Source organism: Bacillus sp. FJAT-45066 (genome assembly GCF_002335755.1).
GTDB classification, from domain to species: Bacteria; Bacillota; Bacilli; order Bacillales; family Bacillaceae_I; genus Bacillus_CD; species Bacillus_CD alkalisoli.
Genome location: NZ_NISQ01000001.1, coordinates 2940656 through 2990908, shown reverse-complemented (window position 1 = coordinate 2990908; position 50253 = coordinate 2940656). Strand labels below are relative to the sequence as shown.

Annotated in this window: 57 protein-coding genes, 2 rRNA genes and 2 other annotated features (1 of these 61 running past the window's edge); of the genes, 58 read left to right on the top strand and 1 reads right to left on the bottom strand. The window is 38.9% G+C overall.

The window, feature by feature from the left end:
- Both CDZ92_RS15145 and rrf read left to right on the top strand, forming a co-directional pair.
- A 23S ribosomal RNA gene (locus tag CDZ92_RS15145) occupies positions 1-2327 on the top strand.
- Between the two features lie 85 nt (positions 2328-2412).
- Positions 2413-2529: ribosomal RNA gene (rrf, locus tag CDZ92_RS15140) — 5S ribosomal RNA — on the top strand.
- Positions 2530-2971: 442 nt separating this feature from the next.
- Here rrf and CDZ92_RS15130 read toward each other — a convergent pair.
- Positions 2972-3940, bottom strand: a complete 969-nt coding sequence (locus CDZ92_RS15130) for an aminoglycoside phosphotransferase family protein (RefSeq protein ID WP_096156025.1) — start codon at positions 3938-3940, stop codon at positions 2972-2974.
- Positions 3941-4176: 236 nt separating this feature from the next.
- Here CDZ92_RS15130 and CDZ92_RS15125 point away from each other — a divergent pair, with 236 nt between their 5' ends.
- The 56 genes from CDZ92_RS15125 to CDZ92_RS14850 form a co-directional block, all read left to right on the top strand.
- Positions 4177-4638 carry a CtsR family transcriptional regulator gene (locus CDZ92_RS15125; protein WP_096156023.1) on the top strand — a complete coding sequence of 154 codons (462 nt, stop codon included), beginning with the start codon at positions 4177-4179 and terminating at the stop codon, positions 4636-4638.
- Positions 4639-4652: 14 nt separating this feature from the next.
- Complete coding sequence (locus CDZ92_RS15120; RefSeq protein ID WP_096156022.1) at positions 4653-5195, top strand: UvrB/UvrC motif-containing protein; 543 nt, start codon at positions 4653-4655, stop codon at positions 5193-5195.
- Position 5196: 1 nt separating this feature from the next.
- Positions 5197-6282, top strand: a complete 1086-nt coding sequence (locus CDZ92_RS15115) for a protein arginine kinase (RefSeq protein WP_096156020.1) — start codon at positions 5197-5199, stop codon at positions 6280-6282.
- A complete protein-coding gene (clpC, locus tag CDZ92_RS15110; RefSeq protein ID WP_096156018.1) occupies positions 6279-8717 on the top strand; it encodes an ATP-dependent protease ATP-binding subunit ClpC in 2439 nt (812 codons plus the stop codon). The genes CDZ92_RS15115 and clpC overlap by 4 nt, the downstream gene beginning before the upstream one ends.
- A gap of 176 nt (positions 8718-8893) precedes the next feature.
- Positions 8894-10267, top strand: coding sequence for a DNA repair protein RadA (gene radA / locus CDZ92_RS15105; protein ID WP_096156017.1), 1374 nt, complete (start codon positions 8894-8896; stop codon positions 10265-10267).
- Positions 10268-10275: 8 nt separating this feature from the next.
- Positions 10276-11349, top strand: a complete 1074-nt coding sequence (gene disA, locus CDZ92_RS15100; protein WP_096156015.1) for a DNA integrity scanning diadenylate cyclase DisA — start codon at positions 10276-10278, stop codon at positions 11347-11349.
- A gap of 138 nt (positions 11350-11487) precedes the next feature.
- Positions 11488-12582, top strand: coding sequence for a PIN/TRAM domain-containing protein (locus CDZ92_RS15095; protein WP_096156013.1), 1095 nt, complete (start codon positions 11488-11490; stop codon positions 12580-12582).
- A gap of 17 nt (positions 12583-12599) precedes the next feature.
- Positions 12600-13280 (top strand): 2-C-methyl-D-erythritol 4-phosphate cytidylyltransferase, encoded by a 681-nt coding sequence (gene ispD, locus CDZ92_RS15090; protein ID WP_096156012.1) that lies wholly within the window; start codon positions 12600-12602, stop codon positions 13278-13280.
- Positions 13281-13304: 24 nt separating this feature from the next.
- Entirely contained in the window at positions 13305-13781 is a 477-nt protein-coding gene (gene ispF, locus CDZ92_RS15085; RefSeq protein ID WP_096156010.1) for a 2-C-methyl-D-erythritol 2,4-cyclodiphosphate synthase, read from the top strand.
- A gap of 71 nt (positions 13782-13852) precedes the next feature.
- Positions 13853-15304 carry a glutamate--tRNA ligase gene (gene gltX / locus CDZ92_RS15080; RefSeq protein ID WP_096156009.1) on the top strand — a complete coding sequence of 484 codons (1452 nt, stop codon included), beginning with the start codon at positions 13853-13855 and terminating at the stop codon, positions 15302-15304.
- Positions 15305-15552: 248 nt separating this feature from the next.
- Positions 15553-15792 (top strand) — a binding site (T-box leader).
- A gap of 203 nt (positions 15793-15995) precedes the next feature.
- On the top strand, positions 15996-16637 hold the full coding sequence (gene cysE, locus CDZ92_RS15075) for a serine O-acetyltransferase (RefSeq protein WP_096156007.1): 642 nt from the start codon (positions 15996-15998) through the stop codon (positions 16635-16637).
- A 1-nt stretch (position 16638) separates the two neighbouring features.
- On the top strand, positions 16639-18039 hold the full coding sequence (cysS, locus tag CDZ92_RS15070) for a cysteine--tRNA ligase (RefSeq protein ID WP_096156006.1): 1401 nt from the start codon (positions 16639-16641) through the stop codon (positions 18037-18039).
- Positions 18040-18075: 36 nt separating this feature from the next.
- Positions 18076-18465 (top strand): Mini-ribonuclease 3, encoded by a 390-nt coding sequence (locus CDZ92_RS15065; protein WP_096157022.1) that lies wholly within the window; start codon positions 18076-18078, stop codon positions 18463-18465.
- Positions 18458-19201, top strand: coding sequence for a 23S rRNA (guanosine(2251)-2'-O)-methyltransferase RlmB (gene rlmB / locus CDZ92_RS15060; RefSeq protein WP_096156005.1), 744 nt, complete (start codon positions 18458-18460; stop codon positions 19199-19201). The genes CDZ92_RS15065 and rlmB overlap by 8 nt, the downstream gene beginning before the upstream one ends.
- A gap of 6 nt (positions 19202-19207) precedes the next feature.
- The gene (locus CDZ92_RS15055) at positions 19208-19717 is read left to right on the top strand and encodes an NYN domain-containing protein (protein ID WP_096156003.1); all 510 of its coding nucleotides are present in this window, start codon (positions 19208-19210) and stop codon (positions 19715-19717) included.
- A 61-nt stretch (positions 19718-19778) separates the two neighbouring features.
- Complete coding sequence (gene sigH / locus CDZ92_RS15050; protein ID WP_255249861.1) at positions 19779-20435, top strand: RNA polymerase sporulation sigma factor SigH; 657 nt, start codon at positions 19779-19781, stop codon at positions 20433-20435.
- A 78-nt stretch (positions 20436-20513) separates the two neighbouring features.
- Positions 20514-20663 carry a 50S ribosomal protein L33 gene (rpmG, locus tag CDZ92_RS15045; RefSeq protein WP_096156000.1) on the top strand — a complete coding sequence of 50 codons (150 nt, stop codon included), beginning with the start codon at positions 20514-20516 and terminating at the stop codon, positions 20661-20663.
- A 32-nt stretch (positions 20664-20695) separates the two neighbouring features.
- Positions 20696-20875 carry a preprotein translocase subunit SecE gene (gene secE, locus CDZ92_RS15040; RefSeq protein WP_096155997.1) on the top strand — a complete coding sequence of 60 codons (180 nt, stop codon included), beginning with the start codon at positions 20696-20698 and terminating at the stop codon, positions 20873-20875.
- 213 nt (positions 20876-21088) lie between these two features.
- Positions 21089-21622: a transcription termination/antitermination protein NusG gene (nusG, locus tag CDZ92_RS15035; RefSeq protein ID WP_096155996.1), complete on the top strand. Its 534-nt coding sequence runs from the start codon at positions 21089-21091 to the stop codon at positions 21620-21622.
- 170 nt (positions 21623-21792) lie between these two features.
- Positions 21793-22218, top strand: coding sequence for a 50S ribosomal protein L11 (gene rplK / locus CDZ92_RS15030; RefSeq protein WP_141395235.1), 426 nt, complete (start codon positions 21793-21795; stop codon positions 22216-22218).
- A 114-nt stretch (positions 22219-22332) separates the two neighbouring features.
- Positions 22333-23034, top strand: a complete 702-nt coding sequence (gene rplA, locus CDZ92_RS15025) for a 50S ribosomal protein L1 (RefSeq protein WP_096155994.1) — start codon at positions 22333-22335, stop codon at positions 23032-23034.
- A 48-nt stretch (positions 23035-23082) separates the two neighbouring features.
- Positions 23083-23226: a sequence feature (ribosomal protein L10 leader region), on the top strand.
- A gap of 41 nt (positions 23227-23267) precedes the next feature.
- Positions 23268-23768, top strand: a complete 501-nt coding sequence (rplJ, locus tag CDZ92_RS15020) for a 50S ribosomal protein L10 (protein WP_096155992.1) — start codon at positions 23268-23270, stop codon at positions 23766-23768.
- Between the two features lie 61 nt (positions 23769-23829).
- Positions 23830-24192 carry a 50S ribosomal protein L7/L12 gene (gene rplL, locus CDZ92_RS15015; protein WP_096155990.1) on the top strand — a complete coding sequence of 121 codons (363 nt, stop codon included), beginning with the start codon at positions 23830-23832 and terminating at the stop codon, positions 24190-24192.
- 128 nt (positions 24193-24320) lie between these two features.
- Positions 24321-24923: a class I SAM-dependent methyltransferase gene (locus CDZ92_RS15010; RefSeq protein WP_096155989.1), complete on the top strand. Its 603-nt coding sequence runs from the start codon at positions 24321-24323 to the stop codon at positions 24921-24923.
- Between the two features lie 249 nt (positions 24924-25172).
- Complete coding sequence (gene rpoB, locus CDZ92_RS15005; protein ID WP_096155987.1) at positions 25173-28730, top strand: DNA-directed RNA polymerase subunit beta; 3558 nt, start codon at positions 25173-25175, stop codon at positions 28728-28730.
- Between the two features lie 60 nt (positions 28731-28790).
- Entirely contained in the window at positions 28791-32387 is a 3597-nt protein-coding gene (gene rpoC, locus CDZ92_RS15000) for a DNA-directed RNA polymerase subunit beta' (RefSeq protein ID WP_096155986.1), read from the top strand.
- A 170-nt stretch (positions 32388-32557) separates the two neighbouring features.
- The gene (locus CDZ92_RS14995; RefSeq protein ID WP_096155984.1) at positions 32558-32806 is read left to right on the top strand and encodes a 50S ribosomal protein L7ae-like protein; all 249 of its coding nucleotides are present in this window, start codon (positions 32558-32560) and stop codon (positions 32804-32806) included.
- Between the two features lie 99 nt (positions 32807-32905).
- Positions 32906-33328: a 30S ribosomal protein S12 gene (rpsL, locus tag CDZ92_RS14990; protein WP_096155983.1), complete on the top strand. Its 423-nt coding sequence runs from the start codon at positions 32906-32908 to the stop codon at positions 33326-33328.
- 41 nt (positions 33329-33369) lie between these two features.
- Positions 33370-33840: a 30S ribosomal protein S7 gene (rpsG, locus tag CDZ92_RS14985; RefSeq protein WP_096155981.1), complete on the top strand. Its 471-nt coding sequence runs from the start codon at positions 33370-33372 to the stop codon at positions 33838-33840.
- Positions 33841-33979: 139 nt separating this feature from the next.
- The gene (gene fusA, locus CDZ92_RS14980) at positions 33980-36058 is read left to right on the top strand and encodes an elongation factor G (protein ID WP_096155980.1); all 2079 of its coding nucleotides are present in this window, start codon (positions 33980-33982) and stop codon (positions 36056-36058) included.
- A gap of 113 nt (positions 36059-36171) precedes the next feature.
- A complete protein-coding gene (tuf, locus tag CDZ92_RS14975; protein ID WP_096155979.1) occupies positions 36172-37362 on the top strand; it encodes an elongation factor Tu in 1191 nt (396 codons plus the stop codon).
- Positions 37363-38246: 884 nt separating this feature from the next.
- On the top strand, positions 38247-38555 hold the full coding sequence (gene rpsJ / locus CDZ92_RS14970; protein ID WP_096155978.1) for a 30S ribosomal protein S10: 309 nt from the start codon (positions 38247-38249) through the stop codon (positions 38553-38555).
- Positions 38556-38590: 35 nt separating this feature from the next.
- Positions 38591-39214 (top strand): 50S ribosomal protein L3, encoded by a 624-nt coding sequence (gene rplC / locus CDZ92_RS14965; protein ID WP_096155977.1) that lies wholly within the window; start codon positions 38591-38593, stop codon positions 39212-39214.
- A 25-nt stretch (positions 39215-39239) separates the two neighbouring features.
- Positions 39240-39863, top strand: coding sequence for a 50S ribosomal protein L4 (rplD, locus tag CDZ92_RS14960; protein WP_096155976.1), 624 nt, complete (start codon positions 39240-39242; stop codon positions 39861-39863).
- The gene (gene rplW, locus CDZ92_RS14955; protein WP_096155975.1) at positions 39863-40150 is read left to right on the top strand and encodes a 50S ribosomal protein L23; all 288 of its coding nucleotides are present in this window, start codon (positions 39863-39865) and stop codon (positions 40148-40150) included. Before rplD ends, rplW begins: the two co-directional genes overlap by 1 nt.
- Positions 40151-40189: 39 nt before the next feature.
- The gene (gene rplB / locus CDZ92_RS14950; RefSeq protein ID WP_096155974.1) at positions 40190-41020 is read left to right on the top strand and encodes a 50S ribosomal protein L2; all 831 of its coding nucleotides are present in this window, start codon (positions 40190-40192) and stop codon (positions 41018-41020) included.
- Between the two features lie 57 nt (positions 41021-41077).
- The gene (gene rpsS / locus CDZ92_RS14945) at positions 41078-41356 is read left to right on the top strand and encodes a 30S ribosomal protein S19 (RefSeq protein ID WP_096155973.1); all 279 of its coding nucleotides are present in this window, start codon (positions 41078-41080) and stop codon (positions 41354-41356) included.
- 19 nt (positions 41357-41375) lie between these two features.
- Complete coding sequence (gene rplV, locus CDZ92_RS14940; RefSeq protein WP_096155972.1) at positions 41376-41717, top strand: 50S ribosomal protein L22; 342 nt, start codon at positions 41376-41378, stop codon at positions 41715-41717.
- 3 nt (positions 41718-41720) lie between these two features.
- Positions 41721-42377, top strand: a complete 657-nt coding sequence (gene rpsC, locus CDZ92_RS14935; RefSeq protein ID WP_096155971.1) for a 30S ribosomal protein S3 — start codon at positions 41721-41723, stop codon at positions 42375-42377.
- 2 nt (positions 42378-42379) lie between these two features.
- The gene (gene rplP / locus CDZ92_RS14930) at positions 42380-42814 is read left to right on the top strand and encodes a 50S ribosomal protein L16 (RefSeq protein WP_096155970.1); all 435 of its coding nucleotides are present in this window, start codon (positions 42380-42382) and stop codon (positions 42812-42814) included.
- A complete protein-coding gene (gene rpmC / locus CDZ92_RS14925) occupies positions 42804-43004 on the top strand; it encodes a 50S ribosomal protein L29 (protein WP_096155969.1) in 201 nt (66 codons plus the stop codon). The genes rplP and rpmC overlap by 11 nt, the downstream gene beginning before the upstream one ends.
- 20 nt (positions 43005-43024) lie before the next feature.
- On the top strand, positions 43025-43288 hold the full coding sequence (gene rpsQ, locus CDZ92_RS14920; protein ID WP_096155968.1) for a 30S ribosomal protein S17: 264 nt from the start codon (positions 43025-43027) through the stop codon (positions 43286-43288).
- A gap of 44 nt (positions 43289-43332) precedes the next feature.
- Positions 43333-43701 carry a 50S ribosomal protein L14 gene (rplN, locus tag CDZ92_RS14915; RefSeq protein WP_096155967.1) on the top strand — a complete coding sequence of 123 codons (369 nt, stop codon included), beginning with the start codon at positions 43333-43335 and terminating at the stop codon, positions 43699-43701.
- 37 nt (positions 43702-43738) lie between these two features.
- Entirely contained in the window at positions 43739-44050 is a 312-nt protein-coding gene (rplX, locus tag CDZ92_RS14910; RefSeq protein ID WP_096155966.1) for a 50S ribosomal protein L24, read from the top strand.
- 24 nt (positions 44051-44074) lie between these two features.
- Positions 44075-44614 carry a 50S ribosomal protein L5 gene (gene rplE, locus CDZ92_RS14905; protein ID WP_096155965.1) on the top strand — a complete coding sequence of 180 codons (540 nt, stop codon included), beginning with the start codon at positions 44075-44077 and terminating at the stop codon, positions 44612-44614.
- A 32-nt stretch (positions 44615-44646) separates the two neighbouring features.
- Positions 44647-44832 carry a type Z 30S ribosomal protein S14 gene (locus CDZ92_RS14900; RefSeq protein ID WP_010191505.1) on the top strand — a complete coding sequence of 62 codons (186 nt, stop codon included), beginning with the start codon at positions 44647-44649 and terminating at the stop codon, positions 44830-44832.
- 30 nt (positions 44833-44862) lie between these two features.
- On the top strand, positions 44863-45261 hold the full coding sequence (gene rpsH / locus CDZ92_RS14895; RefSeq protein WP_096155964.1) for a 30S ribosomal protein S8: 399 nt from the start codon (positions 44863-44865) through the stop codon (positions 45259-45261).
- A gap of 32 nt (positions 45262-45293) precedes the next feature.
- On the top strand, positions 45294-45830 hold the full coding sequence (rplF, locus tag CDZ92_RS14890) for a 50S ribosomal protein L6 (protein ID WP_096155963.1): 537 nt from the start codon (positions 45294-45296) through the stop codon (positions 45828-45830).
- 34 nt (positions 45831-45864) lie between these two features.
- Entirely contained in the window at positions 45865-46227 is a 363-nt protein-coding gene (gene rplR / locus CDZ92_RS14885; RefSeq protein WP_096155962.1) for a 50S ribosomal protein L18, read from the top strand.
- A 20-nt stretch (positions 46228-46247) separates the two neighbouring features.
- Complete coding sequence (gene rpsE, locus CDZ92_RS14880) at positions 46248-46748, top strand: 30S ribosomal protein S5 (RefSeq protein WP_096155961.1); 501 nt, start codon at positions 46248-46250, stop codon at positions 46746-46748.
- 13 nt (positions 46749-46761) lie between these two features.
- Positions 46762-46944, top strand: coding sequence for a 50S ribosomal protein L30 (rpmD, locus tag CDZ92_RS14875; protein WP_096155959.1), 183 nt, complete (start codon positions 46762-46764; stop codon positions 46942-46944).
- A 36-nt stretch (positions 46945-46980) separates the two neighbouring features.
- Positions 46981-47421: a 50S ribosomal protein L15 gene (rplO, locus tag CDZ92_RS14870; RefSeq protein WP_096155958.1), complete on the top strand. Its 441-nt coding sequence runs from the start codon at positions 46981-46983 to the stop codon at positions 47419-47421.
- A complete protein-coding gene (gene secY, locus CDZ92_RS14865) occupies positions 47421-48713 on the top strand; it encodes a preprotein translocase subunit SecY (RefSeq protein ID WP_096155956.1) in 1293 nt (430 codons plus the stop codon). The genes rplO and secY overlap by 1 nt, the downstream gene beginning before the upstream one ends.
- Positions 48714-48770: 57 nt before the next feature.
- Positions 48771-49424, top strand: coding sequence for an adenylate kinase (locus CDZ92_RS14860; RefSeq protein WP_096155955.1), 654 nt, complete (start codon positions 48771-48773; stop codon positions 49422-49424).
- Complete coding sequence (gene map, locus CDZ92_RS14855; protein WP_096155954.1) at positions 49421-50167, top strand: type I methionyl aminopeptidase; 747 nt, start codon at positions 49421-49423, stop codon at positions 50165-50167. Before CDZ92_RS14860 ends, map begins: the two co-directional genes overlap by 4 nt.
- Positions 50168-50181: 14 nt before the next feature.
- Positions 50182-50253, top strand: partial view of a KOW motif-containing protein gene (locus tag CDZ92_RS14850; protein WP_096155953.1) — the start only. 243 nt of this gene lie beyond the right edge of the window; 72 of the gene's 315 nt are visible here — the first part of the coding sequence; the start codon lies at positions 50182-50184; its stop codon lies off the right edge, out of view.

Here is a 50253-nt window from a genome sequence, read left to right as displayed (position 1 = left end):
TAGCGTGCCTTTTGTAGAATGAACCGGCGAGTTACGATCCCGTGCAAGGTTAAGTCGATGAGACGGAGCCGTAGCGAAAGCGAGTCTGAATAGGGCGAATGAGTACGTGGTCGTAGACCCGAAACCAGGTGATCTACCCATGTCCAGGGTGAAGTTCAGGTAACACTGAATGGAGGCCCGAACCCACGCACGTTGAAAAGTGCGGGGATGAGGTGTGGGTAGGGGTGAAATGCCAATCGAACCTGGAGATAGCTGGTTCTCTCCGAAATAGCTTTAGGGCTAGCCTCATGTGTTAGAGTCTTGGAGGTAGAGCACTGATTGGACTAGGGGCCCTCATCGGGTTACCGAATTCAGTCAAACTCCGAATGCCAAAGACTTATCCATGGGAGTCAGACTGCGAGTGATAAGATCCGTAGTCAAGAGGGAAACAGCCCAGACCGCCAGCTAAGGTCCCAAAGTATACGTTAAGTGGAAAAGGATGTGGAGTTGCTTAGACAACCAGGATGTTGGCTTAGAAGCAGCCACCATTTAAAGAGTGCGTAATAGCTCACTGGTCGAGTGACTCTGCGCCGAAAATGTACCGGGGCTAAACGTATCACCGAAGCTGCGGACTGTTCTTACGAACAGTGGTAGGAGAGCGTTCTAAGGGCGTTGAAGCTAGACCGTAAGGACTGGTGGAGCGCTTAGAAGTGAGAATGCCGGTATGAGTAGCGAAAGATGGGTGAGAATCCCATCCACCGAATGCCTAAGGTTTCCTGAGGAAGGCTCGTCCGCTCAGGGTTAGTCAGGACCTAAGCCGAGGCCGAAAGGCGTAGGCGATGGATAACAGGTTGATATTCCTGTACCACCTTCACTCCGTTTGAGCAATGGGGGGACGCAGGAGGATAGGGTAAGCGCGCTGTTGGATATGCGCGTCCAAGCAGTAAGGCTGAGAAGTAGGCAAATCCGCTTCTCATAAAGGCTGAGCTGTGATGGCGAGGGAAATTTAGTACCGAAGTTCCTGATTTCACACTGCCAAGAAAAGCCTCTAGCGAGGAGAATGGTGCCTGTACCGCAAACCGACACAGGTAGGCGAGGAGAGAATCCTAAGGTGAGCGAGAGAACTCTGGTTAAGGAACTCGGCAAAATGACCCCGTAACTTCGGGAGAAGGGGTGCTCTGTTAGGGTGTTAAAGCCCGAGAGAGCCGCAGTGAATAGGCCCAGGCGACTGTTTAGCAAAAACACAGGTCTCTGCGAAGCCGCAAGGCGAAGTATAGGGGCTGACGCCTGCCCGGTGCTGGAAGGTTAAGGGGAGAGGTTAGCGCAAGCGAAGCTTTGAACCGAAGCCCCAGTAAACGGCGGCCGTAACTATAACGGTCCTAAGGTAGCGAAATTCCTTGTCGGGTAAGTTCCGACCCGCACGAAAGGCGTAACGATCTGGGCACTGTCTCAACCAGAGACTCGGTGAAATTATAGTACCTGTGAAGATGCAGGTTACCCGCGACAGGACGGAAAGACCCCGTGGAGCTTTACTGTAGCCTGATATTGAATTTTGGTACAGCTTGTACAGGATAGGTAGGAGCCTGAGAAGCCGGAGCGCTAGCTTCGGTGGAGGCGTCGGTGGGATACTACCCTGGCTGTATTGAAATTCTAACCCGCACCCCTAATCGGGGTGGGAGACAGTGTCAGGTGGGCAGTTTGACTGGGGCGGTCGCCTCCTAAAGAGTAACGGAGGCGCCCAAAGGTTCCCTCAGAATGGTTGGAAATCATTCGTAGAGTGTAAAGGCACAAGGGAGCTTGACTGCGAGACCTACAAGTCGAGCAGGGACGAAAGTCGGGCTTAGTGATCCGGTGGTTCCGCATGGAAGGGCCATCGCTCAACGGATAAAAGCTACCCCGGGGATAACAGGCTTATCTCCCCCAAGAGTCCACATCGACGGGGAGGTTTGGCACCTCGATGTCGGCTCATCGCATCCTGGGGCTGTAGTCGGTCCCAAGGGTTGGGCTGTTCGCCCATTAAAGCGGTACGCGAGCTGGGTTCAGAACGTCGTGAGACAGTTCGGTCCCTATCCGTCGTGGGCGCAGGAAATTTGAGAGGAGCTGTCCTTAGTACGAGAGGACCGGGATGGACGCACCGCTGGTGTACCAGTTGTCTTGCCAAAGGCATAGCTGGGTAGCTACGTGCGGACGGGATAAGTGCTGAAAGCATCTAAGCATGAAGCCCCCCTCAAGATGAGATTTCCTTTAGCGCAAGCTAGTAAGATCCCTGAAAGATGATCAGGTAGATAGGTTCGAGGTGGAAGCGTGGCGACACGTGTAGCTGACGAATACTAATAGATCGAGGACTTAACCAAATTAGAACGATACAATCACTTTCTTGACAGGAAAACATGTTATCTAGTTTTGAAGGAACATCCTTCAAAATTTCATATGTCTGGTAATGATGGCGAAGAGGCCACACCCGTTCCCATACCGAACACGGAAGTTAAGCTCTTCAGCGCCGATGGTAGTTGGGGGCTGTCCCCCTGTGAGAGTAGGACGTTGCCAGGCAATGAGAAAAGAAAAGTTCAGCGTTTAGACGCTGGGCTTTTTTTGTTCGTGTGAGGAATGGGGATGAAAGACCGAAGGTCTAATATAAAGTAGGAATACAGGATAAAATATAAACCAGATACTCGGCGGGACCAGAGGAGCGAGAAGGTCGAGGATGCGACGGAGTGAGTACCAGAGTGTACGTTTGCGAGGGTACGTGAGGAACGTAGCGACGGAAGCAGACGAAGAGATTCGAAGCTCATCTGGTTTCACCGCGAACACGGAAGTTCAGCTCTTCGGTGCGATGGTAGTTGGGGGCTGTCCCCCTGTGAGAGTAGGACGTTGCCAGGGCAATGAGAAAAGAAAAGTTAAGCGTTTAGGCGATGGGCTTTTTTGTATGTAAAAGATGAAGTGAAACTTAGTTATAAATTAGAAGAAAACGAACTTGATAGACCGAGAAAGTTCATTGTTTTCCATAACCCCCATTTGGAAACTCACTCAAGTATAACCTATTAAAGATATCTACTACTTCGAAAAAGTCCTTATTACAGTCTCCGCCTTCTTCTATTGACCAGCAAACAGACAAAATCGAGTGAACATATCCCCAAAGTAATAACCTTTCTTTATTCAAATCTAATTGTTCCACAAAAATTTCTATACGTTTTTGAATAACGTGGGTCTTATTATCATTTGGCAATCTATTTAATAAAAACTGTATAACATCATACTCTCTTTCGCCTACTAAGCCTTTAGGGTCAATCGCAACCCATCCTCTGGCATGACAGGATAATATATTATAATGATGCAAATCCCCGTGTAATACATAATATTTTTGAATGCTAGAATTCAAACGGCTAAATATAGATAAAACATTTAACAACAAATCAATTGAAAAGGGACCAATGCCATTCGGATTTTGTTGAATAATTCTCTTTAACGAAAATTCATTTTGTTGGGTAGTTTTTAATGGTGTGTGCAAATGAGCTTCTTTCCATAACTGTCTCATTACTTGGGCAGCAAGAAGAGTAGTAGCTTGATCATTTTTGATGGTGGATAACGGTATCCCAGGTACCAGTTGCTCTAAAAGCATTATTCCAGTTTCTTTTTCACAGTCTATTAAATTAACCATTCCTTTGTTATTTTTATATAATGAAATAGCGGTTAGTTCATCTTCAAATTCATGATTAGGTACAGATAATTTTAATACGAGCTTCTTTCCATCCCTGCAAATTACTGGAGCAACATAGTTGTATGAAAGTTCATAAGGCTCTTGTATGTAAAAGTTCCACTTTTTTTCGCAATAAGAAATTAGAGAGGGGAGGTTGTTTAACCATTCTCGTCCTTTCTCTTTATGAATAGCAGTTATCATGTTTGAATAGTTTTCTGGTATTTTTCTCATATATGTTCCTTTCATTCCTCTTTTTACACGCATTGTTTTTCCCAATGAATTAATCTTTTCTACATCAATTTGTCATTACCCTGCAACAATTCAAACATTAGTTGATATTTAATAATTACATAGAAAAATGTATTATTTTTTCTTATTCATGTTTAATTCCTAACAAAAAGTGGAACTCTGTTTAGGTACTTAATAGTTGAAAAATCCTTTAAGTTTATATATATTTTAATTATAGTCAAAGATAGTCAAGGTCAGAGGGGAGGGGTAGCATGAGAAACATTTCAGATATAATTGAACAATATTTAAAGCAAATAGTAGAACGTAATGAAGAAAATTTTGCAGAAATAAAACGAAGTGAAATTGCTGATAAGTTTGAATGTGTACCTTCTCAAATTAACTACGTTATTAATACGCGATTTACTTTAGAGCGTGGTTACGTAGTGGAAAGTAAACGTGGCGGTGGTGGTTATATTCGCATCATTAAGATTAAGCCTCATGATAACTTACACCTTATTGACCAAGTTTTAACTATTGTTCATAACAGAATATCGCAATCTAGTGCGGAAGATGTGATTTTTCGACTTATAGAAGAAGGAGTTATTTCTTCTAGAGAAGCGAAGATTATGATAAGTGTAATGGACCGTTCTGTCTTATACTTAGAACTTCCGGAAAGAGATGAATTACGTGCTCGCATGTTACATGCGATGATTACTACATTAAAGTATCGGTAAGGGAGAGATGTATCGTGATCTGTCAAGAATGTCAACAACGACCAGCTACCTTGCACTTTACAAAAATAATAAATGGTGAAAAGTCAGAAGTGCATTTATGTGAAGTATGTGCGCAAGAAAAAGGGGAAATGTTTTCTTTTCCTGGTAATGCTGGGTTTTCCATCAATAACTTATTAGGTGGCTTACTAAACACAGAACCACTTATTAATAAAGCGAGTCAAAATGCTTTTGCAGAACAAAAAGTTATTCAATGTGAGAAATGTAAAATGACGTTTGGCCAATTTGCAAAAGTAGGAAGGTTTGGGTGCTCGCAATGTTATAAAGCATTCCAAACTCGTTTAGAGCCAATTGTAAAAAGATTGCACAGTGGAAATGCTGAGCATGCTGGAAAAGTTCCAAAGCGAATCGGTGGTAGCATACATGTAAAGAAAGAACTAGAATCTTTAAAAGTAGAATTAAAGGAATTAATTAAACAGGAAGAATTTGAGCAAGCCGCCAAAGTTCGCGATAGTATAAGAGCGTTAGAGAAGAAATTAAGTAAAGAGGGGGAAGAGTAAAATGTCTCTTGAAAAGTTTCTTAACCTTGCGTTGAGCTCATGGATGAACGATGAAGGGCCAGCTTCTGACATCGTATTAAGCAGTCGAGTTCGTCTAGCTCGGAACTTAGAAGATATTAATTACCCAACGGTTGCTTCAAACGAAGAATCAAAGGGAATTGTTGAGTTACTAACAAAAGAAATGGTTGAATCAGCTTTGTTTAAAGAACTGGAGCTTGTAACGATTAGTGATTTGAAACCTGTAGAAAAAAGGGTGCTTGTAGAAAAACATCTAATAAGCCCTCATCTAGCTGAAGATTCACCATACGGGGCATGTTTGCTTTCTCAAGATGAAAGCATAAGCATCATGTTAAATGAAGAAGATCATATTCGCATACAATGCTTATTTCCTGGCTTACAGCTAGAAGAGGCATTAATAGTCGCTCAAGAGTTGGATGATGCGATAGAAGAAAAGGTAGACTATGCATTTGATGAAAAATACGGTTATTTAACAAGTTGTCCTACGAATGTAGGTACCGGTTTACGTGCATCTGTCATGATGCATTTACCTGCATTAGTTCTTACACAGCAAATGAATCGAATTGTTCCTGCAATTAATCAGTTAGGATTAGTTGTTAGAGGAATTTATGGGGAAGGTAGCGAAGCTTTAGGAAACATTTTTCAAATTTCTAATCAAATAACACTTGGAAAATCTGAAGAAGACATTGTTGAAGACTTATTAAGTGTAGTAAATCAATTAATTACGCAAGAGAGATCTGCACGAGAAGCATTACTTAAAACTTCTCACATACAATTAGAAGACAGAGTGTTTAGGTCTTATGGTGTTCTAGTAAATAGTAGAATCATTGAAACAAAAGAAGCTGCAAAATGTTTGTCAGATGTTCGACTAGGTATTGACTTAGGACTCATAAAACAAGTATCAAAAACGATATTAAATGAATTAATGATTGTAACCCAACCAGGATTTTTACAACAATACGCAGGCGGTCCACTAAGACCGAATGAGCGTGATATAAGAAGAGCAACGTTAATAAGAGAAAGACTACAATTAGAAAAAACGAAAGAAACTGGAGGCGATGATGTATGATGTTCGGTAGATTTACAGAGAGAGCACAAAAAGTATTAGCACTTGCTCAAGAAGAAGCACTTAGATTAAGTCATAACAATATAGGAACAGAACATATCTTACTTGGTTTAGTTCGTGAAGGGGAAGGTATAGCTGCAAAAGCATTAGTTGCACTAGGACTTGGACCAGAAAAGATTCAAAAAGAAGTAGAAAATTTAATTGGACACGGACAAGAAAATACACAGTCTATTCCTCACTATACACCAAGAGCAAAGAAAGTGATTGAGCTTTCAATGGATGAGGCAAGAAAGTTAGGTCATTCTTATGTTGGAACAGAGCATATCTTACTTGGATTAATTCGTGAAGGTGAAGGTGTTGCGGCACGCGTCCTAAATAATTTAGGTGTGAGCTTAAACAAAGCACGTCAACAAGTACTCCAACTGTTAGGAAGCAGTGAAACATCGAGTTCACACCAAGGTGGATCTACTTCTAATGTAAATACTCCTACTTTAGATAGCTTAGCGAGAGATTTAACTGCTGTAGCACGTGAAGGTAGTTTAGACCCTGTTATCGGTAGAAGTAAAGAAATTCAGCGAGTGATTGAAGTATTAAGTAGAAGAACAAAAAACAACCCAGTACTAATCGGTGAGCCTGGAGTCGGGAAAACAGCGATCGCTGAAGGATTAGCCCAGCAGATTGTAAATAATGAGGTTCCAGAGATTTTACGTGATAAAAGAGTCATGACATTAGATATGGGAACTGTTGTTGCTGGCACAAAATATCGTGGTGAGTTTGAAGATCGTCTTAAGAAAGTAATGGACGAAATTCGCCAGGCAGGAAATATCATTTTATTCATTGATGAGTTGCATACGTTAATTGGCGCTGGTGGTGCAGAAGGAGCAATTGACGCATCGAATATTTTGAAGCCGTCTTTAGCTCGTGGAGAATTACAATGTATCGGTGCAACAACGTTAGATGAATACCGTAAATATATTGAAAAAGATGCAGCACTAGAGCGTCGATTCCAACCAATTAGAGTGGATGAGCCAACAATTGAAGAATCGATTCAAATTTTAACTGGATTACGAGATCGCTATGAAGCGCATCACAGAGTTTCCATTACGGATGAAGCGATTGATCAGGCAGTGAAACTTTCTGACCGTTATATTTCTGACCGATTTTTACCTGATAAAGCAATTGACTTAATTGATGAAGCAGGATCTAAAGTTCGTTTACGTTCTTTTACAACTCCTCCAAATTTAAAGGAGTTAGAAATAAAGCTTGAAACAGTGAGAAATGAAAAAGATGCAGCGGTCCAAAGCCAAGAATTTGAAAAAGCAGCTTCTTTACGTGATTCAGAGCAGCGTTTACGCGAAAAGTTAGAAGAAACGAAGAAGCAGTGGAAAGAAAAGCAAGGACAAGAAAATAATGAAGTAACTGTAGAAGATATTGCTTTAGTTGTTGCTAGCTGGACTGGAATTCCAGTATCCAAATTAGCACAAACAGAAACAGATAAGCTTCTTAACATGGAGGAATTGTTGCATGCACGTGTTATTGGTCAAGATGAAGCAGTAAAAGCTGTCTCAAAAGCTGTTCGCCGTGCACGTGCTGGTTTAAAAGACCCGAAGCGTCCTATCGGCTCCTTTATTTTCCTTGGGCCTACAGGGGTAGGTAAAACAGAGCTTGCAAGAGCTTTAGCAGAGTCTATGTTCGGTGATGAAGATTCTATGATTCGTATTGATATGTCTGAATTTATGGAGAAACATTCTACATCGCGTTTAGTGGGTTCTCCTCCAGGGTATGTAGGTTATGATGAGGGTGGACAATTAACAGAAAAAGTTCGCCGTAAGCCTTACTCTGTTGTCTTATTAGATGAAATTGAAAAAGCACATCCTGATGTGTTCAACATTTTACTACAAGTACTAGAAGACGGCAGACTTACAGATTCTAAAGGTAGAACAGTAGATTTCCGAAACACTATTTTAATTATGACGTCCAATGTGGGAGCAGAAGCTCTTAAACGTAATAAGTATGTTGGTTTTAACGTACAAGATGAAAACCAAAATTATAAAGATATGAAAGGAAAAGTGATGGATGAGCTGAAAAAAGCGTTCCGTCCAGAATTCCTAAACCGTATCGATGAAATGATTGTGTTCCATTCTTTAGAGAAGCCACACTTAAAAGAGATTGTTACATTACTTGCTGATCAACTAACAAAACGTTTAAAAGAACAAGATATTGAGTTAGAATTAACGGAAGCAGCTAAAGATAAAATCTCTGAAGAGGGTTATGACCCAGAGTACGGGGCAAGACCACTACGCCGTGCTATTCAAAAGCATATTGAAGATAAGCTTTCAGAAGAGCTATTAAAAGGAACAATCGAAAAAGGACAAAAAATAGTTTTAGATGTCATTGAAAACGAATTTATTGTCCGCCCTGTAGAAAAAGTTAAATAATTCAAAAAGCTAATTGACTGGAGGTAAACATAAGCAAAATGTGTTTACCTCTTTCTTGTATAGGTAGAAACTCACTTTTCAGGAAAAAATAATAGCTAAAATTAGATTGTACATATTAAATGTTGTATCATAAAATTAGGAAAACAATGGTATTTTTAACTGGAGAGGGTTTTAGTATGGCAAAACGTAAGACGAAGTTTATTTGTCAGAGTTGCGGGTATGAATCACCAAAATGGATGGGGAAGTGCCCAGGGTGTAATGCTTGGAATACGATGACAGAAGAGGTAGAGGAGAGAAGTACTGGCAGAAGAGGTGCTTTTACAACAGGTGCTGCAACGATAAGAAAGCCAGAGTCAATCACTTCCATTCAAACGATGAAAGAACCACGCATTTTTACAGACATGGAGGAATTTAACCGTGTGTTAGGTGGAGGTATTGTACAAGGTTCCCTTGTATTAATAGGGGGAGACCCTGGTATAGGAAAGTCTACACTTCTTTTGCAAGTTTGTTCTCAATTAGCTACAAAGAAGCATAGAGTGTTATATATTTCTGGTGAAGAATCTGTTCAGCAAACAAAATTACGCGCCGATCGTTTAGAGGTCAATGCAGATGAGCTTTTCGTATTATCGGAAACAGACTTTGATTTGATTGCAAAAGCGGTAGAAGAGGTACAACCAACATTATTGATTGTTGATTCGATTCAAACAGTTTATCACCCAGCAGTTACTTCTGCGCCTGGTAGCGTATCGCAAGTCCGTGAGTGTACAGCAGAATTGATGAGAATTGCCAAAACAAAAAACATCGCTGCCTTTATTGTTGGGCATGTAACAAAAGAAGGAGCAATAGCTGGGCCGCGTCTTTTAGAGCATATGGTAGATACAGTTCTTTATTTTGAAGGAGAGCGTCACCATACATATCGAATATTACGATCCGTTAAAAATCGTTTTGGATCGACAAATGAAATTGGAATATTTGAAATGAAAGAAGTTGGCTTAGCGGAAGTGCAAAATCCATCGGAGATATTTTTAGAGGAGCGTTCAAAAGGTTCGGCAGGCTCAACGGTAGTCGCATCTATGGAAGGAACCCGTCCGGTATTAGTAGAGATACAAGCACTTATTTCCGCGACAGGCTACGGAAATCCACGAAGAATGGCAACTGGCATTGATCATAACCGAGTTAACTTAATTATGGCTGTACTTGAAAAACGAGTGGGACTATTATTACAAAACCAAGATGCTTATTTGAAAGTTGCTGGTGGTGTCAAACTCGATGAACCAGCTATAGACTTGGCAATTGCAGTAAGTATCGCTTCCAGTTTTCGAAATCAAGCATCAGATGCAGCGGATGTAGTTATTGGAGAAGTCGGATTAACTGGAGAGATTCGGAGGGTTTCACGAATAGAGCAGCGTGTTCAGGAAGCGGCAAAGTTAGGATTCAAACGTGTCATTATACCAGCGAAAAACTTAGGCGGTTGGACGGCTCCAGAAGGGATTGCAGTTATAGGGGTTGCAACGATAGAACAAGCATTGCAATATGTTCTAGGGGGTTAGAGACAAGAATGGAAGATATAAATCAAAATGAAAAGCTAGTGGCAGAAATTTTACAGTTTATTGCACCTGGCACCCCAATTCGTGAAGGGCTAGACAATATTTTGCGTTCGAATACTGGTGGTCTTGTTGTTGTTGGATATAACGAGAAAGTAAAAGAAATTGTGGACGGCGGCTTTTCTATAAATTGCTCGTTTAGTCCAGCTTATGTGTATGAGTTAGCTAAAATGGACGGAGCCATTATATTAAATGAAAAAGGCACTAAAATATTATATGCAAACGCACAATTAACTCCTAATCCAACTATCCTTTCTACCGAAACAGGAATGAGACATCGTACAGCAGAGCGGGTGGCAAAGCAAACTGGGAGCCTTGTTGTTGCTATTTCTCAACGACGTAACGTTATCACTTTATACAAAGGTGAATTTCGCTATGCATTAAAAGATATCGGAGTAATTTTTACGAAAGCAAATCAAGCAATCCAAACGTTAGAAAAGTATAAATCGGTACTTGATCAAAGTATAACGAATTTAGGAGCACTAGAATTTGAGGAACAAGTTACGTTTATGGAACTTTTGCAGGTTATACATCGTATAGAAATGGTATTAAGAATAAAAAATGAAATCATTAGCTATATTAATGAATTAGGAACAGAAGGTCGTCTTATCCGTCTTCAGCTTACAGAGTTAATCGCACATATGGAAGAAGAGACAATTTTATTAATTAAGGATTATTGTGTGGAAAAAAATGAAGATGCATTTGTTATATTAAAAAAGTTACAGAAGCTTTCCAATACAGACTTGTTAGATGATAACATCATATTAAAGCTATTAGGTTATTCTAGCTTTACAAGTCCAGAAGAATTAGTTTTACCCAGAGGATATAGAGTTCTTCATAAAATTCCACGCCTCCCACCAGTAATCATCGAAAACTTAGTAACCCGTTTTAAAAGATTGAAGCATACCATGGTTGCTTCGGTTGAAGAGTTAGATGATGTAGAAGGTATTGGGGAAGTAAGGGCGAGAAAGATAAAAGAAGGCTTAAAACGTATTCAGGATCAACTGTTAATTGATAGGCAAATATAACTTTCTACCAAAAGAGGCGACTTTCGTGACAACAATATTGCAGAAACATGTCAAAAACTTAACAAAAAATATTTTTCTAAGCATAATGACGTTTCAATTGTTTGAAACTGTTTATAATGTATAAAGGGAGGTGAAACAATGTTAAGGCGCATTGTTCAATTATTTTTTATTGTTATAGGTGGAATGCTAGGTATATTTTTTATTCCTGAACTTTTCTCATTATTAAATTTAGGTGGTATAGAACTGCTAAACAAGCCTTATACTGTTGCCATTTTTGGTGCCATTATATTTTTTATTCTTACTTTTTGGTTTGTTGATTATGTAGTTGGCTTTATTAAGTGGGTGGAAGAGTCCATTGTAAAAGCTCCAGTTACTGACGTTTTGTTTGGTAGTTTAGGCTTGATACTTGGTTTAATTGTTGCTTACTTAGCTGTTATTCCATTAGAGAAAATCCCTTTTCAAATTGTAAGTACGGTAATACCGATTTTTGTAACGCTATTATTAGGTTATTTAGGGTTCCAAGTAGGATTTAAAAAGCGTGATGAATTAGTAAGTTTATTTTCTATTTCTACTAAATTTGGAAAAAAGAAAGCCACAGAAGACGAAGAGGTGGATCTTTCTTCTAAAAAATTAAAAATTTTAGATACAAGTGTTATTATAGATGGGCGAGTTGCGGATATATGTCAAACTGGATTCTTAGAGGGAACGATTGTCATTCCTCGCTTTGTTCTTGAAGAACTTCAACATATAGCAGACTCCTCTGACGTATTAAAAAGAAATAGAGGGCGTCGTGGCTTAGATATTTTAAATCGAATTCAAAAAGAACTAGCTATCAAAGTAGAAATTTATGAAGGCAACTTTGAAGAGATTCAAGAAGTGGACAGTAAGTTAGTGAAACTAGCTAAATTAACTTCTGGCGTTGTTGTTACTAATGACTTTAATTTAAATAAAGTATGTGAATTACAAAACGTAGCGGTTCTTAACATTAACGATTTAGCTAATGCTGTGAAGCCAGTAGTACTTCCGGGGGAAGAAATGACCGTTCAAGTTATTAAAGATGGGAAAGAATATAACCAAGGGGTTGCCTATTTAGATGACGGAACGATGATTGTTGTAGAAGAAGGTCGAGATTATATCGGAAAGCATATTGAAGTGTTAGTAACAAGTGTACTACAAACGTCTGCTGGCCGTATGATCTTTGCAAAGCCTAAACTTTTAGAAAAAGCATTATAATAGAGTGGAGAATTAGTATGTCTTATCAAGTAATCATTCCTGCAGCAGGTCAAGGAAAGCGGATGAACGCTGGAATGAACAAGCAGTTTATTGAACTAGAACAAAAGCCTGTTATTATTCATACATTACTAGTTTTTGAACATGACCCACTATGTGATCAAATATTAATGGTTGTTAATGAGCAAGAAATAGATATGTTCCAAGTTCTTCTGGAAAAGTACAGCATTTCAAAAGTGAAAAAGCTTGTACACGGAGGAAAAGAGCGTCAAGATAGTGTTTACTATGGGGTGAAGGCAGCAAAGAAAGATGGAATTGTTTTAGTGCACGATGGTGCAAGACCATTCATACGTCAAACGTTCATTCATCGGTTAGTAGAGAAAGCAACAGAAACAGGTGCAGCAATTTTAGCTGTACCTGTAAAAGATACCATCAAAAAAGTTATTAATGGTATTGCGACGGAAACAATCGAAAGGTCTAGCTTGTGGAGCATCCAAACACCACAAGCTTTTCGTTTTTCCATATTAGATGAAGCTCATGAAAAAGCTAAGAAAGATAACTTTTTAGGCACAGACGAAGCTAGTCTTGTAGAGAGAATAGGTGTGGACGTTCACATTGTTGAGGGAGACTATGAGAACATTAAACTTACCACTCAAGAAGATTTACTTTACGCAAATGCAATTTTATCAAAGAACAATTAGTGATAGTTAACGGAGGATATCGATATGTTTCGAATTGGACAAGGTTTTGATGTACATCAACTTGTAGAGGGAAGACCACTTATTATTGGTGGAATTACAATCCCTTATGAAAAGGGATTATTAGGTCATTCAGACGCAGATGTGTTATTACACACTATTGCGGATGCATGTCTAGGAGCTATTGGAGAAGGCGATATCGGAAAACATTTTCCAGATACAGATGAAGCATTTAAAGATGCTGATTCAGCCCAATTATTAATACATGTTTGGAAGTTAGTTACGGAGCGTGGTTATAGCCTAGGAAATATCGATTGTACGATTATTGCCCAAATGCCCAAAATGGCACCGCACATTCAAGCGATGAGAGAAAGAATAGCGGAGCTCTTAGAAGCATCGTCAGATCAAGTAAACGTAAAAGCAACAACAACTGAAAAGTTAGGATTTACAGGTCGTGGCGAAGGTATCGCCTCCCAAGCGACAGTACTTTTAATGAAAAACTAAAAACTCCTATTATTTTTAGTTTTTTATGATAAAATAGTGCAAGGATTTTATTGAAAACGGAGGAACTACAAATGTCAGTACGTGTACGCTATGCCCCAAGTCCAACAGGGCACTTACATATTGGAAATGCCAGAACAGCATTATTTAACTACTTATATGCTCGCAACCAAAATGGAAAGTTTATTATTCGCATTGAAGATACAGATAAAAAGCGCAATATTGAAGGCGGAGAAGAAAGTCAGTTAAAATTTTTAAAATGGCTTGGAATGGACTGGGATGAAAGTGTCGATGTTGGTGGAGAGTTCGGTCCATATCGTCAGTCAGAACGAAACGACATTTACAAGAAGTATTATGAGGAGCTACTTGAAAAAGGTTTAGCTTACAAATGTTATTGCACGGAAGAAGAATTGGAGGCAGAGCGTGAAGAGCAAGCGGCTAAAGGCGAGAATCCTCGTTACTCCGGGAAACATCGTGATTTAACAGAGGAGCAAAGAGCAACATATGAAGCAGAAGGGAAATTACCTAGCATCCGCTTTCGCGTACCAACCGGGAAAGATATAAAGTTTGTTGATATGGTTAAAGGGGAAGTATCCTTTGAAACAGAAGGCATTGGTGACTATGTAATTGTGAAAAAAGATGGTACACCGACGTACAATTTTGCAGTAGCGGTTGACGATCACTTAATGCAAATTACACACGTTCTTCGTGGTGATGACCATATTTCTAACACACCGAAACAAATTATGATTTATGAAGCACTTGGATGGGACGTTCCTCAATTTGGTCATATGACGTTAATTGTGAATGAAAGCCGTAAAAAGCTTAGTAAGCGTGATGAAAGTATTATTCAGTTTATTGAACAATACGAAGAGTTAGGCTACCTACCAGAAGCGCTATTTAATTTTATTGGCTTGTTAGGTTGGTCTCCGGGTGGAGAAGAAGAATTGTTTTCAAAAGAAGAATTTATTAACATCTTTGATCCTAGCCGACTATCCAAATCACCAGCTGTTTTTGATACACAAAAATTAACATGGATGAACAATCAATATATTAAAAAGTTAGACGTAGATACACTTGTTACGTTAGCGTTACCACACTTAATGAAGGCAGGTCTTCTACCAGAAAATATGACGGATGCAAAAAAAGATTGGACACGCGATTTAATAGCGTTACATCAAGAAAAAATGAGCTATGGTGCAGAAATTGTATCACTAACAGAATTGTTCTTTAAAACTCATATTGAGTATGAAGAAGAAGCAAAAGAAGTTTTAGCTCAAGAACAAGTTCCAGAGGTAGTAAAAGCATTCCATGAAGAGCTATCAGCTTTAGAAGATTTTTCTTCAGACAATATTAAAGCTGCAATAAAAGCTGTTCAAAAAGCAACTGGCCAAAAAGGTAAAAACTTATTTATGCCAATACGTGTTGCTACAACGGGTCAAACACACGGCCCAGACTTACCACAAGCAATAAGCTTATTAGGTAAAGAAACAGTTTTAGCGCGATTAGAAAAACTTTTTAGTTAAGTTAGTTTTGTAATGTACAAATACTATACGAAAAACAAATAATAAAACTGATTACTATCATATAAAACAAAGACCATTACTTAATGGATGAATAAGCGTTATTTTGGCAAAAATTTTGTTTTACACTAAACGAACTGTCATTATGAAATTATTTTAGTTAACAAATCTTTAAAAAGGTAATATAGTATAAGTACTAAATGCCTTTTTAAAATTATGGCTATCGAAAAACGAACTGTTATTAAAATAATATTGGAACGAAGAAGAGGAGAGTAAATGGAATTGAGTCATTCCAGAGAGAGCTACGTTTGGTGAGAGTAGCTTATGAATCAGTCCTTTGAAGTGCACCTCGGAGTCTATTGCTAAAAAGCTTGAAAGCTAGCCTAGTAAGTAATAGCGGCTAACCTCCCGTTACGAGGAAGAGTGGAGAAATAGTAAAGCGCATTTACTATATCTAAACAGAGTGGAACCGCGCCGAAAGCGTCTCTGTGTCAATATGACACAGAGACTTTTTTAGTTTTTTAAAACGCAAAAAAGTTGATTTCAGCTGCGAGTGTGAGACTCCTGCGGGAAAGCGCGTCAAGCGAGACCCCACAGGCGCCAAAAGCGAACACCTGCAGCTGAAATCAACAGTTAGCAATGTAAGGTATGTTGAAAAAAGAAAAATAAAACCCCTCGTAAAGGAGGAACGAAAATGTGGAAAATGTTAAAAGAAGATATTGAAGTAATCTTTGAACAAGACCCAGCAGCTAGAAGTTATATAGAAGTCATCTTAACTTATTCTGGACTACATGCCATATGGGCGCATCGATTAGCACACGGCTTGTTTAAACGTAAGTTGTTTTTCCTAGCGAGATCTGTATCGCAAATAAGCAGATTTTTTACGGGAATTGAAATACATCCTGGGGCAAAAATAGGAAGAAAGTTCTTTATCGATCACGGAATGGGAGTAGTCATTGGAGAAACGTGTGAAATTGGCGATAACGTAACAGTATATCAAGGAGTTACACTCGGAGGTACCGGTAAGGAAAAGGGGAAAAGACACCCGACCTTGCAAGACAATGCACTAATTGCAGCTGGAGCGAAAGTGTTAGGGAATATTACAATTGGTGAAAACTCTAAAGTAGGAGCGGGTTCCGTTGTACTAAAAGATGTCCCTAATAACTCTACCGTTGTTGGTATTCCTGGAAAAATCGTTATTCAAAACGGTGTTAAGGTAAAGAAAGATCTAAACCATCAAGACTTACCAGATCCAATTGCAGATAGATTTTTAGAACTCGAAAATGAAGTGAAAGAACTACAGGAACAATTACAGAAATGGAAAGAGAGGTCATAATATGGCTATTCAACTTTATAACACGTTAACTCGTAAAAAAGAACCCTTCATACCGTTAGAAGAAGGAAAGGTAAAGATGTACGTGTGTGGTCCTACTGTTTACAACTATATTCATATAGGGAATGCTCGTCCAGCCATTGCATTTGATACAGTAAGAAGATATTTAGAGTACCGCGGATATGACGTGAAGTATATCTCAAACTTTACAGATGTAGATGACAAGTTAATTAAAGCTGCAAATGAATTAGGCGAAGATGTTCCAACAATCGCAGAGCGTTTCATTGAGGCGTACTTTGAAGACACGGCTGCACTAGGATGCAAAAAAGCGGATGCACACCCTAGAGTAACAGAAAGTATGGACATCATCATTGAATTTATCGAGGCATTAATTGATAAAGATTTTGCTTACGAATCTGGTGGTGACGTTTATTATAGAACGAGAAAATTCGAAGGCTACGGAAAGCTTTCTCACCAATCTATTGATGAATTACAGCTAGGAGCCCGTATTGAAGTTGGGGAGAAAAAGCAAGATTCATTAGACTTCGTTTTATGGAAAGCGGCAAAAGAAGGAGAAATCTTTTGGGATAGTCCATGGGGCAAAGGTAGACCTGGCTGGCATATTGAATGCTCTGCCATGGCAAAAAAGTATCTAGGAGATTCCATTGATATACATGCAGGGGGGCAAGACTTAGCATTCCCTCACCACGAAAATGAAATTGCTCAATCAGAAGCAGTGACTGGGAAACAATTCGCAAAATATTGGATGCATAACGGGTATATTAATATTGATAACGAAAAAATGTCTAAGTCACTAGGAAACTTTGTACTTGTACACGATATTATTAAGCAACACGACCCACAATTAATTCGTTTCTTTATGCTTTCCGTACATTACCGTCATCCGATCAACTATAATGAGGAATTATTGCAAAATACGAAGAACGGGTTAGAGAGATTATCTACATCTTACTTTAATCTGAAACATCGTTTAGAAAGTAGTACAAATTTAGCACATAATACAGAAGATTGGTTAGAAAAAGTAGCTAGTTTTAAGCAACAATTTATTGAGGCAATGGACGATGACTTTAATACGGCGAACGCTATTTCTACTTTGTTTGATTTAGCGAAGCAAGCTAACCTGTATTTAAATGAAAATGTAACATCTGAAAGTGTAATATATGCGTTCATTCAGTCATTTGATGATTTTTTCAATGTGTTAGGAATTACAATGCAAAAAGAGCAAGAGTTATTGGATGAGGAAATTGAATTGTTAATTCAGCAACGAATTGATGCGAGAAAAAACCGTGACTTTGCTCTTGCAGATAAAATTAGAGATGAATTAAAAGAACGAAATATTATTTTAGAAGATACTCCGCAAGGAACAAGGTGGAAAAGAGGATAAAAGGTGAAAGTAAAAAAGAATTTAGATGCAAAACAAATGAATAGTTTAGCGTTGGCGTACGTAGGAGATGCCATTTATGAAAGTTATGTGAGGTTGCATTTACTAGAGCAAGGTAATGTTAGACCGAATCAACTTCATCAAACAGGTACAAAGTATGTATCTGCAAAATCACAAGCTAACCTTTTACACAAGTTAATGGATAAGAACTTTTTTTCAGAGGAAGAAATTGCAGTAATTAAGCGTGGGAGAAACGCGAAGTCTGGGACAGTACCGAAAAATACTGATGTCCAAACATACCGTTATTCAACCGCGTTTGAGGCTTTGATTGGCCATTTATTTTTAAATGATGAAGAGGAAAGAATGGAACAATTTATTAATACATGCATGCAGATGGTAGACGATGAAAGGGGTGTAGGGCGTGTCTAAAGAATTTATTATTGGTAGAAACCCTGTATTAGAAGCGATTAAAGCAAACCGAGAAATAAATAAGATTTGGGTTGGAGAAGGTGCAACGAAAGGTTCCATACAACAGGTTATTGGATTAGCTAAAGAAGCGAATATAATCATTCAATTCGTACCGAAGAAAAAGTTAGACCAACTAGCAGAAGGAAATCATCAAGGTGTTATTGCATCTGTAGCGGCATATGACTATGCGGAGATGGACGATTTATTTGCAAATGCAGAAAAAAGCGGTACAGCGCCTTTCTTTCTTATCCTTGATGAATTAGAAGACCCGCACAATTTAGGGTCCATCATGAGAACAGCTGATGCTATTGGAGCACATGGAATAATCATTCCAAAACGTAGGTCAGTTGGTTTAACAGCAACAGTTGCGAAAGCATCTACAGGAGCAATAGAGCATATCCCAGTAGTGAGGGTTACGAATTTAGCGAGAACGGTCGATGAATTAAAGGATAGAGGACTATGGATATTCGGAACGGATGCAAAGGGTAAAGTAGACTACCGCCAGATGGATGGTTCACTTCCCCTAGGCTTGATTATTGGTAGTGAAGGTAAAGGAATGAGTCGATTACTAAAGGAAAAATGCGACTTTTTATTATCACTACCAATGGTAGGAAAGGTCACTTCGCTAAACGCTTCAATAGCGGCAAGTTTGTTAATGTATGAGGTGTATAGAAAAAGAAACCCTGTTGGGGAATAATAGGTAATGGACATATTACTAGTCGACGGCTATAACATTATTGGCGCGTGGCATGAATTACGCCAAATTAGAAACGAGGATCTAGCGCAAGCTAGAGATATTCTCGTTTCTAAAATGGCTGAATACCAAGCATATACAGGCTTTCGTTGTATCATTGTGTTTGATGCTCATTTAACACAAGGGGTAGAAACCAAATATAATAATTACAGAGTGGAAGTTATATATACGAAGGAAAATGAAACCGCAGATGAACGGATAGAAAAATTAGCAATCGAGCTTTCAAATATTAAGACGCAAGTTCATGTTGCTACATCTGATTTTACTGAACAATGGGCAATTTTTGGGCAAGGTGCACTTCGAAAATCTGCTAGAGAGCTATTAACTGAAATCAATGCAATAGAATTAAAAATTCAAAAGCGAGTTATTAGTTTTTCTAATAAAAAACCATCTAAAAGAATTGAATTGAATGAAGAAATTTCACAAATTTTCGAAAAATGGCGTCGAGGGAAGCGATGATAGGTTGACCGGACTTTTATAACTACTGTATAATATTGCTATCTACTGTACGGTCGGGGGGATTCTTGTGGTGATTAGCGACCAATTATTGGCACATGATAAATTGGAACATATGGAAGATGAACATGTCGTAGAACTAGTGCATGCAGGTAATAGCGAAGCTTTAGATTACTTAATTAATAAGTACAAAAACTTTGTGCGTGCCAAAGCAAGATCCTATTTTTTAATTGGTGCAGACCGCGAAGATATTGTCCAAGAAGGAATGATAGGTTTGTATAAAGCTATCCGTGATTTTAAAGAGGACAAGTTATCTTCCTTTAAGGCATTTGCAGAGTTGTGTATTACAAGGCAAATTATTACGGCAATAAAAACGGCAACTAGACAGAAACATATTCCATTAAATTCATATGTTTCCTTGGACAAGCCAATTTATGATGAAGAATCAGATCGTACATTAATGGACGTAATCTCTGGAGCAAAAGTGATGAACCCAGAAGAATTAATTATCAATCAAGAAGAATTTGATGATATTGAAGTAAAGATGGAAGAACTATTAAGCGATTTAGAGAGAAAAGTTCTAGTGCTTTACTTAGATGGTCGTTCATACCAAGAAATTTCAGAAGATTTAAACCGACATGTAAAGTCGATTGACAACGCACTCCAACGTGTGAAAAGAAAACTAGAGAGGTACTTAGAGTTACGAGAGATTACTCTGTAGACCAAACGGTTTATTGACACTCGTATTACGATTGTGTTACAGTTTGAAGGACATAAAAATTTATGTGGTGATAAAACAATGAATAAAAAAGTAGTGCTCGCATGTACAAGCTGTGGTTCAAGAAACTATACAACCACTAAAAATGCTACTAACCAAAGCGAGCGTTTAGAAATAAATAAGTTTTGCAAAGTATGCAATGCTCACACTGCTCATCGTGAGACAAAATAGATTTGGACTTTACGGGGTTGGAGGTTACATGAATGCAACGATTAACTAAGTTTTTCCGTGATGTAGTTCGTGAAATGAAAAAGGTTAGCTGGCCAAAGCGAAAAGAATTAACACGCTATACAGTTATTGTTGTAACAACAGTCGCTTTAGTTGCGGTATTCTTTGGTTTGATTGACACAGGTATTTCTGCACTTTTACGTAATATCTTATAATTGAGTTAATTAATTTCATATTCAAGGTTCGCTTAGTAGTGATCTAGGACGAAACAAAATCGATTATTCGATTATTTTTCTAAAATGTTGAATAACGATTGTCTATTCATGGTATAATGTGAATAATATTGTAACTCGAGAAACCCGTTCAACGGGTTTTTTCATTTGTCTAAAAATATATTTTTGAGGGGGGACGGACATTAGTCCTTGCGGATGGAAAAGAACTGGTATGTCGTTCACACTTATTCTGGTTATGAGAATAAAGTAAAAGCAAATTTAGAAAAACGTGTAGAATCAATGGGGATGCAAGATAAAATATTCCGTGTTGTTGTTCCTGAAGAAGAAGAAACGGATTTTAAAAATGGGAAAAAGAAAGTTACCAAGAAGAAAGTTTTCCCAGGTTACGTTCTAGTTGAAATCGTTATGACAGATGATTCATGGTATGTTGTACGTAATACACCAGGTGTAACTGGCTTCGTAGGCTCTAGTGGAGCAGGATCAAAACCTACACCATTATTACAAGATGAAATAGATTTCATTTTAAAGCGTATGGGAATGGAAGAGAAAACAGTTGAGTTCGATTTCGAACTAAACGAAACAGTGAAAGTAAAAGAAGGTCCATTTGCGAACTTTACTGGAACAATTGAAGAACTAGACAAAGATAAGCAGAAATTAAAAGTTCTAGTTAATATGTTTGGTAGAGAAACGCCAGTAGAGCTTGACTTTACTGGGGTAGAAAAAATATAATCGAAAAGAACTTGAAATTAATATTAATAAATGGTATTATTTCAAAGGTCAGTATGTCTCAAAATGAGATGTTCTAATTTTAACATTCTTTATCTTTTATTATAAAGAATTTGGAGAGTGGGAGGGAGCAATCCCAAATACCACATCACGGACTTAAGGAGGTGTGTCTCGTGGCTAAAAAAGTAATTAAAATGGTAAAATTACAAATTCCAGCAGCAAAAGCAAACCCTGCACCACCAGTTGGACCGGCATTAGGTCAAGCAGGTGTTAACATCATGGGTTTCTGTAAGGAGTTCAACGCTCGTACTGCAGATCAAGCTGGATTAATTATCCCTGTTGAAATTACGGTTTTTGAAGACCGTTCATTTACATTTATTACGAAAACTCCACCTGCAGCAGTATTATTAAAAGTTGCAGCTGGTATCCAGTCTGGTTCTGGTGAACCAAACCGTAATAAAGTGGCAACAGTTAAGCGCGACAAAGTACGCGAGATTGCTGAGACTAAAATGCCAGACCTAAACGCTGCAAGTGTAGAAGCTGCAATGCGCATGGTTGAAGGTACAGCTCGCAGCATGGGTATTGTTATTGAAGACTAATACCATTAACTGTTAGGCAAATGTTTACAGGGTTGCGAATCGGTTTATGGCCAGTTCGCAACCTTTATTCGTGGGAGGTTATTCCGCTAAAACCACATAAGGAGGACGTTTAAAATGGCTAAAAAAGGTAAGAAGTTTATTGAAGCTGCTAAATTAGTAGACCGTACAGTAGCATACTCTGTTACAGAAGCGGTTGAATTAGCGAAAAAGACTAGCATTGCTAAGTTTGACGCTACAGTAGAGGTTGCATTCCGTTTAGGAGTTGACCCTCGTAAAAACGATCAACAAATTCGTGGTGCTGTAGTTCTTCCACACGGAACAGGTAAAACTCAACGTGTATTAGTATTTGCTAAAGGTGAAAAAGCGAAAGAAGCAGAAGCTGCTGGAGCTGACTATGTAGGGGATGCAGATTTCATCACTAAAATCCAACAAGGTTGGTTTGATTTTGACGTAATCGTTGCTACTCCAGACATGATGGGTGAAGTTGGTAAGCTTGGTCGTGTATTAGGACCTAAAGGTTTAATGCCAAACCCTAAAACTGGTACAGTTTCATTTGATGTAACGAAAGCAGTTAACGAAATCAAAGCTGGTAAAGTAGAATACCGCGTTGACAAAGCTGGTAACATTCACGTTCCAATCGGAAAAGTTTCGTTTGAAAACGAGAAGTTAGTAGAAAACTTCGCAACTATCTATGATACTTTGTTAAAAGTGAAGCCTGCTGCTGCAAAAGGTACTTACGTGAAGAACGTTACAGTTACTTCTACAATGGGACCTGGTGTAAAAGTTGATCCTTCTACTTTCACTGTAAAAAACTAACATATTGACTTTTATAACTCACGCGATTATAATAATCGTTGTGTTAAAAATATAATATTGTTTGTACCGTAGACAGTAGGTGCTACTTAGTAGCTTAATTCCCTACCGAGGTGTAAATTTGACGATAAAGCAATTTTGTTTTAACGATTAAATTTCTACCTCCATGTCATGTGGGGGTATTTTAATGTACACCGATCGGTATAAGTAGTAATCACTTAATAGGAGGTGTAACGATGGGCAAAGCAGTTGAATTGAAAATGCAAGTTGTTGAAGATATCGCTGCGAAATTACGCGCGTCTGTATCAACAATCGTTGTAGACTACCGTGGTTTAACAGTATCTGAAGTAACGGAACTTCGTAAACAACTTCGTGAAGCTGGAGTTGAATTCAAAGTTTACAAAAACTCTTTAACTCGTCGTGCTGCAGAAGCGGCTGAAATTAACGGTCTTAACGATGCGTTAACTGGCCCGAACGCAATCGCGTTCTCTACAGAAGATGTAGTTGCTCCTGCTAAAATTTTAAATGACTTCGCTAAAAAGCATGAAGCATTAGAAATTAAAGCTGGTGTAATTGAAGGAAACGTAGCGTCTGTTGAAGAAGTGAAAGCTCTTGCTGAACTTCCATCGCGCGAAGGTTTACTTTCAATGTTACTATCTGTTCTTCAAGCTCCAATGCGCAGCATGGCTCTTGTTACGAAAGCAGTTGCAGAACAAAAAGAAGAACAAGGCGCTTAATTTACAACTTGCAAGTTAGTTAAAAATAAAACTATTTAACAATCACAAGGAGGAAATAACAATGACTAAAGAACAAATCATTGAAGCAGTTAAAAACATGACTGTTTTAGAATTAAACGACTTAGTAAAAGCTATCGAAGAAGAATTTGGAGTAACTGCTGCTGCACCTATGGCAATGGCTGCTGCTGGTGGCGCTGAAGTTGCTGCTGAGCAAACTGAATTTGATGTAGTATTAGCTTCTGCTGGTGCTCAAAAAATTAAAGTTATCAAAGTAGTACGTGAAATCACTGGTCTTGGCTTAAAAGAAGCTAAAGAATTAGTTGACAACACTCCTAAAGCTGTTAAAGAAGGTATTGCTAAAGAAGAAGCTGAAGAAGTGAAAGCTAAACTTGAAGAAGTTGGAGCTTCTGTAGAAGTTAAGTAATATTGCTAAAAGCTCGCTAACGTGTTAGCGGGCTTTTTTACTGCTTTTCCACGTATATTTTTTTACTCGAAAGAGATAATAATAAAGTTGTTATGCTATGATTTTTAATCTACAAAGGAGGTTGCGTCGTGGCGGATCATTATTATACAAATAACCCTTCTGTTGAAAGTAATAGGCAGTCTTTCGATTTTATGTTAAATGAAACGAAATTTAGTTTCATAACAGATGCAGGAGTGTTTTCAAAAAAAGAGATAGATTTCGGATCACGCTTATTAATAGAAACGTTTGTATCTCCCGAAACAGATGGAGGAATTTTAGATGTAGGGTGTGGTTATGGCCCGATAGGAATCTCCATTGCGAAAAGGTACAACGACAAACAAATTACGATGGTAGATGTAAACGAAAGAGCTTTGCAATTGGCTACAGAGAATGCTGAAAAAAATCAAGTGAAAAACGTAACAGTCTTAAAAAGCTTTATATATGAAAGTGTGCAGAATAATAAGTATGCAGCCATCCTATCCAATCCACCTATTCGGGCTGGGAAGAAAGTTGTCCATGAAATTTTAGAAAATGCATTTGATAGATTAGTCGATAAAGGTGAGCTTTGGATCGTGATACAGAAAAAGCAAGGTGCTCCTTCAGCTATCGATAAACTTACAGATGTTTTTGATGAAGTAGAAGTAGTGGTAAAGAAAAAAGGTTATTATATCATAAAAGCAAAAAAAGGTTGACGTTTAATTTTTCTTGTGATAGCATTGTTTAATGCCAATATGTATTTTTCTGAGCGTCTATTTTTTTGTGCGTTTTCTACATTTATATGTATAAAATTAGTATGCTTGGAAAAGATAGTAAAATCAATAGCGCGTATGTAAAAATGTGGTTTTCTATTAGAAACCATTTTTCTTTTTTAGCATAGTAGAAATACTTATGTTAAAACATAAATTTTTTCTTAATTACGCTTGATACGAGGGGTGAATCAGTTGACAGGTCAACTTGTTCAGTATGGACGACACCGCCAACGCAGAAGTTATGCTCGCATTAGTGAAGTGTTAGAATTACCAAATTTAATTGAGATTCAAACTTCATCCTATCAATGGTTTTTAGATGAAGGATTAAGGGAGATGTTCCAAGATATTTCCCCTATTGATGATTTCACTGGAAATCTATCATTAGAATTTATTGATTATAGTCTTGGAGAACCAAAATATGTTGTAGAAGAATCAAAAGAGAGAGATGTTACATACTCGGCTCCATTACGTGTTAAAGTTCGCTTGATTATTAAAGAAACAGGCGAAGTGAAAGACCAAGATGTGTTTATGGGAGATTTCCCACTTATGACGGATACTGGTACTTTTGTGATTAACGGTGCAGAACGTGTTATTGTTTCTCAGCTTGTTCGCTCTCCATCTGTATATTACAGTGGGAAAGTAGATAAAAATGGGAAAAAAGGTTTCTCTGCTACTGTTATTCCAAACCGTGGTGCTTGGTTAGAATATGAGACAGATGCGAAGGATGTAGTATACGTTCGTATCGATCGTACTCGTAAACTACCAGTAACGGTTCTTTTGCGTGCGCTTGGATATGGTACGGATCAAGAAATTATCGACTTATTAGGTGATAATGAGTACTTACGCAATACACTTGATAAAGATAATACGGAAAGTACAGAAAAAGCATTACTAGAAATTTATGAGCGTTTACGACCGGGTGAACCACCTACGGTTGAAAATGCAAAGAGTTTATTAGAATCTCGTTTCTTTGATCCAAAACGCTATGATTTAGCAAGTGTTGGAAGATACAAGATTAATAAAAAGCTTCATATTAAAAATCGTTTATTCAATCAAAGAATTGCGGAAACTTTAGTGGATCATGAAACAGGAGAAATCTTAGTAGAAAAAGGTACACTACTAGACCGCAGAAACTTGGACAAAATTATCCCACACTTAGAGAATGGTGTAAACCTACAATCATCTCACCCAAGTGCTGGTGTAATTACAAACGAAGTAGCATTACAACCAATAAAAATCTATGCTCCAAACGACAGTGAAGGAGAAAAAGAAATTCTAGTAATCGGGAACGGTTATATCGAAGAGAAAGTAAAACATATTTCTCCTGCAGATATCATTGCTTCTATTAGTTATTTCTTTAACTTACTACATGGCGTAGGAGATACAGATGATATTGACCACCTTGGTAACAGACGTTTACGTTCTGTTGGAGAACTATTACAGAATCAGTTCCGTATCGGTCTATCGAGAATGGAACGTGTAGTTCGTGAAAGAATGTCCATTCAAGATACAGCTACCATTACACCACAGCAATTAATCAACATTAGACCTGTAATAGCATCAATTAAAGAGTTCTTCGGTAGTTCACAGCTATCTCAGTTCATGGATCAAACTAACCCACTAGCAGAATTAACACATAAACGTAGACTTTCAGCATTAGGACCTGGTGGATTAACGCGTGAGCGCGCTGGATTCGAAGTGCGTGACGTTCACTATTCTCACTACGGTCGTATGTGTCCAATTGAAACGCCAGAGGGACCAAACATTGGATTAATTAACTCCTTATCATCATTTGCTAAAGTAAATAAATTCGGCTTCATTGAAACACCTTACCGTCGTGTTGATCCAGACACAGGAAAAGTGACAAGTCAAATTGATTACTTGACAGCAGATGAAGAAGATAACTACGTAGTTGCCCAAGCGAATGCTCGTTTAGGTGAAGACGGAGAATTTTTAGATGAAAATGTAGTATCACGTTTCCGTGGTGAAAACACAGTTGTGAAACGCGAACGCATTGACTATATGGATGTATCACCAAAGCAAGTAGTATCTGCTGCAACAGCATGTATTCCGTTCTTAGAAAATGATGACTCGAACCGTGCGTTAATGGGAGCGAACATGCAACGTCAAGCTGTTCCTTTATTAAACCCTGAATCACCAATCGTAGGTACAGGTATGGAACACGTTTCAGCAAGAGACTCTGGTGCTGCAGTTATTTGTAAACACCCAGGTGTTGTAGAGCGCGTAGAAGCACGTGAAGTGTGGGTACGTCGTATTCAAGAAGTAGATGGACAACAAGTAAAAGGTGACTTAGATAAGTACCGCATGCTTAAATTCGTTCGTTCAAACCAAGGTACATGTTACAACCAACGTCCTATCGTTTCAGTTGGAGACCAAGTTGTTAAAGGAGAAATCCTTGCAGACGGTCCTTCAATGGAAAAAGGAGAATTAGCTCTAGGTAGAAACGTTATGGTTGCATTCATGACTTGGGATGGATACAACTATGAGGATGCTATTATCATGAGTGAACGTCTTGTAAAAGACGATGTATATACTTCAGTTCATATTGAGGAATACGAGTCTGAATCTCGTGACACAAAACTTGGACCTGAAGAAATTACAAGAGATATCCCTAACGTAGGGGAAGATGCTTTAAAGAACTTAGATGACCGTGGTATTATCCGTATCGGTGCAGAAGTAAAAGACGGAGACCTTCTTGTAGGTAAAGTTACTCCTAAAGGTGTAACAGAACTAACTGCTGAAGAGCGTCTATTACACGCAATCTTTGGAGAAAAAGCTCGTGAAGTTCGTGATACTTCTTTACGTGTACCACACGGTGGTGGCGGAATCGTCTTAGATGTAAAAGTATTTAACCGTGAAGATGGAGATGAGCTTCCCCCAGGAGTAAACCAACTTGTTCGCGCTTATATCGTTCAGAAACGTAAGATTTCTGAAGGAGATAAAATGGCGGGACGTCACGGTAACAAAGGTGTAATCTCTAGGATTTTACCAGAAGAAGATATGCCTTATTTACCAGATGGAACTCCGGTTGATATCATGTTAAATCCATTAGGGGTACCATCTCGTATGAACATCGGGCAAGTACTAGAACTTCACTTAGGTATGGCTGCTAGATATTTAGGAATTCACGTTGCATCCGCAGTATTTGATGGTGCTCGTGAGGAAGATGTATGGTCAACTCTTGATGAAGCAGGTATGGCACGTGATGCGAAAACTGTATTATTTGATGGTAGAACAGGTGAACCATTTGATAACCGTGTATCCGTAGGAATCATGTACATGATTAAACTTGCGCACATGGTTGACGATAAACTTCACGCTCGTTCAACTGGACCTTACTCATTAGTAACGCAACAGCCATTAGGTGGTAAAGCACAGTTTGGTGGACAACGTTTCGGTGAGATGGAGGTTTGGGCACTAGAAGCATACGGTGCAGCATATACACTACAAGAAATCTTGACAGTAAAATCGGATGATGTAGTTGGGCGTGTGAAAACGTATGAGGCAATCGTTAAAGGTGAGAACGTACCGGAACCAGGGGTTCCTGAGTCGTTTAAAGTATTAATTAAAGAATTACAAAGTTTAGGTATGGACGTTAAAATTCTGTCTGGTGACGATCAAGAGATTGAAATGAGAGACATGGATGATGACGATGAGAATTCGGCTGAGAATTTAGCTGCTGAAACAGATAAACCTGAACTTGAAAAAGAAACAGTAACAAAAGAATAGTTGACGATAAAAAGGTAAGCATTTGGGTAGAACCTGTAGATTAAGAGGGAGGTAGGCCCCTTGCTAGATGTTAATAACTTTGAATATATGAAGATTGGTTTAGCTTCCCCCGATAAGATCAGATCTTGGTCTCATGGGGAAGTTAAAAAACCAGAAACAATTAATTATCGTACATTAAAGCCGGAAAAAGACGGCCTTTTCTGTGAACGTATATTTGGTCCAACAAAAGATTGGGAATGTCATTGTGGTAAATACAAGCGTGTTCGCTACAAAGGTGTAGTTTGTGATCGATGTGGCGTAGAAGTTACACGTGCAAAGGTACGTCGTGAGCGCATGGGTCATATTGAACTAGCAGCTCCTGTTACACACATTTGGTACTTTAAAGGTATCCCTAGCCGTATGGGATTAGTTTTAGATATGTCCCCACGTGCACTAGAAGAAGTTATTTACTTTGCTTCTTATGTAGTAACAGAAACTGGTGATACTCCATTAGATAAGAAGCAACTTCTTTCTGAAAAAGAGTATCGCGCGTATCGTGAAAAATACGGTAATACATTCCATGCAGCAATGGGTGCAGAAGCAATTAAAAAGTTACTATCTGACATCGATTTAGAGAAAGATGTAGAAGGTTTGAAAGAGGAGTTAAAAACTGCTCAAGGTCAACGTCGTACAAGAGCGATTAAACGACTTGAAGTATTAGAATCTTTCAGAGGTTCTGGCAATGAACCATCATGGATGATTTTGGACGTGCTTCCTGTTATACCACCTGAGTTACGCCCAATGGTACAACTTGACGGTGGACGCTTTGCTACTTCTGACTTAAACGATTTATATCGTCGTGTTATCAATAGAAACAACCGCTTAAAACGTTTATTAGACTTAGGTGCACCAAGTATTATCGTACAAAATGAAAAACGTATGTTACAAGAAGCTGTTGACGCGTTGATTGACAACGGTCGTCGTGGTCGCCCTGTAACAGGACCTGGTAACCGTCCGTTAAAATCTCTTTCACATATGTTGAAAGGAAAACAAGGACGTTTCCGTCAAAACCTTTTAGGTAAGCGTGTTGACTACTCAGGCCGTTCGGTTATCGTTGTAGGACCAAACTTGAAGATGTACCAATGTGGTCTTCCGAAAGAAATGGCTCTTGAACTGTTCAAACCATTTGTAATGAAAGAGTTAGTGGAAAGAGGATTAGCTCACAACATTAAGAGTGCAAAACGTAAAATTGAACGTGTTCAACCTGAAGTTTGGGATGTATTAGAATCTGTTATTAGGGAGCATCCAGTACTACTGAACCGTGCCCCAACATTACACAGACTAGGAATCCAAGCGTTTGAACCGACTCTTGTAGAAGGTCGCGCAATAAGACTTCACCCGTTAGTATGTACAGCATACAATGCTGACTTTGACGGTGACCAAATGGCTGTTCACGTGCCGCTTTCTGCAGAAGCACAAGCTGAAGCTAGAATCTTAATGTTAGCAGCACAAAACATTCTTAACCCGAAAGATGGGAAGCCAGTTGTTACTCCGTCCCAGGATATGGTACTTGGTAACTACTACTTAACATTAGAACGTGAGAATGCAACTGGAGAAGGCATGGTTTTCAAAGACACAAACGAAGCATTATTAGCATACCAAAATGGTTTTGTTCATTTGCACTCTCGTGTCGCGGTACATGCTGGATCTTTAAATAACGAAACATTTACAGAGGAACAAAACAAACAATTGCTAATAACGACTGTTGGTAAATTAGTTTTCAACGAGATCTTACCTAGATCATTCCCTTATATTAATGAGCCTACTAGATATAATCTAGAGCAAGAAACGCCTCAGAAATATTTCGTGGAAAAAGGTGCAAACGTTAAAGAATTAATTGCTAGCCAACCGCTTGTAGAGCCATTTAAGAAAAAAATCTTAGGGAATGTTATCGCTGAAGTGTTTAAAAACTTTAAGATTACAGAAACATCTCGCATGCTTGACCGCATGAAAGATTTAGGATTTAAATACTCAACTAAAGCAGGTATTACAGTTGGTGTTGCTGACATCGTTGTATTAGCTGAAAAAGATGAGATGCTTAAAGAATCTCAAACAAAAGTTGATACAGTTCTAAAGCAGTTCCGTCGTGGTTTGATTACGGAAGAAGAACGATATGACAGAGTTATTGCGATCTGGAGCGCATGTAAAGATGCTATCCAAGCAAAATTAATGAACTCATTACCTAACTCGAACCATATATTCATGATGAGTGACTCGGGAGCCCGTGGTAACGCATCTAACTTTACACAGTTAGCTGGTATGCGTGGACTAATGGCCAACCCGTCTGGGCGAATCATTGAGTTACCGATTAAATCAAGTTTCCGCGAAGGTTTAACGGTATTAGAATACTTCATCTCGACTCACGGTGCACGTAAAGGCCTTGCTGATACTGCTCTAAAAACTGCTGACTCCGGATACTTAACGCGTCGTCTAGTTGACGTTGCTCAAGATGTTATTGTGCGTGAAGAAGATTGCGGTACTGACCGCGGTTTACACGTAGCATCATTAAAAGATGGTACTGAAGTAGTAGAGAGACTTGATGAGCGTCTAATTGGACGTTATGTTAGAAAAGCTATTAAGCACCCAGAAACAGGAGAAGTGTTAGTAGCTGAAAATGGATTAGTGACTGAGGATATCGCGCAACAAGTCATAGATGCTGGGATTGAAGACGTATGGATTCGTTCCGTATTTACGTGTAACACTCGCCACGGAGTATGTAAGAAGTGTTATGGTCGTAACTTAGCGACTGGATTAGAGGTAGAGGTAGGAGAAGCTGTTGGTATTATTGCTGCTCAATCTATCGGGGAGCCAGGAACTCAGTTAACGATGCGTACATTCCATACAGGTGGGGTTGCGGGAGACGATATCACTCAAGGTTTACCGCGTATTCAAGAGCTGTTTGAAGCACGTAATCCTAAAGGTCAAGCAGTTATCTCTGAAATTGATGGGGTTGTTACGGCTGTTAATGAAGGCAGAGATCGTCAACATGAGATAACAGTTAGAGGCGAAGTTGAAACTAGAACATATACTGCACCTTATACAGCAAGACTAAAAGTTGCTGTGAATGCAGAGGTTGTACGAGGTCAAGTTTTAACGGAAGGTTCTATCGATCCGAAAGAATTATTGAAAGTAAAAGACATGACAGCAGTACAAGAATATTTATTGCTTGAAGTTCAAAAAGTATACCGTATGCAAGGTGTAGAAATTGGGGATAAGCACGTTGAAGTAATGGTACGTCAAATGCTTCGTAAAGTTCGCGTAATCGATGCTGGAGATACGGATGTATTACCAGGAACATTACTAGAAATCCACCAATTTACTGATGCGAACGAAAAAGTCATTCTACAAGGCAAAGTTCCTGCAACAGCTCGCCCTGTACTACTTGGTATTACAAAAGCATCTCTTGAAACTGACTCGTTCTTATCGGCGGCATCGTTCCAAGAGACGACTCGTGTACTTACAGATGCTGCAATTAAAGGTAAGCGAGATGAACTTCTAGGATTAAAAGAAAATGTAATTATTGGTAAACTTGTTCCAGCTGGTACTGGTATGAACCGTTACCGTAAATTTGAACTTACTAAAGAAGTTGGTCAAGAAGAGCCTGTAACTGTAGAATAGTAGAGTAGGTTGACCAAAAGCTAGAACCTGATTAAACATTCATGTGTTTAATCAGGTTCTACAGGTCACCTTCTTTTTAATGTTATTGCAAAACTAGTTGACAATTAAAAATTATGATGGTAATATAGCAAAGGTGCTTATATAACCTGTAACTTTGGAGGATATATTATATGTCTTATGATAAAGTGAGACAGGCAACGACTTTCATTGTTGGAACAAAACAATCAGTGAAGGCGCTGAAAGCAGGAACAGCTACAGAAGTGATCATTGCGGAAGATGCTGATGCGAAAGTAACGTATAAAGTTATCCAAACTGCCAATGAATGCAAAATTCCTATCACAAAGGTAGATTCTATGAAAAAGCTTGGCAAAGCTTGCGGAATTGAAGTAGGAGCTGCAGCTGTTGCAATAATTAGATAAAAACTGTTTTTGTAAATTGTTTGCAAAAACTTTGTTTTTTGTTTTAAAATGAACCACCTGGATGTGTGGTCTTAAAAATTGAGGGAGGAGGAAATACAAATGCCTACTATTAACCAATTAGTACGTAAAGGTCGTGCAAGTAAAGTGGTGAAGTCAAAATCACCTGCTTTAAATAAAGGTTACAACAGCTTCAAAAAGTCACAAACTGACGTGTCTTCTCCACAAAAACGTGGAGTATGTACTCGTGTGGGTACAATGACGCCAAAGAAACCGAACTCAGCATTACGTAAATATGCGCGTGTTCGTTTAACAAACGGCATCGAGGTAACTGCTTATATCCCAGGTATCGGACATAACCTACAAGAGCACAGTGTAGTGTTAATCCGTGGCGGTCGTGTAAAAGACTTACCAGGGGTACGTTACCACATCGTTCGTGGTGCACTTGACACTGCTGGAGTAAACAACCGTATGCAAGGTCGTTCTAAATACGGAACAAAGAGACCAAAAGCACCGAAAAAATAATAAAACTTTAAGTATAAACTTACTTGAAAGGAGGAAATATTATGCCACGTAAAGGTCCTGTTGCAAAAAGAGACGTGTTACCTGATCCGTTATATAACTCAAAATTAGTTACACGTTTAATCAACAAAATGATGATCGATGGTAAAAAAGGAAAATCTCAAGCTATTATTTACAACGCATTCAACTTAGTTGCTGAGCGTTCTGGTAAAGATGCAATGGAAGTGTTTGAAACTGCACTGAAAAACATCATGCCAGTTCTTGAAGTAAGAGCGCGTCGTGTTGGTGGTGCAAACTACCAAGTACCAGTTGAGGTTCGTCCTGATCGTCGTGTTACTCTAGGTCTTCGTTACTTAACAAACTACTCTCGTCTTCGCGGTGAGAAAACGATGGAAGAGCGTTTAGCTAACGAAATCTTAGATGCTGCTAACAACACTGGTGCAGCTGTTAAGAAACGTGAAGATATGCACAAAATGGCGGAAGCAAACAAAGCATTCGCTCACTACCGTTGGTAGGATTCAAAGCTTTTCCTATAGTAAAAGCTTTGAATTTCTCTTGGTAGGATAACATACCATCTAAAACTGTTATGTAGCTACATAGCAGTTTTAGATGTAATTATAAAACGATACTTAAATAGGAAGGAGAAATACCCAAATGGCAAGAGAGTTCTCCTTGAATAACACGCGTAATATCGGTATCATGGCTCACATCGATGCTGGTAAAACAACTACAACTGAGCGTGTTTTATTCTACACTGGACGTATTCACAAAATTGGTGAAACACATGAAGGTGCTTCTCAAATGGACTGGATGGAGCAAGAGCAAGAACGTGGTATTACTATCACTTCTGCTGCTACAACAGCTCAATGGAAAGGACACCGTGTAAACATTATCGATACACCAGGACACGTAGACTTCACTGTTGAAGTAGAACGTTCTCTGCGTGTACTTGATGGAGCTGTAGCAGTACTTGATGCACAATCTGGTGTTGAGCCTCAAACTGAAACAGTTTGGCGCCAAGCTACAACTTACGGGGTACCACGTGTCGTGTTCGTTAACAAAATGGACAAAATCGGTGCAGATTTCTTATACTCTGTAGGTACAATCCATGATCGTCTTCAAGCCAACGCACACCCGATTCAACTTCCAATTGGTGCAGAAGACCAGTTCGAAGGTATCATTGACCTAGTTGAAAACGTAGCATACTTCTACGAAGATGACTTAGGTACTCGTTCTGATGCGGTTGAAATTCCTGATGAATACAAAGAGCAAGCAGAAGAGTACCGTAATAGCTTAATTGAAGCTGTTGCTGAATTAGACGAAGAGTTAATGATGAAATATTTAGAGGGTGAAGAACTTACAAAGGAAGAAATCAAAGCTGCAATCCGTAAAGGTACATGTAACGTTGAATTCTACCCTGTAATCTGTGGTTCTGCATTCAAAAATAAAGGGGTACAATTAATGCTTGACGCGGTAATTGATTACTTACCTGCGCCAACTGATGTACCTTCAATTAAAGGTATCGTTCCTGATACGGAGGAAGAAATTATCCGTGAATCTAGTGATGAGGCACCGTTCGCTGCACTAGCATTCAAAGTTATGACTGACCCTTATGTTGGTAAGTTAACGTTTTTCCGTGTGTACTCAGGTACATTAAACTCAGGTTCTTATGTAATTAACTCATCTAAAGGTAAGCGTGAGCGTGTAGGACGTATCCTGCAAATGCATGCAAACAGCCGTGAAGAGATTCCTGTTGTTTATGCTGGTGATATCGCTGCTGCAGTTGGATTAAAAGACACTACTACTGGTGACACGCTTTGTGATGACAAAAACCAAGTTATTCTTGAGTCTATGGAATTCCCTGAGCCGGTTATCCAGTTATCAGTTGAACCAAAATCTAAAGCAGACCAAGACAAAATGACTACTGCATTACAAAAACTACAAGAAGAAGATCCTACTTTCCGTGCACATACTGACCAAGAAACGGGTCAAACAATCATCGCAGGTATGGGTGAGCTTCACCTAGACATCCTAGTTGATCGTATGAAGCGTGAGTTCAAAGTAGAAGCAAACGTTGGTGCTCCTCAAGTAGCATACCGTGAAACGTTCCGTGGATCTGCTCGAGTAGAAGGTAAATTCGCTCGTCAATCTGGTGGTCGTGGGCAATTCGGACACGTTTGGATCGAATTTGAACCGAACGAAGAAGGAAAAGGTTTTGAGTTTGAAAACAAAATCGTTGGTGGTGTAGTACCACGTGAATACGTTCCTGCTGTACAAGCTGGTCTAGAAGACTCAATGGCAAACGGTGTATTAGCTGGTTACCCATTAATCGATGTTAAAGCTGCATTAGTAGATGGTTCTTACCATGATGTTGACTCAAGTGAGATGGCGTTCAAAGTAGCTGCTTCTTTAGCACTTAAAAACGCAGTATCAAAATGTAACCCAGTAATTTTAGAGCCAGTTATGAAAGTTGAAGTAGTAACTCCTGAAGAGTACATGGGTGATATCATGGGTGGTATTACATCTCGTCGTGGACGTGTAGAAGGTATGGAAGCACGCGGTAACGCTCAAGTTGTTCGCTCTATGGTTCCACTATCTGAAATGTTCGGATATGCAACTGCATTACGCTCAAACACTCAAGGTCGCGGAGTATTTACAATGCACTTTGACCACTACGAAGAAGTACCTAAATCGATTTCAGAAGAAATCATCAAAAAAAATAAAGGTGAATAATTGATTTTCGCCTAAACTTGTTTTATAAATAGTATGTAGGGTAATAAGTGGTTCTATTTATTACCATCTCATATAAAATAAAAATTTCATTGAAATTCAAGGAGGATATACTAATGGGTAAAGAAAAATTCGATAGATCCAAGACTCATGCTAATATCGGTACAATCGGACACGTTGACCATGGTAAAACAACTTTAACAGCTGCAATCACTACTGTTCTTGCTAAGCGTAGTGGTAAAGGTGCTGCAATGGCTTATGACATGATCGACGCAGCTCCAGAAGAAAGAGAGCGTGGAATCACTATTTCTACAGCTCACGTTGAGTACGAAACTGAAAACCGTCACTATGCACACGTTGACTGCCCAGGACATGCTGACTATGTTAAAAACATGATCACTGGTGCTGCTCAAATGGACGGCGGAATCTTAGTAGTATCTGCTGCTGATGGTCCAATGCCACAAACTCGTGAGCACATTCTTTTATCTCGTCAAGTAGGTGTACCTTACCTTGTTGTATTCATGAACAAGTGTGACATGGTAGACGACGAAGAATTATTAGAATTAGTTGAAATGGAAGTACGTGACTTATTATCTGAGTACGATTTCCCTGGAGACGACATCCCTGTAATCAAAGGTTCTGCTCTTAAAGCTCTTGAAGGAAATGCTGAGTGGGAAGAGAAAATCGTTGAATTAATGAACGCTGTAGATGAGTACATTCCAACTCCTGCTCGTGACACTGAAAAGCCATTCATGATGCCAGTTGAGGACGTATTCTCAATCACAGGTCGTGGTACAGTTGCTACAGGACGTGTTGAGCGTGGACAAGTTAAAGTTGGTGACGTTATCGACATCATCGGTTTAACTGAAGAGCCTAAATCTACTACAGTAACTGGAGTAGAAATGTTCCGTAAGCTTCTTGACTATGCTGAAGCTGGAGACAACATCGGTGCACTTCTTCGTGGAGTTGCTCGTGACGACATCCAACGTGGACAAGTATTAGCTAAGCCTGGTACAATTACTCCACACACAAAGTTCAAAGCTGAAGTTTACGTTTTATCTAAAGAAGAAGGTGGACGTCATACTCCATTCTTCACAAACTACCGTCCTCAGTTCTACTTCCGTACAACTGACGTAACTGGTATTTGTAACTTACCTGAAGGCGTAGAAATGGTTATGCCTGGTGACAACATCGAGATGACTGTTGAACTAATTGCTCCAATCGCTATCGAAGAAGGTACTAAGTTCTCTATCCGTGAGGGTGGACGTACTGTAGGTGCTGGAGTAGTAGCTACAATTCAAGAGTAATTTTTGTTTAAAAAAGCTGACGTGTTTACACGTCAGCTTTTTTTATATGAATATTTAATATCTCTCAAATTATTGAAAATATACTGCTGAATATAAAAGTTTGAGGTAGCGTAAAAGCATAACATGTATCCAGAAGCATGTGAGGTGTATCATCAAACCAATAAGATTTTGCACAAAGTCCCCAGAGTATATTATAAAAGATCTAAAGTGAATCAAAAGCTATATATAGTGTTACAAGTATATTAATAATACATAGTAAGTAAAACTCTCCCAGGAATTAGACTTTTAATCTATAACTCGAATAGAAGTTCATAAGCTAACTTAATTAGTATATTTGTTTACATATATTTATATAGAAGGAACTCGATTTTAATACAAACAACTAGTAATTGAATCAATTTCATAATTGCTGTTCGTTTAGTGAAAAACGAATGTTCTGTTAATTATAATTAAATAACGTTCGATATATAACGTTAATTATAATAATGAATAGGTTTATAATCGTTTTTCGTTTAGTAATTGTACTTTATGAAAATCACTCAATTATAAATTAATCGAACTTTAATCTTCTCTATATAAATCCAAGCGTTATCAGTGCAAAAACATTAAAACCCAAACTGGAAATAAATGATTGCATAAATCTAATACAACTTAGGTTGCATTCTTACCACGATGTAGTTATAATAATTAAGTGCTCACAGTTACATTAAAAAAACATTTGCATTATGTTAAAACATCATGTATAATTTATAATGTTGGTCTTTGACTTGCGATGAAACGGAAGGTTGCTGACACACCCGGCCGCTTTGCCATGGCGAGTGTGCAGGTTAATTTCCGCGGAGAATGTCTATGAGTAAATATAGGCGAAAGAAGGAGGGAAAATAATGGCAAAAGAAAAAATTCGTATTCGTTTAAAAGCTTATGATCACAGAATTTTAGATCAATCAGCTGAAAAGATCGTTGAAACTGCAAAACGTTCTGGTGCAACTGTATCTGGTCCAATTCCATTACCGACAGAAAGATCTGTTTACACAATCTTACGTGCGGTACACAAATACAAAGATTCTCGTGAGCAATTTGAAATGCGCACACATAAGCGCTTAATCGATATCGTAAACCCTACACCACAAACTGTAGATTCGTTAATGCGTTTAGACTTACCGTCTGGTGTAGACATTGAAATTAAACTTTAATGAATAAATACTTATATTATTAGGAGGTGTGACTTATGACCAAAGGAATCTTAGGAAGAAAAATCGGTATGACTCAAGTTTTCGCTGAAAACGGTGATCTTATCCCGGTAACTGTTATCGAAGCTGCTCCAAACGTAGTACTTCAAAAGAAAACAGTTGAAACTGATGGATATGTAGCTATTCAATTAGGTTTTGAAGATAAGCGTGAAAAGTTATCAAACAAACCTGAACAAGGTCATGCAACAAAAGCTAGTACAACACCTAAGCGCTTCATTCGTGAGATTGATGGCTTAGAAGGGTACGAAGTTGGTCAAGAAGTCAAAGTTGATATTTTCGCAAAAGGCGATGCGGTAGACGTAACTGGAGTATCAAAGGGTAAAGGTTTCCAAGGTGCTATTAAGCGTCATGGACAATCTCGTGGTCCAATGTCTCATGGTTCTCGTTATCACCGTCGCGTTGGTTCGATGGGTCCTGTAGCTCCAAACCGTGTATTCAAAGGTAAATTATTACCTGGACGTATGGGTGGAGATCGCATTACTATCCAAAACCTTGAAATCGTTAGTGTAGACACTGAACGTAACTTATTATTAGTTAAAGGTAACGTACCAGGTCCTAAAAAAGCATTAATCACAGTTAAAGCTGCTGTTAAAGCTAAGTAATTGAACAGGAAAGGAGGAACTACAAATGCCTAAAGTAGCATTATACAACCAAACAGGTTCTCAAGTTGGCGAAATCGAGTTAAATGATACTGTGTTCGGTATTGAACCAAACAATGCTGTATTATTTGACGCTATCATGATGCAAAGAGCATCTCAACGTCAAGGAACTCACAAAGTAAAAGGACGTTCGGAAGTTGCGGGCGGTGGACGTAAGCCTTGGAAACAAAAAGGTACAGGTCGTGCTCGTCAAGGTTCAATCCGTTCTCCACAATGGCGTGGTGGTGGTATCGTATTCGGTCCTACACCAAGAAGCTACAGCTACAAACTTCCTAAAAAGGTTCGTCGCTTAGCTATCAAATCTGCATTATCATCTAAAGTATTAGAAAACGAATTCTTAGTATTAGAAGGAATTACTTTTGATGCTCCAAAAACAAAAGAAATGATTTCTGTATTAAAAGGATTAAACGTTGACCGTAAAGCATTAATCGTTACTGGTGACGCAATTGAAAACGTTGAATTATCAGCGCGTAACATTCCTGGTGTAACTGTAGTATCTGCAAATGGAGTGAACGTATTAGACGTTGTAAACCATGACAAAGTAATCTTTACGAAAGACGCTGTTCAAAAATTAGAGGAGGTGCTTGCATAATGAGAGATCATCGTGATGTTCTTAAGCGCCCCGTGATTACTGAGCGTTCTACTGACTTAATGGCAGAGAAGAAATATACATTCGAAGTTGATGTTAAATCTAATAAAACTGAAGTAAAAGACGCTGTTGAAGCAATCTTTGGCGTAAAAGTTGAAAAAGTTAACATCATGAACTATAAAGGTAAATTCCGTCGTGTAGGTCGTTACAGCGGATTAACTAACCGTCGTAGAAAAGCTATCGTAACACTTACTACTGATAGCAAAGAGATTGAATTCTTCGAAGTTTAATAAATAAAAAAATAATTCAACAAGAAGGAGGGAAACAAGATGGCGATTAAAAAGTACAAACCGACCTCTAACGGACGTCGTGGAATGACAGTTTCTGATTTCGCTGAGATTACTACAGACAAACCAGAAAAGTCATTACTACAACCTCTTAAGAGAAAAGGTGGTCGTAATAATCAAGGTAAATTGACAGTTCGTCACCAAGGTGGTGGACACAAACGTCAATACCGTGTCATCGATTTCAAACGCGATAAAGATGGTATACCAGGACGCGTTGCTACAATAGAGTATGATCCAAACCGTTCTGCAAACATCGCATTAATTAACTATGCGGATGGAGAAAAACGTTACATTCTTGCTCCTAAAAACTTAGAAGTAGGTTTAACTGTAATGTCTGGTCCAGAAGCAGATATTAAAGTTGGTAATGCTTTACCACTAATTAACATTCCAGTTGGTACAGTAATCCACAATATCGAATTAAAACCTGGTAAGGGTGGACAATTAGTACGTTCTGCTGGTACTTCTGCGCAAGTACTTGGTAAAGAAGGTAAATATGTACTAGTTCGCTTAAACTCTGGTGAGGTTCGTATGATTCTTTCTACTTGTCGTGCAACTGTAGGTCAAGTAGGTAACGAACAACACGAATTAATTAACATTGGTAAAGCTGGACGTTCTCGTTGGTTAGGTATCCGCCCAACAGTTCGTGGTTCTGTAATGAACCCTAACGATCACCCACACGGTGGTGGTGAAGGACGCTCACCAATCGGACGTAAATCACCAATGACTCCTTGGGGTAAACCAACTCTTGGATTCAAAACTCGTAAGAAGAAAAACAAGTCTGATAAATTCATCGTTCGTCGTCGTAAAAAATAACGGGGTTGTACTACGGTTCACAGGAACCGTAGAGCAATCACGAAGGGAGGTTTCCAAATGGGTCGTAGCTTAAAAAAAGGGCCTTTTGTAGATGATCATTTAATCAAGAAAGTTGAACAATTAAATGAAACGAATGGAAAACAAGTTGTAAAAACTTGGTCTCGTCGTTCTACTATATTCCCACAGTTCATCGGTCACACGATCGCTGTTTATGATGGTCGCAAACACGTACCAGTATTCGTGACAGAAGATATGGTAGGTCACAAGCTTGGAGAATTCGCTCCATCTCGTACTTACAAAGGTCACGCTAATGATGATAAGAAAACAAAACGCTAATTAGAGGGGAGGCATTTACATGCAAGCTAAAGCTGTTGCAAGAACAGTTCGTATTGCTCCTCGTAAAGCACGTCTAGTTATGGATTTAATTCGAGGAAAGCAAGTTGGTGAAGCTTTATCAATTTTAATGTTAACTCCTAAAGCAGCTTCTCCAATCATCGAAAAGGTTCTAAAATCCGCTGTTGCAAACGCAGAGCACAACTATGAGATGGATGCTAATAACTTATTAGTAACGGAAGCATACGTTAACGAAGGTCCAACTTTAAAACGTTTCCGTCCACGAGCTATGGGTAGAGCAAGCCAAATTAACAAACGTACTAGCCACATTACAATCGTGGTATCAGAAAAGAAGGAGGGATAATCCGTGGGTCAAAAGGTAAATCCGATCGGTCTTCGTGTAGGAATCATCCGTGACTGGGAGTCTAAGTGGTACGCAGAGAAAGATTACGCTACTCTGTTACATGAAGATATCAAAGTCCGTGAATACATTGCAAAACGTTTACATGACGCGTCAGTTTCTAAAGTAGAAATCGAGCGTGCGGCAAACCGCTTAAATGTAACTGTTCATACTGCAAAACCTGGTATGGTTATTGGTAAAGGTGGTACAGAAGTTGAAGCTTTACGTAAAGCTTTAAACCAGTTAACTGGTAAACGTGTACACATCAACATTTTAGAAATTAAGAGAGCTGACTTAGACGCTAAGTTAGTTGCAGATAACATTGCTCGTCAATTAGAGAATCGTGTATCTTTCCGTCGTGCACAAAAGCAAGTTATTCAACGTGCTATGCGTGCTGGTGCGAAAGGTATCAAAACAATGGTATCTGGTCGTTTAGGCGGAGCAGACATCGCTCGTTCTGAACATTACAGTGAAGGTACAGTTCCACTTCATACACTTCGCGCTGATATTGACTATGGTACAGCAGAAGCTGATACAACTTACGGTAAATTAGGTGTGAAAGTATGGATCTACCGTGGAGAGGTCCTTCCTACGAAGAAGAAAACTGAGGAAGGAGGAAAATAATTATGTTAATGCCAAAACGCGTTAAATATCGTCGCGAACACCGTGGAAAGATGCGCGGAAAAGCTAAAGGCGGTACTGAAGTACACTTCGGAGAGTTCGGTTTACAATCTCTTGAAGCGTCTTGGATCACGAATCGTCAAATCGAGGCTGCACGTCGTGCTATGACTCGTTACATGAAACGTGGCGGTAAAGTTTGGATTAAAATTTTCCCCTCAAAACCATATACTGCTAAACCATTAGAGGTACGTATGGGATCCGGTAAAGGTGCTCCTGAGGGATGGGTAGCTGTTGTTAAACCAGGAAAAGTTATGTTTGAAATTTCTGGTGTATCTGAAGAGGTGGCACGCGAAGCATTACGCTTAGCAGCTCACAAGTTACCTGTAAAATGTAAGTTCGTAAAACGTGAAGAAATTGGTGGTGAATCTAATGAAAGCTAATGATATCCGTGATCTAACCACTGCTGAGATTGAACAAAAAGTGAAATCTTTAAAAGAAGAATTATTCAACCTACGCTTTCAATTAGCGACTGGACAATTAGAAAACACTACTCGTATTCGCGAAGTGCGTAAGTCAATCGCTCGTATGAAAACTGTTATTCGCGAGAGAGAGATCGCTTCTAATAAATAATGAAGAGGAGGTTCGCGGGAATGAGTGAACGTAACCAACGTAAGGTATACCAAGGCCGTGTTGTTTCTGACAAAATGGACAAAACAATCACTGTACTAGTGGAAACTTACAAAACTCACCCACTTTACGGTAAACGTGTAAAGTACTCTAAAAAGTACAAAGCACATGATGAAAACGGTCTTGCTAAAATAGGCGACATCGTGAAAATCATGGAAACTCGTCCATTATCAGCGACGAAACGTTTCCGTCTAGTAGAGGTAGTACAAAAAGCTGTAATTATCTAATATATAAAGTTCGGATATAAATAATCCGAAGGGAGGTACCAAGTATGATTCAACAAGAAAGTCGTTTAAAAGTTGCTGACAACTCAGGTGCTCGTGAAGTACTTACGATTAAAGTTCTAGGTGGATCTGGTCGTCGCTATGCTAACATCGGTGATGTTATCGTATGTACTGTGAAACAAGCAACACCAGGAGGCGTTGTTAAAAAAGGCGACGTTGTTAGAGCGGTAGTTGTACGTACAAAACGTGGAGTTCGTCGTACGGATGGTTCATATATCCGTTTTGATGAGAACGCATGTGTAATTATTAAAGATGATAAGAGTCCACGTGGAACTCGTATCTTCGGACCTGTTGCTCGTGAATTACGTGACAACAACTACATGAAGATTGTTTCTTTAGCTCCAGAAGTTATCTAATAGAACAAAGTTTTGTTTTCCAAGGAGGTGCAAAAGGATGCATGTAAAAAAAGGTGATAAAGTCCAAGTTATCTCTGGTAAAGACAAAGGTAAGCAAGGAGTAATTCTTCAAGCTTTCCCTAAAAAAGACCGAGTACTTGTTGAAGGTGTTAACATTGTAAAAAAACACTCAAAGCCATCTCAAGCTAACCCACAAGGTGGGATCATTAGCCAAGAGGCACCTATTCATGTATCAAACGTTATGCCTTTAGATCCTAAGTCTGGTGAACCAACTCGAGTAGGATACAAGGTATTAGACGGTCAAAAAGTACGTGTTGCAAAAAAATCAGGTGAACAATTAGATAAATAATTAGTAAGAAAGGAGGTACTTTAGATGAACCGCCTAAAAGAAAAATATCAACAAGAAATCATTCCTGCTCTTGTGGGCAAGTTTAACTATAAATCTGTAATGCAAGCTCCTAAGCTTGAGAAAATCGTTATCAACATGGGTGTTGGTGATGCAGTAGCTAACGCAAAAGCATTAGACAACGCTGTTGAAGAACTAGGACAAATCACTGGTCAAAAGCCAGTAGTTACTAGAGCTAAAAAATCTATCGCTGGTTTCCGTCTTCGTGAAGGAATGCCAATCGGTGCAAAAGTTACATTACGCGGTGAGCGTATGTACGAATTCTTAGATAAATTAGTTTCTGTTTCTTTACCACGTGTACGTGACTTCCGTGGGGTTTCTAAGAAATCTTTTGATGGTCGTGGAAACTACACTCTAGGTGTGAAAGAACAACTTATTTTCCCTGAGATTGATTATGATAAAGTAAATAAAGTACGTGGTATGGATATCGTTATCGTTACGACTGCTAACACTGATGAAGAAGCTCGTGAACTATTAACTTCATTCGGTATGCCATTCCAAAAATAATACCAAGGTAATGGTAAAAGGGAGGCGAAAATGTGGCTAAAAAATCAATGATTGCGAAACAAAAACGTACACCGAAACATAACGTGCAAGCTTATACTCGTTGTGAGAGATGCGGACGTCCACACTCTGTAATCCGTAAATTTAAGCTTTGCCGTATTTGTTTCCGTGAATTAGCTTATAAAGGCCAAATTCCTGGCGTTAAAAAAGCAAGTTGGTAAAACCCGATAATTGGGAAGGAGGTAAATTAAATGGTTATGACAGATCCTATTGCAGATATGCTTACTCGCATCCGCAATGCGAACATGGTACGTCACGAGAAGCTTGAAATTCCTGCTTCAAAAATGAAGAAGGAAGTTGCTGACATCTTAAAGCGTGAAGGTTTCATCCGTGATGTAGAACTTATTGAAGATAACAAACAAGGTATCATTCGTATTTTCTTAAAATACGGTGCGAACAATGAGCGCGTAATCACTGGTTTAAAGCGTATTAGTAAGCCTGGTTTACGTGTTTACGCTAAAGCTAACGAAGTACCTCGTGTACTTAATGGTTTAGGTATTGCGATCATCTCTACTTCTCAAGGTGTTGTCACTGATAAAGAAGCTCGTCAAAAGCAAACTGGTGGAGAAGTATTAGCATACGTTTGGTAATAATTTTTTGAAATGAACGGAGGTGCAACTATATGTCACGCGTAGGTAAAAAAATTATCGAGGTTCCTGCTGGTGTTACTATCACTAACGATAACAACACAGTAACAGTTAAAGGACCTAAAGGTGAATTAACTCGTACATTTAACCAAGATATTACTATCAGCTTAGAAGAGAACACACTAACTGTTTCTCGTCCTACTGATAACAAAGAGCACCGTGCTTTACATGGTACAACACGCGCTCTTTTATCTAACATGGTAGAAGGTGTAACGAAAGGTTTCGAGAGAGGATTAGAACTTATCGGGGTTGGATACCGTGCTACAAAGCAAGGTGACAAGCTTGTTCTAAACGTTGGATACTCTCATCCTGTAGAGATTACTCCTGAACAAGGTATTGAAATTGATGTTCCAGCAAATACAAAGATCCTTATTAAAGGAATCGACAAAGAACGTGTTGGTGCTTTAGCAGCTAACATTCGTGATGTTCGTCCACCAGAGCCTTACAAAGGTAAAGGTATTCGTTACGAAGGCGAATTTGTTCGTCGTAAAGAAGGTAAAACTGCGAAGTAATACCGCTTAATAGGAAGAAAGGAGTGACTGTTAGATGATTATTAAACCTGATAAAAACTCTACTCGTAAGAAAAGACATGCTCGTGTTCGTGCTAAATTATCAGGAACGGCTACTCGTCCACGTTTAAACGTTTTCCGCTCAAACCAAAACATTTATGCTCAAGTTATTGATGATATAAATGCAGTAACAATTGCAAGTGCATCTACACTTGATAAAGAAGTTTCTGTTGAGAGTGGAAGCAACGTTGATGCTGCAAAACTAGTTGGAGAATTAGTTGCAAAACGTGCGATTGAAAAGGGAGTTAAATCCGTAGTATTCGACCGCGGTGGTTATTTATATCATGGACGTGTAAAAGCATTAGCAGATGCTGCACGTGAGTCTGGCTTAGAATTTTAATAGACAAAGGAGGGACACTGATGCGTCGTATTGATTCAAACAAATTAGAACTTGAAGAACGCGTTGTTACGGTTAACCGCGTTGCGAAAGTAGTAAAAGGTGGACGTCGTTTCCGCTTTGCTGCTCTAGTAGTAGTAGGTGACAAAAACGGCAACGTAGGTTTCGGTACTGGTAAAGCTCAAGAAGTACCAGAAGCGATTCGCAAAGCTATTGAAGATGCGAAAAAGAATTTAGTTGCTGTACCTATCGTTGGTACATCAATTCCACACCAAGTACTAGGTGAATTTGGTTCTGGTGAAATCCTATTAAAACCTGCTTCTGAGGGTACTGGGGTTATCGCTGGTGGACCAGTTCGTGCTGTACTAGAATTAGCTGGTGTTCAAGACATCCTTTCTAAATCTTTAGGATCTAACACACCAATTAACATGATTCGTGCTACAATCGACGGATTAAAGCAATTAAAACGTGCAGAAGACGTTGCTAAATTGCGTGGTAAAACGGTAGAAGAACTGTTAGGATAAGGAGGGAAATCAAATGACAAACAAATTAGAAATCACCCTCACTCGCAGTGTAATCGGTCGTCCACAAGACCAACGTGTAACTGTTGCTACACTTGGTTTGAAAAAAATGCATCAAACAGTTATCCACGAGGATAACGTAGCTATCCGTGGAATGATTAACAAGGTATCTCACCTTGTTACTGTGAAAGAGCAATAAATAATTGTTTCGTTTATAATATAAGGAGGTGCCACAATGAAACTTCATGAGTTAAAACCAGCAGAAGGTTCCCGTAAAGTCCGTAATCGCGTAGGTCGCGGTACTGGTTCTGGTAACGGTAAAACTTCTGGTAAAGGTCATAAAGGTCAAAATGCTCGCTCAGGCGGTGGCGTACGTCCAGGATTCGAAGGTGGTCAAACACCTCTATTCCAACGTTTACCAAAACGTGGATTTACAAACATTCATCGTAAAGAGTACGCAATCATCAACCTTGATGCTTTAAATCGCTTTGAAGATGGTACAGAAGTAACACCTGAATTACTTATAGAAACAGGTTTAGTTAGCAAATTAAACGCTGGTCTTAAAGTATTAGGTAACGGTTCTATCGAGAAAAAGCTAACTGTTCGTGCTCACAAGTTCTCTTCATCAGCCAAAGAAGCGATCGAAGCAGCTGGCGGATCAGTTGAGGTGATTTAATGTTCCAGACATTCTCCAATTTTATGCGCGTGGGTGACATTAGAAATAAAATAGTCTTCACCCTTATAATGTTAGTAATATTCCGTATCGGTACATTCATTCCAGTACCTGGAGTGAATGCTGATATTCTTAAATTTTCAGACGAGATGAATGTATTTGGAATCCTAAATACATTCGGTGGTGGGGCTCTTGAAAACTTCTCCATTTTTGCAATGGGCGTTATGCCTTACATTACAGCTTCCATCATCGTTCAACTTTTACAGATGGATGTTGTTCCGAAGTTTACTGAATGGTCAAAGCAAGGTGAAGTAGGTCGTAGAAAGCTTGCCCAGTTCACTAGGTATTTCACAATTGTGCTTGGTTTCATCCAAGCTATTGGTATGTCTATCGGGTTTAATAATTTAATGGGTGGTCAATTAATTAATAATCCTGGTTTTACAACATACTTAGTTATCGCAATTGTACTTACTGCAGGAACTGCTTTTCTAATGTGGTTAGGTGAGCAAATTACTTCTAACGGAGTTGGGAATGGTATTTCTATTCTTATCTTCGCTGGTATCGTAGCTGCAATACCTAATGGCATTAACCAAATATATGCACAAAAGATTCAAGATGCGGGAGAAGCTCTTTTCCTAAACCTTGTAATCGTAGCGTTAATTGGATTAGCTATTTTGGCTGTAATTGTGGGAGTTATTTTCATTCAACAAGCGTTACGTAAAATTCCTGTTCAGTATGCGAAGCAACTAGCTGGAAGAAACCCTGTTGGAGGACATTCAACTCATATTCCATTAAAGGTGAACGCTGCCGGGGTTATCCCAGTAATCTTTGCGGTTTCATTTATTATTACACCACCAACAATAGCGTCATTCTTCGGTGATACTAGCACTACTCAATGGATTCAAGCGACTTTTGATTATACAAAACCAGTTGGAATGCTTGTGTATGTTGCGTTAATCATCGCCTTTACTTATTTCTACACATTTGTTCAAGTGAACCCTGAACAAATGGCAGAAAACTTAAAGAAACAAGGTGGATACATCCCAGGAATTAGACCTGGATTAGATACACAAGGATTTTTAACAAAAATTCTTTACCGACTTACATTTGTTGGTTCTATCTTCTTAGCAGCTATATCTATTCTTCCTGTAATCTTTATGGCTATAGCGGATCTACCACCTGCTGTACAAATTGGCGGAACTGGTCTACTGATCGTTGTAGGGGTTGCCCTAGAAACGATGAAAACACTAGAAAGCCAGTTAGTGAAGCGACACTATAAAGGATTCATTAAGTAATGAAGTATTGGGATAGATTCTATCCCAAAGCTTCATAAGATTTGAGGGGGCATTAACATGAATTTAGTTCTAATGGGACTTCCAGGTGCTGGTAAAGGTACTCAAGCAGAACGTATCGTTGAGAAATACAACATCCCTCATATCTCAACAGGAGATATGTTTCGTACTGCAATGAAGGAAGGAACCGAACTAGGTCTAAAAGCAAAATCTTTCATGGATCAAGGTCAACTTGTTCCAGACGAAGTTACTATCGGTATCGTTCGTGAAAGATTAGAAAAAGATGATTGCAAAAACGGATTCCTTTTAGATGGTTTTCCAAGGACAGTTCCTCAAGCTGATGCTTTAGAACAGTTAATGGGACAGCTAGAACGTAAAATTGATTATGTTATCAATATTGATGTTGACTCATCTATACTTCTAGAACGTTTAACTGGTAGACGTATTTGTAAAGATTGTGGATCGACTTACCATCTAGTGTTTAATCCACCAACTACGGAAGGTGTATGTGACAAATGTGGTGGCGAATTGTATCAGCGTGCGGATGATAACGCTGAAACGGTTGGCAATCGCCTAGAGGTAAATATTAAACAATCTAAACCGTTATTAGATTTTTACGAGTCTAAAGGCTACTTAAAGAATATTAACGGCCAAAAAGATATTAACGAAGTATTCGAAGATATCGTAACTCTTCTTGGAGAGAAGCATTCATGATCATCTGCAAAACTCCTCGTGAACTTGACATCATGAGAGAAGCAGGTAAGATTGTTGCTTTAACCCATAAAGAATTGCAAAAACATATTGTACCTGGAATTACGACTAAAGAATTGGATAAACTTGCTGAGGATTTTATCCACAAGGCGGGTGCAATTCCATCGTTTAAAGGGTATAATGGTTTTCGCGGAAGCATCTGTGCTTCTGTTAATGAGGAACTTGTACATGGTATTCCCGGAGAGAGAGTTTTAAAAGAAGGGGATATCATTAGCATAGATATTGGTGCTAAGTATAATGGTTACCACGGAGACTCGGCATGGACTTATCCAGTTGGAGTTATTTCCGAAGATACGAAGCGACTACTTGAAGTTACGGAACAATCTCTTTATAAAGGGATTGATGAAGCAAAGCCAAGTGCAAAGTTATCTGACATTTCTCATGCGATTCAAACTTTTGTGGAATCTCACGATCTTTCAATTGTAAGAGAGTATGTTGGGCATGGTATTGGTCAAGACTTACATGAAGACCCACAAATCCCACACTATGGCCCTCCTAACAAAGGCCCTCGCTTAAAACCAGGTATGGTTCTAGCAATAGAGCCAATGGTGAATGCGGGAAGTCGCTATGTTAAAACGTTGGCAGATAACTGGACAGTCGTTACTGTTGACGGGAAAATGTGTGCTCATTTTGAACACACAGTTGCTATAACAGAAACAGGTTATGAGATCTTAACAAAAGCCTAGGTTGGTGATATGGATTGATCGAATCACATTCGAGTCCTCAAGTAGGTCAATTTGTTTTGATTACTCAAGGCAGAGATGCCGGACAG

What these genes read in the sequence shown, in the direction of transcription:
- CDZ92_RS15130 (WP_096156025.1), bottom strand. Translation starts at nt 3,940, where the DNA reads ATGCGTGTAAAAAGAGGAATGAAAGGAACATATATGAGAAAAATACCA.
- CDZ92_RS15125 (WP_096156023.1), top strand. Translation starts at nt 4,177, where the DNA reads ATGAGAAACATTTCAGATATAATTGAACAATATTTAAAGCAAATAGTA.
- CDZ92_RS15115 (WP_096156020.1), top strand. Translation starts at nt 5,197, where the DNA reads ATGTCTCTTGAAAAGTTTCTTAACCTTGCGTTGAGCTCATGGATGAAC.
- clpC (WP_096156018.1), top strand. Translation starts at nt 6,279, where the DNA reads ATGATGTTCGGTAGATTTACAGAGAGAGCACAAAAAGTATTAGCACTT.
- radA (WP_096156017.1), top strand. Translation starts at nt 8,894, where the DNA reads ATGGCAAAACGTAAGACGAAGTTTATTTGTCAGAGTTGCGGGTATGAA.
- disA (WP_096156015.1), top strand. Translation starts at nt 10,276, where the DNA reads ATGGAAGATATAAATCAAAATGAAAAGCTAGTGGCAGAAATTTTACAG.
- CDZ92_RS15095 (WP_096156013.1), top strand. Translation starts at nt 11,488, where the DNA reads ATGTTAAGGCGCATTGTTCAATTATTTTTTATTGTTATAGGTGGAATG.
- ispD (WP_096156012.1), top strand. Translation starts at nt 12,600, where the DNA reads ATGTCTTATCAAGTAATCATTCCTGCAGCAGGTCAAGGAAAGCGGATG.
- ispF (WP_096156010.1), top strand. Translation starts at nt 13,305, where the DNA reads ATGTTTCGAATTGGACAAGGTTTTGATGTACATCAACTTGTAGAGGGA.
- gltX (WP_096156009.1), top strand. Translation starts at nt 13,853, where the DNA reads ATGTCAGTACGTGTACGCTATGCCCCAAGTCCAACAGGGCACTTACAT.
- cysE (WP_096156007.1), top strand. Translation starts at nt 15,996, where the DNA reads ATGTGGAAAATGTTAAAAGAAGATATTGAAGTAATCTTTGAACAAGAC.
- cysS (WP_096156006.1), top strand. Translation starts at nt 16,639, where the DNA reads ATGGCTATTCAACTTTATAACACGTTAACTCGTAAAAAAGAACCCTTC.
- CDZ92_RS15065 (WP_096157022.1), top strand. Translation starts at nt 18,076, where the DNA reads ATGAATAGTTTAGCGTTGGCGTACGTAGGAGATGCCATTTATGAAAGT.
- CDZ92_RS15055 (WP_096156003.1), top strand. Translation starts at nt 19,208, where the DNA reads ATGGACATATTACTAGTCGACGGCTATAACATTATTGGCGCGTGGCAT.
- rpmG (WP_096156000.1), top strand. Translation starts at nt 20,514, where the DNA reads ATGAATAAAAAAGTAGTGCTCGCATGTACAAGCTGTGGTTCAAGAAAC.
- secE (WP_096155997.1), top strand. Translation starts at nt 20,696, where the DNA reads ATGCAACGATTAACTAAGTTTTTCCGTGATGTAGTTCGTGAAATGAAA.
- nusG (WP_096155996.1), top strand. Translation starts at nt 21,089, where the DNA reads ATGGAAAAGAACTGGTATGTCGTTCACACTTATTCTGGTTATGAGAAT.
- rplA (WP_096155994.1), top strand. Translation starts at nt 22,333, where the DNA reads ATGGCTAAAAAAGGTAAGAAGTTTATTGAAGCTGCTAAATTAGTAGAC.
- rplJ (WP_096155992.1), top strand. Translation starts at nt 23,268, where the DNA reads ATGGGCAAAGCAGTTGAATTGAAAATGCAAGTTGTTGAAGATATCGCT.
- rplL (WP_096155990.1), top strand. Translation starts at nt 23,830, where the DNA reads ATGACTAAAGAACAAATCATTGAAGCAGTTAAAAACATGACTGTTTTA.
- CDZ92_RS14995 (WP_096155984.1), top strand. Translation starts at nt 32,558, where the DNA reads ATGTCTTATGATAAAGTGAGACAGGCAACGACTTTCATTGTTGGAACA.
- rpsL (WP_096155983.1), top strand. Translation starts at nt 32,906, where the DNA reads ATGCCTACTATTAACCAATTAGTACGTAAAGGTCGTGCAAGTAAAGTG.
- rpsG (WP_096155981.1), top strand. Translation starts at nt 33,370, where the DNA reads ATGCCACGTAAAGGTCCTGTTGCAAAAAGAGACGTGTTACCTGATCCG.
- fusA (WP_096155980.1), top strand. Translation starts at nt 33,980, where the DNA reads ATGGCAAGAGAGTTCTCCTTGAATAACACGCGTAATATCGGTATCATG.
- tuf (WP_096155979.1), top strand. Translation starts at nt 36,172, where the DNA reads ATGGGTAAAGAAAAATTCGATAGATCCAAGACTCATGCTAATATCGGT.
- rpsJ (WP_096155978.1), top strand. Translation starts at nt 38,247, where the DNA reads ATGGCAAAAGAAAAAATTCGTATTCGTTTAAAAGCTTATGATCACAGA.
- rplC (WP_096155977.1), top strand. Translation starts at nt 38,591, where the DNA reads ATGACCAAAGGAATCTTAGGAAGAAAAATCGGTATGACTCAAGTTTTC.
- rplD (WP_096155976.1), top strand. Translation starts at nt 39,240, where the DNA reads ATGCCTAAAGTAGCATTATACAACCAAACAGGTTCTCAAGTTGGCGAA.
- rplW (WP_096155975.1), top strand. Translation starts at nt 39,863, where the DNA reads ATGAGAGATCATCGTGATGTTCTTAAGCGCCCCGTGATTACTGAGCGT.
- rplB (WP_096155974.1), top strand. Translation starts at nt 40,190, where the DNA reads ATGGCGATTAAAAAGTACAAACCGACCTCTAACGGACGTCGTGGAATG.
- rpsS (WP_096155973.1), top strand. Translation starts at nt 41,078, where the DNA reads ATGGGTCGTAGCTTAAAAAAAGGGCCTTTTGTAGATGATCATTTAATC.
- rplV (WP_096155972.1), top strand. Translation starts at nt 41,376, where the DNA reads ATGCAAGCTAAAGCTGTTGCAAGAACAGTTCGTATTGCTCCTCGTAAA.
- rplP (WP_096155970.1), top strand. Translation starts at nt 42,380, where the DNA reads ATGTTAATGCCAAAACGCGTTAAATATCGTCGCGAACACCGTGGAAAG.
- rpmC (WP_096155969.1), top strand. Translation starts at nt 42,804, where the DNA reads ATGAAAGCTAATGATATCCGTGATCTAACCACTGCTGAGATTGAACAA.
- rpsQ (WP_096155968.1), top strand. Translation starts at nt 43,025, where the DNA reads ATGAGTGAACGTAACCAACGTAAGGTATACCAAGGCCGTGTTGTTTCT.
- rplN (WP_096155967.1), top strand. Translation starts at nt 43,333, where the DNA reads ATGATTCAACAAGAAAGTCGTTTAAAAGTTGCTGACAACTCAGGTGCT.
- rplX (WP_096155966.1), top strand. Translation starts at nt 43,739, where the DNA reads ATGCATGTAAAAAAAGGTGATAAAGTCCAAGTTATCTCTGGTAAAGAC.
- rplE (WP_096155965.1), top strand. Translation starts at nt 44,075, where the DNA reads ATGAACCGCCTAAAAGAAAAATATCAACAAGAAATCATTCCTGCTCTT.
- rpsH (WP_096155964.1), top strand. Translation starts at nt 44,863, where the DNA reads ATGGTTATGACAGATCCTATTGCAGATATGCTTACTCGCATCCGCAAT.
- rplF (WP_096155963.1), top strand. Translation starts at nt 45,294, where the DNA reads ATGTCACGCGTAGGTAAAAAAATTATCGAGGTTCCTGCTGGTGTTACT.
- rplR (WP_096155962.1), top strand. Translation starts at nt 45,865, where the DNA reads ATGATTATTAAACCTGATAAAAACTCTACTCGTAAGAAAAGACATGCT.
- rpsE (WP_096155961.1), top strand. Translation starts at nt 46,248, where the DNA reads ATGCGTCGTATTGATTCAAACAAATTAGAACTTGAAGAACGCGTTGTT.
- rpmD (WP_096155959.1), top strand. Translation starts at nt 46,762, where the DNA reads ATGACAAACAAATTAGAAATCACCCTCACTCGCAGTGTAATCGGTCGT.
- rplO (WP_096155958.1), top strand. Translation starts at nt 46,981, where the DNA reads ATGAAACTTCATGAGTTAAAACCAGCAGAAGGTTCCCGTAAAGTCCGT.
- secY (WP_096155956.1), top strand. Translation starts at nt 47,421, where the DNA reads ATGTTCCAGACATTCTCCAATTTTATGCGCGTGGGTGACATTAGAAAT.
- CDZ92_RS14860 (WP_096155955.1), top strand. Translation starts at nt 48,771, where the DNA reads ATGAATTTAGTTCTAATGGGACTTCCAGGTGCTGGTAAAGGTACTCAA.
- map (WP_096155954.1), top strand. Translation starts at nt 49,421, where the DNA reads ATGATCATCTGCAAAACTCCTCGTGAACTTGACATCATGAGAGAAGCA.